The 57,313-nt window shown below is 71.6% G+C and carries 49 protein-coding genes and 5 tRNA genes (1 of these 54 cut by a window edge); 19 read left to right on the top strand and 35 right to left on the bottom strand.

Annotation, left to right across the window (positions count from 1 at the left end; translation table 11 throughout):
• Positions 1-659, bottom strand: partial view of a hypothetical protein gene (locus AB0F77_RS19190; RefSeq protein ID WP_361949526.1) — the 5' end (the start) only. Its footprint begins 814 nt before the window's first position; only the first 659 of its 1,473 coding nucleotides appear in the window; the start codon lies at positions 657-659; the stop codon falls past the left edge of the window.
• 460 nt (positions 660-1,119) lie between these two features.
• On the opposite strand from AB0F77_RS19190, the gene AB0F77_RS19185 reads away from it, so the two are divergent.
• On the top strand, positions 1,120-1,776 hold the full coding sequence (locus AB0F77_RS19185; protein WP_361949524.1) for a bifunctional DNA primase/polymerase: 657 nt from the start codon (positions 1,120-1,122) through the stop codon (positions 1,774-1,776).
• A gap of 135 nt (positions 1,777-1,911) precedes the next feature.
• On the opposite strand, the gene ftsY is transcribed toward AB0F77_RS19185, so the two are convergent.
• From ftsY to AB0F77_RS19160, 5 genes are all read right to left on the bottom strand, one after another.
• On the bottom strand, positions 1,912-3,111 hold the full coding sequence (gene ftsY, locus AB0F77_RS19180; protein WP_361949522.1) for a signal recognition particle-docking protein FtsY: 1,200 nt from the start codon (positions 3,109-3,111) through the stop codon (positions 1,912-1,914).
• A gap of 298 nt (positions 3,112-3,409) precedes the next feature.
• Positions 3,410-4,831 (bottom strand): sugar porter family MFS transporter, encoded by a 1,422-nt coding sequence (locus tag AB0F77_RS19175; protein ID WP_361949519.1) that lies wholly within the window; start codon positions 4,829-4,831, stop codon positions 3,410-3,412.
• A gap of 248 nt (positions 4,832-5,079) precedes the next feature.
• Positions 5,080-8,793: an AAA family ATPase gene (locus tag AB0F77_RS19170; protein ID WP_361949516.1), complete on the bottom strand. Its 3,714-nt coding sequence runs from the start codon at positions 8,791-8,793 to the stop codon at positions 5,080-5,082.
• A gap of 222 nt (positions 8,794-9,015) precedes the next feature.
• A complete protein-coding gene (locus AB0F77_RS19165) occupies positions 9,016-9,219 on the bottom strand; it encodes a hypothetical protein (protein ID WP_361949513.1) in 204 nt (67 codons plus the stop codon).
• A gap of 381 nt (positions 9,220-9,600) precedes the next feature.
• A complete protein-coding gene (locus AB0F77_RS19160) occupies positions 9,601-9,882 on the bottom strand; it encodes an acylphosphatase (RefSeq protein ID WP_361949510.1) in 282 nt (93 codons plus the stop codon).
• 169 nt (positions 9,883-10,051) lie between these two features.
• Here AB0F77_RS19160 and AB0F77_RS19155 point away from each other — a divergent pair, with 169 nt between their 5' ends.
• Together AB0F77_RS19155 and AB0F77_RS19150 are read left to right on the top strand one after the other, a co-directional pair.
• On the top strand, positions 10,052-11,293 hold the full coding sequence (locus AB0F77_RS19155) for a CAP domain-containing protein (RefSeq protein WP_361949508.1): 1,242 nt from the start codon (positions 10,052-10,054) through the stop codon (positions 11,291-11,293).
• Between the two features lie 107 nt (positions 11,294-11,400).
• On the top strand, positions 11,401-11,799 hold the full coding sequence (locus AB0F77_RS19150; RefSeq protein ID WP_361949505.1) for a helix-turn-helix domain-containing protein: 399 nt from the start codon (positions 11,401-11,403) through the stop codon (positions 11,797-11,799).
• Positions 11,800-11,815: 16 nt separating this feature from the next.
• Here AB0F77_RS19150 and AB0F77_RS19145 read toward each other — a convergent pair whose 3' ends face one another.
• The 9 genes from AB0F77_RS19145 to AB0F77_RS19105 form a co-directional block, all read right to left on the bottom strand.
• Positions 11,816-12,235 carry a hypothetical protein gene (locus AB0F77_RS19145; RefSeq protein ID WP_361949503.1) on the bottom strand — a complete coding sequence of 140 codons (420 nt, stop codon included), beginning with the start codon at positions 12,233-12,235 and terminating at the stop codon, positions 11,816-11,818.
• Between the two features lie 48 nt (positions 12,236-12,283).
• On the bottom strand, positions 12,284-13,147 hold the full coding sequence (gene mutM, locus AB0F77_RS19140) for a bifunctional DNA-formamidopyrimidine glycosylase/DNA-(apurinic or apyrimidinic site) lyase (protein ID WP_361949500.1): 864 nt from the start codon (positions 13,145-13,147) through the stop codon (positions 12,284-12,286).
• Positions 13,148-13,235: 88 nt separating this feature from the next.
• Positions 13,236-14,054 (bottom strand): ribonuclease III, encoded by an 819-nt coding sequence (gene rnc / locus AB0F77_RS19135; protein ID WP_361949497.1) that lies wholly within the window; start codon positions 14,052-14,054, stop codon positions 13,236-13,238.
• Between the two features lie 7 nt (positions 14,055-14,061).
• Positions 14,062-14,235 carry a 50S ribosomal protein L32 gene (gene rpmF, locus AB0F77_RS19130; protein ID WP_003951102.1) on the bottom strand — a complete coding sequence of 58 codons (174 nt, stop codon included), beginning with the start codon at positions 14,233-14,235 and terminating at the stop codon, positions 14,062-14,064.
• A gap of 2 nt (positions 14,236-14,237) precedes the next feature.
• Positions 14,238-14,888, bottom strand: a complete 651-nt coding sequence (locus tag AB0F77_RS19125; RefSeq protein ID WP_361949494.1) for a YceD family protein — start codon at positions 14,886-14,888, stop codon at positions 14,238-14,240.
• Positions 14,889-15,042: 154 nt separating this feature from the next.
• The gene (locus tag AB0F77_RS19120; RefSeq protein ID WP_361949491.1) at positions 15,043-16,122 is read right to left on the bottom strand and encodes an ATP synthase F0 subunit B; all 1,080 of its coding nucleotides are present in this window, start codon (positions 16,120-16,122) and stop codon (positions 15,043-15,045) included.
• 57 nt (positions 16,123-16,179) lie between these two features.
• A complete protein-coding gene (coaD, locus tag AB0F77_RS19115; RefSeq protein ID WP_361949838.1) occupies positions 16,180-16,659 on the bottom strand; it encodes a pantetheine-phosphate adenylyltransferase in 480 nt (159 codons plus the stop codon).
• Positions 16,660-16,685: 26 nt separating this feature from the next.
• Positions 16,686-17,273 carry a 16S rRNA (guanine(966)-N(2))-methyltransferase RsmD gene (rsmD, locus tag AB0F77_RS19110; RefSeq protein WP_361949488.1) on the bottom strand — a complete coding sequence of 196 codons (588 nt, stop codon included), beginning with the start codon at positions 17,271-17,273 and terminating at the stop codon, positions 16,686-16,688.
• Between the two features lie 110 nt (positions 17,274-17,383).
• Positions 17,384-20,605, bottom strand: a complete 3,222-nt coding sequence (locus AB0F77_RS19105; protein WP_361949485.1) for a helicase-related protein — start codon at positions 20,603-20,605, stop codon at positions 17,384-17,386.
• A gap of 168 nt (positions 20,606-20,773) precedes the next feature.
• On the opposite strand from AB0F77_RS19105, the gene AB0F77_RS19100 reads away from it, so the two are divergent.
• Positions 20,774-22,603: an HSP90 family protein gene (locus tag AB0F77_RS19100; RefSeq protein WP_361949482.1), complete on the top strand. Its 1,830-nt coding sequence runs from the start codon at positions 20,774-20,776 to the stop codon at positions 22,601-22,603.
• On the top strand, positions 22,600-25,575 hold the full coding sequence (locus AB0F77_RS19095; RefSeq protein WP_361949479.1) for a tetratricopeptide repeat protein: 2,976 nt from the start codon (positions 22,600-22,602) through the stop codon (positions 25,573-25,575). Before AB0F77_RS19100 ends, AB0F77_RS19095 begins: the two co-directional genes overlap by 4 nt.
• A 317-nt stretch (positions 25,576-25,892) precedes the next feature.
• Here AB0F77_RS19095 and AB0F77_RS19090 read toward each other — a convergent pair whose 3' ends face one another.
• On the bottom strand, positions 25,893-27,575 hold the full coding sequence (locus AB0F77_RS19090; protein WP_361949476.1) for a DAK2 domain-containing protein: 1,683 nt from the start codon (positions 27,573-27,575) through the stop codon (positions 25,893-25,895).
• A gap of 259 nt (positions 27,576-27,834) precedes the next feature.
• Between AB0F77_RS19090 and rpmB the strand changes: the two genes are divergently transcribed.
• A complete protein-coding gene (gene rpmB, locus AB0F77_RS19085) occupies positions 27,835-28,020 on the top strand; it encodes a 50S ribosomal protein L28 (RefSeq protein ID WP_003993230.1) in 186 nt (61 codons plus the stop codon).
• A gap of 139 nt (positions 28,021-28,159) precedes the next feature.
• Here rpmB and thiD read toward each other — a convergent pair whose 3' ends face one another.
• Both thiD and AB0F77_RS19075 read right to left on the bottom strand, forming a co-directional pair.
• Complete coding sequence (thiD, locus tag AB0F77_RS19080; protein ID WP_361949473.1) at positions 28,160-28,975, bottom strand: bifunctional hydroxymethylpyrimidine kinase/phosphomethylpyrimidine kinase; 816 nt, start codon at positions 28,973-28,975, stop codon at positions 28,160-28,162.
• Complete coding sequence (locus AB0F77_RS19075) at positions 28,972-29,937, bottom strand: thiamine-phosphate kinase (protein ID WP_361949470.1); 966 nt, start codon at positions 29,935-29,937, stop codon at positions 28,972-28,974. The genes thiD and AB0F77_RS19075 overlap by 4 nt, the downstream gene beginning before the upstream one ends.
• A gap of 206 nt (positions 29,938-30,143) precedes the next feature.
• On the opposite strand from AB0F77_RS19075, the gene AB0F77_RS19070 reads away from it, so the two are divergent.
• Together AB0F77_RS19070 and AB0F77_RS19065 are read left to right on the top strand one after the other, a co-directional pair.
• Complete coding sequence (locus AB0F77_RS19070) at positions 30,144-30,377, top strand: Lrp/AsnC ligand binding domain-containing protein (protein WP_361949467.1); 234 nt, start codon at positions 30,144-30,146, stop codon at positions 30,375-30,377.
• Between the two features lie 20 nt (positions 30,378-30,397).
• Positions 30,398-30,904 carry a DUF3515 domain-containing protein gene (locus tag AB0F77_RS19065; RefSeq protein ID WP_361949464.1) on the top strand — a complete coding sequence of 169 codons (507 nt, stop codon included), beginning with the start codon at positions 30,398-30,400 and terminating at the stop codon, positions 30,902-30,904.
• Positions 30,905-30,932: 28 nt separating this feature from the next.
• Here the strand turns inward: AB0F77_RS19065 and AB0F77_RS19060 are convergent, their stop codons facing one another.
• From AB0F77_RS19060 to AB0F77_RS19050, 3 genes are all read right to left on the bottom strand, one after another.
• Positions 30,933-32,090 (bottom strand): D-alanine--D-alanine ligase family protein, encoded by a 1,158-nt coding sequence (locus AB0F77_RS19060; RefSeq protein WP_361949461.1) that lies wholly within the window; start codon positions 32,088-32,090, stop codon positions 30,933-30,935.
• A gap of 102 nt (positions 32,091-32,192) precedes the next feature.
• Entirely contained in the window at positions 32,193-33,203 is a 1,011-nt protein-coding gene (locus AB0F77_RS19055; protein WP_361949458.1) for an NAD(P)H-dependent glycerol-3-phosphate dehydrogenase, read from the bottom strand.
• A complete protein-coding gene (locus AB0F77_RS19050; RefSeq protein WP_361949455.1) occupies positions 33,200-33,970 on the bottom strand; it encodes a lysophospholipid acyltransferase family protein in 771 nt (256 codons plus the stop codon). The genes AB0F77_RS19055 and AB0F77_RS19050 overlap by 4 nt, the downstream gene beginning before the upstream one ends.
• A gap of 143 nt (positions 33,971-34,113) precedes the next feature.
• Here AB0F77_RS19050 and cofC point away from each other — a divergent pair, with 143 nt between their 5' ends.
• Entirely contained in the window at positions 34,114-34,752 is a 639-nt protein-coding gene (gene cofC / locus AB0F77_RS19045) for a 2-phospho-L-lactate guanylyltransferase (RefSeq protein WP_361949452.1), read from the top strand.
• 9 nt (positions 34,753-34,761) lie between these two features.
• Positions 34,762-34,974, top strand: a complete 213-nt coding sequence (locus tag AB0F77_RS19040; protein WP_361949449.1) for a hypothetical protein — start codon at positions 34,762-34,764, stop codon at positions 34,972-34,974.
• A gap of 103 nt (positions 34,975-35,077) precedes the next feature.
• On the opposite strand, the gene AB0F77_RS19035 is transcribed toward AB0F77_RS19040, so the two are convergent.
• The 4 genes from AB0F77_RS19035 to leuC form a co-directional block, all read right to left on the bottom strand.
• Positions 35,078-35,710 (bottom strand): HU family DNA-binding protein, encoded by a 633-nt coding sequence (locus tag AB0F77_RS19035; protein WP_361949446.1) that lies wholly within the window; start codon positions 35,708-35,710, stop codon positions 35,078-35,080.
• Positions 35,711-35,846: 136 nt separating this feature from the next.
• Positions 35,847-36,077 carry a hypothetical protein gene (locus AB0F77_RS19030; RefSeq protein WP_361949443.1) on the bottom strand — a complete coding sequence of 77 codons (231 nt, stop codon included), beginning with the start codon at positions 36,075-36,077 and terminating at the stop codon, positions 35,847-35,849.
• 264 nt (positions 36,078-36,341) lie between these two features.
• Positions 36,342-36,935: a 3-isopropylmalate dehydratase small subunit gene (gene leuD / locus AB0F77_RS19025; RefSeq protein WP_361949440.1), complete on the bottom strand. Its 594-nt coding sequence runs from the start codon at positions 36,933-36,935 to the stop codon at positions 36,342-36,344.
• A 5-nt stretch (positions 36,936-36,940) separates the two neighbouring features.
• Positions 36,941-38,371, bottom strand: coding sequence for a 3-isopropylmalate dehydratase large subunit (gene leuC, locus AB0F77_RS19020; RefSeq protein ID WP_361949437.1), 1,431 nt, complete (start codon positions 38,369-38,371; stop codon positions 36,941-36,943).
• 221 nt (positions 38,372-38,592) lie between these two features.
• On the opposite strand from leuC, the gene ndgR reads away from it, so the two are divergent.
• Positions 38,593-39,309, top strand: a complete 717-nt coding sequence (gene ndgR / locus AB0F77_RS19015; protein WP_009320373.1) for an IclR family transcriptional regulator NdgR — start codon at positions 38,593-38,595, stop codon at positions 39,307-39,309.
• A gap of 193 nt (positions 39,310-39,502) precedes the next feature.
• On the opposite strand, the gene AB0F77_RS19010 is transcribed toward ndgR, so the two are convergent.
• From AB0F77_RS19010 to AB0F77_RS18965, 10 genes are all read right to left on the bottom strand, one after another.
• Positions 39,503-39,575, bottom strand: a tRNA-Glu gene (locus tag AB0F77_RS19010).
• Between the two features lie 28 nt (positions 39,576-39,603).
• Positions 39,604-39,675 (bottom strand) — tRNA-Gln (locus tag AB0F77_RS19005).
• Between the two features lie 20 nt (positions 39,676-39,695).
• Positions 39,696-39,768: transfer RNA gene (locus AB0F77_RS19000), tRNA-Glu, on the bottom strand.
• Positions 39,769-39,787: 19 nt separating this feature from the next.
• A tRNA-Glu gene (locus tag AB0F77_RS18995) sits at positions 39,788-39,860 on the bottom strand.
• Positions 39,861-39,900: 40 nt separating this feature from the next.
• Positions 39,901-39,972: transfer RNA gene (locus AB0F77_RS18990), tRNA-Gln, on the bottom strand.
• A gap of 91 nt (positions 39,973-40,063) precedes the next feature.
• Positions 40,064-40,816, bottom strand: coding sequence for an HAD family hydrolase (locus AB0F77_RS18985; protein ID WP_361949434.1), 753 nt, complete (start codon positions 40,814-40,816; stop codon positions 40,064-40,066).
• 37 nt (positions 40,817-40,853) lie between these two features.
• Positions 40,854-43,121: a hypothetical protein gene (locus tag AB0F77_RS18980; RefSeq protein WP_361949431.1), complete on the bottom strand. Its 2,268-nt coding sequence runs from the start codon at positions 43,119-43,121 to the stop codon at positions 40,854-40,856.
• Positions 43,122-43,326: 205 nt separating this feature from the next.
• Positions 43,327-44,811 carry a glutamate--tRNA ligase gene (gene gltX, locus AB0F77_RS18975; RefSeq protein ID WP_361949428.1) on the bottom strand — a complete coding sequence of 495 codons (1,485 nt, stop codon included), beginning with the start codon at positions 44,809-44,811 and terminating at the stop codon, positions 43,327-43,329.
• Positions 44,804-45,589: a fumarylacetoacetate hydrolase family protein gene (locus AB0F77_RS18970; RefSeq protein ID WP_361949425.1), complete on the bottom strand. Its 786-nt coding sequence runs from the start codon at positions 45,587-45,589 to the stop codon at positions 44,804-44,806. Before AB0F77_RS18970 ends, gltX begins: the two co-directional genes overlap by 8 nt.
• 250 nt (positions 45,590-45,839) lie before the next feature.
• Entirely contained in the window at positions 45,840-46,025 is a 186-nt protein-coding gene (locus AB0F77_RS18965; RefSeq protein ID WP_361949422.1) for a hypothetical protein, read from the bottom strand.
• A 539-nt stretch (positions 46,026-46,564) separates the two neighbouring features.
• On the opposite strand from AB0F77_RS18965, the gene AB0F77_RS18960 reads away from it, so the two are divergent.
• The 8 genes from AB0F77_RS18960 (at position 46,565) to AB0F77_RS18925 (ending at position 57,227) form a co-directional block, all read left to right on the top strand.
• Positions 46,565-50,464, top strand: a complete 3,900-nt coding sequence (locus tag AB0F77_RS18960) for a nitrate- and nitrite sensing domain-containing protein (RefSeq protein ID WP_361949419.1) — start codon at positions 46,565-46,567, stop codon at positions 50,462-50,464.
• Positions 50,465-50,473: 9 nt separating this feature from the next.
• Positions 50,474-50,887: a roadblock/LC7 domain-containing protein gene (locus AB0F77_RS18955; RefSeq protein ID WP_023546525.1), complete on the top strand. Its 414-nt coding sequence runs from the start codon at positions 50,474-50,476 to the stop codon at positions 50,885-50,887.
• A gap of 111 nt (positions 50,888-50,998) precedes the next feature.
• A complete protein-coding gene (locus AB0F77_RS18950) occupies positions 50,999-51,397 on the top strand; it encodes a DUF742 domain-containing protein (protein WP_263213113.1) in 399 nt (132 codons plus the stop codon).
• Positions 51,378-51,953, top strand: a complete 576-nt coding sequence (locus tag AB0F77_RS18945; RefSeq protein WP_055614002.1) for an ATP/GTP-binding protein — start codon at positions 51,378-51,380, stop codon at positions 51,951-51,953. The genes AB0F77_RS18950 and AB0F77_RS18945 overlap by 20 nt, the downstream gene beginning before the upstream one ends.
• Before the next feature lie 376 nt (positions 51,954-52,329).
• Positions 52,330-55,575, top strand: coding sequence for a nitrate- and nitrite sensing domain-containing protein (locus AB0F77_RS18940; protein ID WP_361949415.1), 3,246 nt, complete (start codon positions 52,330-52,332; stop codon positions 55,573-55,575).
• A gap of 10 nt (positions 55,576-55,585) precedes the next feature.
• Positions 55,586-55,999: a roadblock/LC7 domain-containing protein gene (locus AB0F77_RS18935; RefSeq protein WP_033321188.1), complete on the top strand. Its 414-nt coding sequence runs from the start codon at positions 55,586-55,588 to the stop codon at positions 55,997-55,999.
• Positions 56,000-56,095: 96 nt separating this feature from the next.
• On the top strand, positions 56,096-56,665 hold the full coding sequence (locus AB0F77_RS18930; protein WP_361949412.1) for a DUF742 domain-containing protein: 570 nt from the start codon (positions 56,096-56,098) through the stop codon (positions 56,663-56,665).
• A complete protein-coding gene (locus AB0F77_RS18925) occupies positions 56,646-57,227 on the top strand; it encodes an ATP/GTP-binding protein (RefSeq protein WP_006375305.1) in 582 nt (193 codons plus the stop codon). Before AB0F77_RS18930 ends, AB0F77_RS18925 begins: the two co-directional genes overlap by 20 nt.
• Positions 57,228-57,313: the final 86 nt, after the last annotated feature.

The raw sequence follows: 57,313 nt of genomic DNA, 5'->3' as shown, positions 1-57,313 counted from the left end.
GACTCCTGGAGGAGGTCGGTGACCTCGTGGAGCTGGCCGACGACCGCCTTGCGGCGCAGGCCGCCGCCGCACTGGGCGTCCCACTGGCGGAACATCACCGTGGTCGTCTCCAGCAGCTCCAGCTCGGGCTTGGACAGCCGGCCGGGGCGGCGGGGCTCGGCCGGCTCGGGCTCCGGGAGCGGGGCGGCCGGCGAGGGGACGAGCCAGCGCTGCATCGGCTCGATGAGGGACGGGCCCGCCGACAGGGCCAGCGAGGTCCCGAGGAAGCCGCGCCGCGCCAGCATCAGGTCGCTGCGCGAGAACTCGCTGAGCAGCGCCACCGTCTGCGGGCCCGTCCAGGGCAGGTCGACGCCGGACACGGAGGGTGACTGGCGGGCGGCCCGCAGGCCGAGGTCCTCGACCGAGACGACACAGCCGAAGCGCTCGGAGAACAGGTCGGAGAGGATCCGGGGGATGGGCTCGCGGGGGTTCTCGCCGTCCAGCCAGCGGCGCACCCGCGAGGTGTCCGTGGAGATGTGGTTGGCACCCAACTGGCGGGCGCGGCGGTTGACTTGGCGGGCCAGCTCGCCCTTGGACCAGCCGCTGCGCACGAACCACGAGCCGAGCAGCTCGTTCGGGCGCTTGTCAGCGTTCGCTCCGCCACCGCCGTTGCCGCCCACTGGAACGCCCCCATCCCTGAGACCACTTGTCGCCGAGTGCGCCAAGCCCTATCAGAATGCCGGTGAATACGGCCGTCCGTCCGGGACTTCTCACCCTTCGAACGGGAACCCGCGTTGCCTCCGGCATACCCACAAGGGCATGTGCCTCCCGGCCACGTGCACACTCAAAGTAATCCTACGATCACGCGCCCAGCCATGGCGAACCTGGAAACGCCACCATTCGCCACCCCTTCGAATGAACTCACGGATACGCGGGCGCGATTGACTTGACACCGGACGACCGGAAGTGGGCGGAGCGGTGCACCAGGGGGCGCGCGGCGCCGTGCACACCACCCTCGGCACTCCAGGGCGCCGCCCGGTACCTCGCGACCACGGGGTAGGGCAGGGCCGTAGGGTCACGTTCCGCTTCCATATCGCTGCGTGGCGTAACCACCGGCGCGCTGGACCCGTTGGAGGGGGCATGGGCTTCACGATCGGCGGCATTCGCGAGATCCGCTCCGGCACGCGTCGGCGTACCCGTTCGTCGGAGTGCACCGCCGTCGCCGAGTTCACCGGTCTGTGGGGCTGGGACGTCGTACCGGGCGCCCGCGCCGCGCAGGGCGCGTGTTCCTGCGGACGGGCGGACTGCCGTACGCCGGGGGCGCATCCGCTGGAGTTCGCCCCCCAGGTCTGTGCCGGCGCCACCCTCGACGAGGTCACCAAGGCGTGGGGCGAGTTCCCGGGTGCCTCGGTGATGCTGCCCGTGGGCCGCGCGTTCGACGTGATCGAGGTCGCCGAGGCGGCCGGGCGGCGCGCGCTGGTGCGTCTTGAACGCATGGGGCTCCCCCTCGGTCCCGTCCTCGCGACCCCCGACGGCCGGGCGCAGTTCCTGGTCGCGGCGGGCGCCGCGGCCGAGCTCCCCACGCTGCTCTACCGCATGGGCTGGGACGACCCGACCTCGCTGGACCTGCGCGGCCTCGGCGCGGGCGCGTACGTCACGGCGCCGCCCTCCGACCGGGGCGGCCTGGGCCCGGTGCGCTGGCTGCGTCCGCCGGCGCTCGACTCGGTCACGCGCCCCCCGGCGGCCCGGCTGCTGCTGGGCACGCTGGCCTACGTGGCACACCGCTCCCGCGACTGAGCTCCGCCGGGGGCGCCGCGAGGTGTCGTCCGCGCACCGGCGAGCTCAGAGCGTCGCACCACGCGCGAGCGCCCGTCCCCCGATGTTTCCGGGGACGGGCGCTCGCGCGTGTGCGTGGTGAGGGGGTGGCGGTGCTCACTCCCCGATAAGGGCGTCAACGAACGCCTCCGGCTCGAAGGGGGCCAGGTCGTCGGCGCCCTCGCCGAGACCCACCAGCTTGACCGGGACTCCCAGTTCGCGCTGGACGGCGACCACGATGCCGCCCTTGGCCGTGCCGTCGAGCTTGGTCAGGACGATGCCGGTGATGTCGACGACCTCGGCGAAGACCCGGGCCTGGACGAGGCCGTTCTGCCCGGTGGTGGCGTCGAGGACGAGCAGCACCTCGTCGAGCGGCGCGTGCTTCTCGACGACACGCTTGACCTTGCCGAGCTCGTCCATGAGCCCGGTCTTGGTGTGCAGCCGACCGGCGGTGTCGATGAGCACCACGTCCACGCCCATCTCCTTGCCCTCCTTCACCGCGTCGAAGGCCACGGAGGCGGGGTCGCCCGCCTCGGGGCCGCGCACGGTGTAGGCGCCGACACGCTCGCCCCAGGTCTGGAGCTGGTCGGCGGCGGCGGCGCGGAAGGTGTCGGCGGCGCCGAGGACGACGGTGCGTCCGTCGGCCACCAGGACGCGGGCGAGCTTGCCGGTGGTGGTGGTCTTGCCGGTGCCGTTGACGCCGACGACCATCACGATGCCCGGCTTGCGGCCCTCCGGCTCGGTCTTCACGGTGCGGTCGACGTCGGTGCCGACCAGCTTGAGCAGCTCGTCACGCAGCAGGCCGCGCAGTTCGTGGGGGGTGCGGGTGCCGAGCACCTTGACGCGCTCGCGCAGCCCCTCGACCAGCTCCTGGGTGGGCTGCACCCCGACGTCGGCGGTGAGCAGCGTGTCCTCGACCTCCTCCCAGGTCTCGTCGTCGAGGTGCTCGCGCGACAGCAGCGTGAGCAGCCCCTTGCCGAGGGCGTTCTGGGAGCGCGAGAGGCGGGAGCGCAGCCGGACCAGGCGTCCGGCGGTGGGCTCCGGGATCTCGATCGCGGGGGCCTCGACGACCGGGGGTTCCTCGACGGCGGCGGGGGCACCGCCCGGGAGGTCCACCTCCTCGATCGTGCGGCGCGGTTCGTCGCGCGGGGTCTCGGCCTCGTCGCCGACGTGCGGCTCGGCAGGGGGCGCGGTGATGTCGGGCGCGGCGGGGGGCGGCGGGGGCAGCGACTTCTTGCGCCGACTGCCGATGACCAGCCCGCCGAGCACACCGAGCACGACCACGGCGATGACTACAGCAAGGATGACGGTTTCCATAACCCGACCAGTATCCCTCCCACCCCCGCGCAGGCCCGGCTGTGCGCACGTGGATTTTCCGTAGCCCCGCCCACGCGTCTCCGCCCGCAGGGAGCGACCGGTGGCCCGGAGGGCGGCGGTGCCGGGGGCGGCTCGTGGAAGCGCCGGGCGTGGGAGCACCGGACCGGTCGAAAAAGCCGACGCCCCGGCTCGGACGGGTCCGGGCCGGGGGCGGGGCGGGGGTGAGGAGAGGAGCGGCGGGGGCTCGGCCCTCTCCTCGGTCGGCGTGGGCGTCAGCCCATTTCGGTTCGCGGGGGCGTCAGCCCATCTCCTCCAGGGCCTTGCCCTTCGTCTCCTTGACGAACCTGAGCACGAACGGGATGGAGAGCGCGGCGAAGACCGTGTAGATCACGTACGTGCCGGACAGGTTCCAGTCGGCCAGCGACGGGAAGCTCGCGGTGATGGCCCAGTTGGCGAGCCACTGCGCGGCTGCGGCCACGCCCAGCGCGGCGGCGCGGAGCCGGTTCGGGAACATCTCGCCGAGCATGACCCAGACGACCACGCCCCAGGACAGGGCGAAGAAGAGGACGAACACGTGGGCGGCGACCAGGGCGATCCAGCCCTGCGTGGCGGGCAGCTTGCCGTCGACCAGGTCGTACGAGAACGCCCACGCCTCCAGCGCGAGGCCGACCGCCATGCCGACGGAGCCGATGAGCGCGAGCGGCTTGCGGCCGATGCGGTCCACGAAGATCATCGCGATCACGGTGCCGACGATGTTGATGATCGACGTGGTGAACGAGTAGAAGAAGGAGTCCGTCGGGTCCACGCCGACCGACTGCCACAGCGTCGAGGAGTAGTAGAACGCGACGTTGATGCCGACGAACTGCTGGAAGACCGACAGCCCGATGCCGACCCAGACGATCGGCTTGAAGAGGAAGCCGCCGCCGAGCAGGTCCTTGAAGGTCGACCGGTGCTCGCTCTTCATCGCCAGCTCGATCTCGGTGACCCGCGCGTCCAGGTCGGCCTCCCGGCCCTCGACCTCGGCGAGGATCGCGCGGGCGCGCTCGCGCCGGCCGACGGAGAGCAGGAAGCGGGGGGACTCGGGGATGGCGAAGGAGAGCAGGCCGTAGAGGAGGGCCGGGATCACCATGACGCCGAGCATGACCTGCCAGGCTTCCAGGCCCATGAGCTGACCGCGCTGGTTGCCGCCCGCGGCGTTGAGCAGGCCCCAGTTGACCAGCTGCGAGATGGCGATGCCGACGACGATCGCGGCCTGCTGGAAGGAGCCGAGCCGGCCGCGGTAGGCGGGCGGGGCGACCTCGGCGATGTAGGCGGGGCCGATGACCGAGGCCATGCCGATGGCGAAGCCGCCGATGATCCGCCAGAAGGCGAGGTCCCACAGCGCGAACGGCAGGGCGGAGCCGACGGCGCTGATCGTGAACAGCACGGCGGCGATCTGCATGCAGCGGATGCGGCCGATCCGGTCGGCGATCCGGCCGGCGGTGGCGGCGCCGATGGCACAGCCGATCAGCGCGATGGCGATGACCTGGGCGAGGGCCGCGGAGCCGATGTCGTAGCGGTCACGGATGGCCTCGACGGCGCCGTTGATCACGGAGCTGTCGTAGCCGAAGAGGAAGCCGCCCATGGCGGCCGCCGCCGCGATGAAGATGACGTGCCCGAGATGTTCGGGGTGAGCCGTGCTCCCGGCTCCTGACTGCGGTGCCTGCGCTGTGCTGGTCACGTGTAACTCCTCGGGCCACCGACAACATCGCCGGAGGTGTGGGGCGAGCCCTTCAGGGATTCCAGTGGCGCATACCCGCACACCACTCACTCACGCCTGAAGGTAAAAACAACATCACAGAGACTATGCCTTCAAGTTTCGAAGTCAACATGAGGGTGATCCGGACCTATGTGACCTTTTAGATAGCCGGTCGGATGCCAAGTGCCGAAGTTGTGTACATCTCTTGAAGGGGAGGCGCCGCGGACACATCACCGCAGGCGCTGCGAGATCACCTTCGACACCCCGTCGCCCTGCATGGAGACGCCGTACAGCGCGTCGGCGACCTCCATCGTGCGCTTCTGGTGGGTGATCACGATGAGCTGCGAGGACTCCTGGAGCTCCTGCATGATGCGGATGAGCCGCTGGAGGTTGGTGTCGTCGAGGGCGGCCTCGACCTCGTCCATCACGTAGAACGGGCTCGGCCGGGCCTTGAAGATCGACACGAGCATCGCGACGGCGGTCAGCGAACGCTCGCCGCCCGAGAGCAGGGACAGCCGCTTCACCTTCTTGCCCGGCGGACGCGCCTCCACGTCGACACCGGTGGTGAGCATGTTGTCCGGGTCCGTCAGGATCAGCCGGCCCTCACCGCCCGGGAACAGCCTGCTGAACACGCCCTCGAACTCGCGGGCGGTGTCGCGGTACGCCTCGGTGAAGACCTGTTCCACGCGCTCGTCGACCTCCTTGACGACCTGGAGCAGGTCGGCGCGGGTCTTCTTCAGGTCCTCCAGCTGCTCACTGAGGAACTTGTGCCGCTCCTCCAGCGCGGCGAACTCCTCGAGGGCGAGCGGATTCACCTTTCCGAGCTGCTGATACGCCCGTTCGGCCGCCTTGAGCCGCTTCTCCTGCTCCGCCCGCACGAACCTCTTCGGCTGGTTGCGGGGGTGCTCCGGGTCCTCGGGCAGCACCTCGCCCTCGGCGGGCGGGGAGGGCGGTACGAGCTGGTGGGGGCCGTACTCCGAGACGAGTCCCGCCGGTTCGACGCCCAGTTCCTCCAGCGCCTTCGACTCCAGCTGCTCGACGCGCATGCGCTTCTCGGCGCCCAGGACCTCGCCGCGGTGCACCGAGTCCGTCAGCTTGTCCAGCTCGGCCTTGAGGTCGCGGCCGGCGGTCCGGGCGGCGGACAGCTCCTGCTCGCGGCGGGCCTTGGCGGCCTCGGCGGCGGTACGTTCCTCCCCGGCCCGGACGAGCGAGACGTCGACGTGGACGAGCAGTTGCCGGGCACCGGAGCCGACGGCCTCCGCGACGGACGCCTCGTGGCGCAGCCGGGCGCGGCGCTGCTCGGCCCGTGCGCGTGCCTCGCGTTCGGCGCGGGCGCCGCGGTCGAGCGCGTCGGCGCGGCCGGCGAGGCCCTTGACGCGTTCCTCGTGGGTACGGGCCTGGAGGCGGGCCTCCATCTCGGTCTGCCGGGCGTTGGCGCCGTCGGCGGCGAGCCGGTCGCGCACGGAGGTGTCCGGTTCCTCCTCGACGGGCAGCTCCTCGGCCACGGCCAGCCGCTCCGCCAGTTCCTCGGCCTCCGTGACGGCCTTGTCCAGGGCGTCCTGTGCGCGGGACGCGGCGGCGGTGGAGCGCTCGGCCTCACCCGCGGCGCCCCTGGCCTGGCCCGCGAGGCGGCCGAGCTGCTGGGCCACGGCCGACTTCTCGCGGTCGGCGGCCCGGCGCCGCTCCCCCAGTTCCTCGACGAGCGCGGCGGACTCCTTGCGCCGCTGTGCCGCCTCCTGCTGCGCCGCGGCCAGGTCCTCGCACCGTACGGCCAGCTCCTCCAGCTCGGCGGCGGCCTCGTCGACGGACGCCTGCACCTCCAGCAGGCTGGGCGCCCCCGCGGAGCCGCCGTGCGCGAAGTGCGCCCCGAGGAGGTCGCCCTCGGCGGTCACCGCGGTCAGCTCGGGGTGGGCGCGGACCAGTGTCTCGGCGTCCTCCAGTGTGTCGACCACGACGATGCCGCGCAGCAGGCGGCGCACGGAGGGCATGAGCTCGACCGGTCCCCTCACGAAGCGCTCCGCGGGGTGCGCCGAAAGGACGGGGAGGGGTCGTTCTTCGACTGCGGGTGCGTCGTGGCCGGTCGCGCCGTTCCCCGCGCCCCTTTGGGGCGATGACGGTGGCGGCGTGGAGTCGTGCGGGGGTGTTGTCGCCTCGGGCGGGTGAGGTCGTTCCTCGGCTGCCGGTTCGTCGTGGCCGGTCGCGCCGTTCCCCGCGCCCCCTTCGGGGGCTGTTGTCAGGAGGAGGGAGACTCGGCCTGCGTCCTGTTTTTTGAGTAGGCGGATTGCTTCCGCCGCTGATGTGGGGGTGGTCATCGCGATCGCGCCGGCCGCCGCTCCGAAGGCCGCGGCCAGGGGGATCTCGCGGCCCGGGGTCACCGTGAGGAGTTCCGCCGCCGGGCCCAGGACCCCGGTGAGCCGGTCCCGTGCGCCCAGCAGTGCTCCGGTGCCGTCCTTGCGCCTGAGGCCCAGCGCCAGCGCCTCGTGGCGGGCCTTGGTCGCCGCCCGCCGGCGTTCGGCCGCCGTGGCCGCCTCGCGCGCGGCGCCGAGCGCGGCCTCCGCCTCGGTGAGCTGCCGCCTGGCCTCCTCGTGCCGCTCGCCGAGTTCCGCATCCCCGGCGTCGAGGCCGTCCACCTCCGCCTTCAGCGCCTCGTACTCCTCCTGCGCCGTGACCGCCCGTTCCTGCGCCTCGTCGCGCGCCGCGGCGAGGCGGTCGATCTCGGACTGCGCGGCGGCGGCCCGTGAACGCGCGGCGTTGACCTGCCCGTTCAGCCGGGCCAGTCCCTCGCGCCGGTCGGCGATGGCGCGCGCGACGTCCTTCAACCGCCTCTCCTCGACGGCCAGTTGGCGCTCCAGCTCGGCCCGATGGGCTACTGTGTCCTCAAGCGCGTGCTGCGCCGCCTCCAGGGCGGCCTCCAGTTCCGCTTCCTGTTCGCGGATGCGCTCCGCCTCGCGTTCCATGTCCTCGGGGTCACGGCCGCGCCGCTCCTCCGGGGGCGTCGACGTCGCGCTCTTGACCCGGGCGTCGGCCAGCGAGACGGTGCCGCGCACCCGCTCGGCGAGCTGGGACAGTTCGTACCAGGTCTGCTGGGCGCGTTGGAGCCGGGGCGTGAGTTGTCTTACCTCGTCCTCCAGCAGGGCCTCGCGTTGGAGCGCCTTGCGCAGCTCCTGTTCGGCGGCCTCCTTGCGCTCCTTCAGCGCGGCCTCGTCGGCAACCTCGGTCCTCAGCGCCTCCCGCAGCCGTACGAGATCGTCCGCGAGGAGCCGCAGCCGTGCGTCGCGCAGGTCCGCCTGGATCACCGCCGCCCGCCGGGCGACCGCCGCCTGCCGGCCGAGCGGCTTCAGCTGCCGCCGCAGCTCGTCCGTCAGGTCCTGCACCCGCGCCAGGTTGGCCTGCATCGCGTCCAGTTTCCTGAGCGCCTTCTCCTTGCGCTTGCGGTGCTTGAGGACACCGGCCGCCTCCTCGATGAAGGCGCGGCGGCCCATGGGATCGGCGTGCAGAACGGAGTCGAGCTGACCCTGGCCGACGATGACGTGCATCTCCCGGCCGATGCCGGAGTCGGAGAGCAGTTCCTGGATGTCGAGCAGACGGCACGTGTCGCCGTTGATCTGGTACTCGCTGCCACCGTTGCGGAACATGATCCGCGTGATGGTGACCTCGGTGTACTCGATGGGCAGGGCCCCGTCGGAGTTGTCGATGGTCAGCGACACCTCGGCCCGGCCGAGCGGCGGGCGCCCGGTGGTGCCGGCGAAGATGACGTCCTCCATCTTGCCGCCGCGCAGCGACTTGGCACCCTGCTCGCCCATCACCCAGCTGAGCGCGTCCACGACATTGGACTTGCCCGAGCCGTTCGGACCGACGACACACGTGATCCCCGGCTCGAACCGGAGCGTGGTCGCCGAGGCGAACGACTTGAACCCACGGAGGGTCAGGGCCTTGAGGTGCACGCCGCCGGACTCTACCTTCCGGCGCTATCTCACTCCATGAACCCTCGCAACCCCGCGGTTTCGCCGATGAACATGCAGGGCACACCAGACGTTAAAGAGTCTGAAAGGATGCGCGGGGAAAGAAGGAAGGGACGCCGAGGCGTCCCTTGCAACTCTGACAACTGAAGCGGTTGATACGGGCAGCCCAACCACTGCGTGAGCTGTTGTGGAGCGATGCAGCGATCAGGTGAGCGCAGGCTCCGCCTGGCGTGCGTCGACGCTCTCCATGATCCTGTCGTGAGAAGCGGCAGCCGTCAGCTCGTCGTTCTCGGCCTGGATCCGTACGAGCTCGGATTCCAGGTCCTGTACGCGCTGCTGGAGCCGTCGCATCTCGGCGAGGAGTCGAGGGTCGGAGCCGCCGACGTAACCGAGAAGCGCCTTTGCCATGATGGATGGTCCTCCACACTGAGTGACCGACCGAATCGGTGTGGGTCGTGAGGGATTCGCACCCGTGGTGCTTGACACACTCAAGTGTTGCTCTGTTGTTGCCACATGCCAAACAGCTAAGGTGCGCGGGGCTTTCAGCGTCTCACCAAAAAGTTTGACGGTCAACACGATCACACCCCGTATTGGGGGCAACCCGGGCGGGCACGGCCTGGGAACGGCGGCGCGGCCACTGGCGCGGGGCCCTCGGGGCGAGGCGGTCAGCTGTAACTGCGGAGCCTGCCACGGGACGCCGTTCTTGGCAACCACCAGGCTCTTTCTCCTCCTGCCGGTTGCCTGTGGCATGTACCGGACGGCTCCCGCGGGGGACCGTCCGGGGGACGGTCAGCGGACGCCGAAGCCGTCGTAACCGCCGCGGGGTGTGTCCCAGATCTCGGTGACACCGTCCACGCGCCCGGGCGTGTCGTCACTCTGGAGCCAGTCGAGCAGTCCCTCGCAGCCCTCACGCGCCCCTTCCGCAACCACCTGGACCCGTCCGTCGCCGAGATTGAGAGCAAAACCACTCAGGCCGCCGATCTCCAGCGCCTTGGCCCGCGTGAACCAGCGGAAACCCACACCTTGGACGTGTCCGCGCACCCAGGCGACCAGCCGTACATCCTCGCTCATGGCTGCAACCTAGCGGGCCAATGTCGCTCGGGGCACTTCGTCAACTCCCGCCATGCGGTACCGTCCCGACCCAGTGAATCTCATATGAAACTCACTCGATCGTGTGAGTTGGGGCGCATCCGTGAGGCCATTCGGAAGCGGTCGCCCGCGAGACGAGGAAGGCAAGGACATGGGACGCCACCGACGCGCCGCCGCCGGCACCCAGGACGGTCCCGCCACTCTGGGCATCGCGCCCTATCTGAACCCGGACGCGTACGCCGACGCGGACACGCGCAGCGCCGCGTACCTCTACGCGGCCGACGACCCGTACGCACCGGCCCACGAGTACGGGCAGGTCACGGAGACGGTCGCCTTCCCGGCCCAAGGGTTCGCCTCCGACAGGTTCCCCGCCGACACGTACGCCTCCGACCGGGTCGTCTCCCACGGGTACCCGGACGACCGGTTCACCAGGGACCTGCCGGGCGGGGAGCGGTTCGACGACGGATTCACCCCGGGCCGGTTCGCCACGGACGGCTTCGCGGACGACGGCTTCGCGGGGGACGATTTCAGCCCGGACGGCGGCGCCCGGGGCCGGGGGCACCGGCGGAAGAAGAAGGCCGCGACGCCCGTGCGCACGGGTCTGCTCGGAGTCTCGGCGGCGGTCGCCATCGGCACGGTCGCGGTGGCCACGGGTGTGGTGCCCGGTCTGGAGAACTACCGGCTCGGCGGCGGCACCGGCACGAGCGGCGGCGAGAGCGTGCAGGCCGCGGGTGTGCCCACCAACTCGGCCACCGAGCAGGGCGGCACGTCCGGCAGCGCCGACGCCGGCGAGCGCGGCACGAGCGGCGGCACCGCGAGCAGGGACGGCGGGCGCTCGGTCTCGCCGGCCCCCTCGGCCCCGGCGGCCTCCACGGCGCCCGCGCCCACGGAGACCCCGTCGCCGAAGCCGAAGAAGCCCAAGCCGACGACTCCGCCCGGACGGCAGAAGGCCGAACCGAAGCCCACGCCCACGAAGGGGTCCGAGGAGACCTCGGCCCCGGCGACCGTCTCCACGGAGGCCGCCGCGGCGGCCGAGGTGGTGCGGCTGGTCAACGAGGAGCGCGCGAAGGTGGGGTGCAGCGCCGTCTCGGCGAACAGCTCCCTGGGCTCGCTGGCCGCTGCGTTCAGCGAGGACATGGCCGCGCGGGGCTTCTTCGACCACACCGACCCGGACGGGGCGAGCCCGTGGGACCGCGCCGCCGTGGCCGGCATCACCGACCTCGGGGGCGAGAACATAGCCCGGGGCCAGGCCGACGCCGCGGCGGTCATGGACGCCTGGATGAACAGCCCCGGCCACCGCGCCAACATACTGAACTGCGACTTCACCACCCTCGGCGTCGGCGTCCACTTCGGCGAGGGCGGCCCGTGGTGGACCCAGGACTTCGGCTACTGAGCCCGTCCCTCCGCAGCCGTCCCTCCTCCCCCGTTCCACGACAGAAGGCGCTAACCGTTGGTTAGCGCCTTCTGTCGGTCAGCGCTGTGCGCGCGTACGCTTTGGGTATGGACGCCATCGAGGAGGCCGCGGCGGAGGCCGAGCCGTACAACGTGTTCGCCAGGTTCTGCCCCTCGCGCGGCACGCTGGAGCACGTCACCGGGCGCTGGGGCGCGCTCACGCTGGGGGCGCTGTACGGGGGCCGGTTCCGGTTCAACGAGTTGCGCCGACGAGTCGACGGCGTGAGCGAGAAGATGCTGTCCCAGACGCTGCACGCGCTGGAGCGCGACGGGCTGGTCCACCGCGAGGCGCAGCCGACCAATCCCCCGCGCGTGGACTACGAACTGACCCCGCTCGGCCGTGCGGTCACCGACCGGCTCATGGCCCTCATCCGCTGTGTGGAGGGGTCGACGGACGACGTGCTGGAGGCCCGGCGGGCGTACGACGCCGACCGGGTCCCGGGGTGACGGAAGGCGCGGACGCTCAGTCGGCGAAACCGCGGAAGGTGCCCGTGGCCTCGGCCGCGTCCGCGTAGTCGGCGAAGTCCACGTTCGCGATGCTCAGGTTCGCGGACATCTCCGGGAACCAGCGCACCGGCACCCGGAACGACCGTCCGGGATCGTCGAAGAGGTCGACGGCCAGCAGCGGGTGCGCGGCGTCGGCCAGGGTGCCGGCGTCCACGAGGAACACCTCGCAGACCTTGTCCTCCTCCGGCGCGGCGGCGTCGGCGTCCACGATGTCCTGGACGCTCGCGCCCGCGAACCGCGGCTCGCTGACGAAGGTGACGCTGCGCTTCTCGTCTGCGGCCTCTATCGCGGTCCGTACGGCGGCCCAGGCGGCGTCGTCGGCGAAGTCGGTGCGCAGGACGAGCGTGGTCAGGTCCGCGGGCTGGGGTAGCGACATGAACATGATCCTCTCACCACCGTCCCGCCGTCGGGCGGGCGGTACCTCTCAGAGGACGGGCGGGCGCGGCGGGCGCTGGCACGTCGGGCAGTAGTAGCTGGAACGGTTCATCCAGGGGCGGCGGCGCATGGGCGTACCGCACCTCTTGCAGGGCAGGCCCTCACGTCCGTACGCGTCGAGCGAGCGGTCGAAGTAGCCCGACTCACCGTTCACGTTGACGTACAGGCTGTCGAAGCTGGTACCGCCGACGGCGAGCGCCGCCGTCATCACGTCCCGTGCGTGACCGAGGAGTTCGGCCGTGCGCGGGCGCGTGAACGTCGCGGTGGGACGGTCGTAGTGCAGACGCGACCGCCAGAGGGTCTCGTCCGCGTAGATGTTGCCGACACCGCTGATCAACGACTGGTCGAGCAGGGCGCGTTTGATGGTGGTGCGCTTGCGGCGCAGCGCCTGGTGGAACGCCTCGTCGTCGAAGAGCGGGTCGAGGGGGTCGCGGGCGATGTGCGCGATGACGTCGGGCAGCCCGTCGGGGGTGTTGTCGTGCAACGACAGCCCGCCGAAGGTCCGTTGGTCCACGAACCGCAGCTCGGTGCCCTGGGCGTCGGCGAACCGGACACGGACCCGCAGATGCCTCTCGTCGGGCGCCTCGTGCGGCTGCACCAGCAGCTGACCGCTCATGCCGAGGTGCGCCAGAATCGATTCGGCACCGTCCTCAAGGGGCAGCCACAGGTACTTGCCGCGCCGGCTCGGCGTTCCGATGCTCCGGCCCTTGAGCCGCTGCGCGAAGTCGTCCGGCCCTGCGAGGTGACGGCGCACGGCGCGCGAGTGCAGCACCTCGGTGTCGGCGACGGTGCGATGGGCGACCCACCGCGCGAGGCCGCGCCGTACGACCTCGACCTCGGGCAACTCGGGCATCGAACCCCCCGTACGGGAACGGTGGACGGGCCGAGCGCCCGCCCCCTGGGCGGGAGCGGGCGCTCGGGCCGTCGTGATGTGTCGTGCGTCAGGCGGAGGCGGACGACGCGCCGTCGTCCTCGGCGACGATCGCTGCCGCGGCAGCCCTGGCCCGCTCGTCCGCCGCGGCCCGGATGGACCGCCACGCGGACTCGGCGGCCTGCTGTTCCGCCTCCTTCTTGCTGCGGCCGGTGCCGGTGCCGTACGAGACGCCTCCGACGCGGGCGGCAGCAGTGAAGGTCTTCTCGTGGTCGGGGCCGGTCTCCGTGACCAGGTACTCGGGAACGCCGAGCCCTTCGGTCGCGGTGAGCTCCTGGAGACTGGTCTTCCAGTCCAGGCCGGCTCCGAGGTTCGAGGACTTCTCGATCAGCGGGTCGAAGAGCCGGTGCACCAGCTCGGACGCCGAATCGAGGCCCTGGTCGAGATAGACCGCGCCGATCACCGCTTCGAGGGTGTCGGCGAGGATGGACGCCTTGTCCCGGCCGCCCGTTCCCTCTTCACCGCGGCCGAGCCGGATGAAGGAGCCCAGGTCGAGTCCGCGGCCCACTTCCGCGAGCGCACGAGAGTTCACCACCGCGGCCCGCAGCTTGGCCAGCTGGCCCTCGGGCAGGTCGGGGTGGGTGCGGTACAGCGTGTCCGTGACGACGAGGCCGAGCACGGAGTCCCCCAGGAACTCCAGCCGCTCGTTCGTCGGCAGACCGCCGTTCTCGTACGCGTAGGAACGGTGGGTCAGTGCACGCACCAGAAGGGCGGACTCGAGCCGGTAGCCGAGCCGCCCTTCCAGAAGCGTGTGGGACGAGGCCGTGTTGTCCGCCTTCTTCTTGGCGGGTGATTCCGCCTTCCTGGGACTGGACACTGTGCCTCTCACCAGCCGCTCAGACCTCGAGGACCTGGCGCTTGTTGTAGGTGCCGCAAGACGGGCACGCGATGTGCTGCTGCTTGGGCTCGTGGCAGCGCTCGCACGCAACCAGGGTGGGGACCGCAGCCTTCCACTGCGACCGGCGGTGGCGCGTGTTGCTGCGCGACATCTTCCGCTTCGGAACAGCCACGGCTACTTCTCCTGCTTCTCGGCGGCGCGCGCGGACCCTGGCCCGTCGCCGCTCATCTCGTCCTTCTCGTCCGGCATGGTGCCGGCGAGTCCCTGCAATGCCGCCCAACGGATGTCGACGGCGTCGTGGTGGTGGTCCGGGTCGTCCGCGAGCCGTGCTCCGCACTCGGAGCACAGACCCGGGCAGTCGTCCCGGCACACCGGCTGCATCGGCAGTGCGAGCACCACCGCATCGCGCAGCACCGTTTCGAGGTCGAACAGGCCGTCCTCGATGAAGAGCCTGTCCTCGTCGTCCTCGGCGTCGTCGCCGGGCTCCGCGATCACGCGGCCCCGGTCGTCGGCGTCAGGGTACGAGAACATCTCCTGGAAGTCCGCTTCGAGATCGAACTCCAGCGGCTCCAGACACCTTACGCACTCCCCCTCGGCCCGCGCACGGGCGGTACCCGTGACGAGCACCCCCTCCATGACGGACTCCAGCCGGAGTCCGAGTTCCACCGGGGCGCCTTCCGGCACTCCGACGACTCCCTGGATACCGAGGTCCCTGGGGGCGTCGACCGTACGGGACAGCCTCTGGAGCGCACCGGGACGCCGTCCCAGCTCGTGCGTGTCGAACACGAGGGGGTTGCGGTGGTCGAGGCGGGCGTTGGAGGCCATTCCTGCTTTCGGTCTTCCGAACTAGGAGGGAGCGCCGCCCCCGGTGTTTCGGGGCAGCGTTGATCGCGGACGTAGACGCGACCGAACAGCCAGGATACTGGACCTTTCGCTCCCGGCCCAATCCGGTGGTCGCCACGGACCGCCGGGCCCCGTGCTACAGGCCCCGGCCCTGCTCGTAGGCGCGCAACTGCTCGGCGCTGATCATGCTGGTGTCGAACAGGCTGGTCTCGTCGAGGGCGTATCCCGGGTCCGCCTGCTGCTGGGACTGCTGGGGCTGCTGCTGGCCGGTGTTCGGGTCGTAGCCGCCCTGCTGCGGGTCGTAGCCCTGGTGGTACGCGTACGGATCGGCCTGCTGGTAGCCGTACGGGTCCTGCTGCTGGGCGTACTGATAGCCGTAGGCGTCGGCCTGCTGGTAGCCGTACGCCTCCTGCGTGGGCTGCGGCTCGTAGGCGGGCTGCGGGGGCTGCTCGGGCCGCCGGGGCTCGTGCCGGCGGCCCGACTGCTCGGCCGGGGTGTCGGCGAGGGCCGCGAGGTCGGCGAGGTAGTCGGCGTCGCTGGAGTGCTGGAACGTCGTGGTGTCGTCGGCGAGGGCGCCGAGGTCGTCGCTGGCGATCCGGCCGTGCAGCTTCTGGCGGCCGCGGCCCACCGCCTCCAGGGTCTTGGCGAGGACCGCCTCGAAGGCGCCGAGCTTCACGTCGACGTACTCGTCGGCGTTGCGGCGCAGGGTCTCGGGGTCGTGGCTGCGCTCGGGGGCGTCCTCGTCCTCGTAGCCGTCCTCGTCGAGACCGGGGCCGGTGCCGAGCAGCTTCTCCCGGCCGCGGCCCACCGAGCCGAGCGTCTTGGTGAGGACGACCTCGAAGTTGGCGAGCTTGGAGTCGACGTAGTCGTCGGCCTCGGCGCGGACCTCCTCGGCCTCCTGGCGGGCCTCGGTGAGGATCCGGTCGGCCTCGGCCTGGGAGCGGCGGGCGACCTCGGTGCCGGAGATCAGCGAACCGCGCTCCTGGTGGGCGTTCTCGATGATCCGCTCGGCCTCCTGACGGGCCTGCTCGACCACCTGCTCACGGCCGCCGATCAGCTCCTCGGCCTGGGCGAGGGAGCCGGGCAGGGCCTGGCGCACCTCTTCGAGCATCGCGAGCAGATCGGCGCGGTTGACCACGCACGACGCCGACATGGGCATGGCCCGGGCACTGGAGACCGCGCTCACGATCTCGTCGATCTTCTTCTGCACGTCCACCTGTGCTCGCCACTCTCTACCGCTGTGTTGGAGACGGACGGGACGACTGTAGCTCCATCAGTCCTTGCGCAGGCGCTTGTTGAGCGCCTCCAGGACGACGGGCGGGACCAGGTGCGCGATGTCGCCGCCCCAGGTCGCGACCTCCTTCACCAGGGAGGAGGAGAGGAAGCTGTAGGTGGGGTTGGTCGGCACGAACAGCGTCTCGACGCCCGAGAGGCCCATGTTCATCTGGGCCATCTGGAGCTCGTAGTCGAAGTCGCTGACGGCGCGCAGGCCCTTGACGATGGCGGGGATGTCGCGCTGCTTGCAGAAGTCGACGAGGAGGCCGTGGAACGCCTCGACGCGGACGTTCGCGTACTCGGCGGTGACCTGGCGGATCAGGTCGATCCGCTCGTCGATCTCGAACAGGCCCCTCTTGGACTTGTTGATCATCACCGCGACGTACACCTCGTCATAGAGGCGAGAAGCACGGGAGATGATGTCGAGATGTCCGTTGGTGATCGGGTCGAACGACCCGGGACAGACGGCGCGGCGCACTTGTGATCCCTCGCTCTCCGGTCCGGTCATCGTGCGTCTTCGCACGTAGAGGCGGCGCGACCGTACCAAAACGTTCCCTCGCCGTAACGACGGGCCCTGATCGGCTCGAAGCCGACGGGCCAGACGAAGGCGCCGCCCCTGGTGCTGCGCTCCACGGTGACGAGGGCTTCCGGCGCGAGCCACCCCTCCGTGCGGAGTGTGAGCAGGATCTCCCGAAGATCGCCGTCCGACACGGCGTACGGGGGATCGAGGAAGACGAGGTCGTACGGCTCCGACGGCGCCGGCGACTGGACGATCTGTTCGGCCCTTCCCGCCCGCACCTCGGCGCCGGGGAGGCCGAGGTTCTTGACGTTCTCCCGGATGACCTTGGCGGCACGGGCGTCGGCCTCGACGAGGAGGGTGTGGCCGGCGCCGCGGGACAGCGCCTCCAGGCCCACGGCGCCCGAGCCGGCGTAGAGGTCCAGGACGCGTTCGCCGTCGAGGGGGCCGCCCACCAGCGACTGCCAGGTGGAGAAGAGGCCCTCTCTCGCGCGGTCGGAGGTGGGGCGGGTTCCGGTGCCTGGCGGTACGGACAGACGTCGTCCGCCTGCTGCGCCGGCGATCACGCGGGTCATCTTCGGTCCTTGCCTGTGAGCGACTTCAAGGTTCAGTGTGGCTGGTCGCGCCCGCGCGGCGCAGCCGCACGTCGATACGGCCCTGCGGCCCTCGGGGGCGCTGCTCCCTCTCACCCCTTCTCCAGGTACTGCTCCCTCTCCTCGTCCAGGAGGGCGTCCAGGGCGGTGCGCAGGCCGGGCAGCCGGTCCAGCTCCGGGTCTGCCTCGACCACGGCCACCGCCTCCTGCCGCGCCTCCGCGATGATGTCCTCGTCCTCGATGACCGCGAGGACGCGCAGGCTGGTGCGGGCGCCCGACTGGGCCTGGCCGAGGACGTCGCCCTCGCGGCGCTGTTCCAGGTCGATGCGGGAGAGTTCGAAGCCGTCGAGGGTGGCGGCCACGGCGTCGAGGCGGCCACGGGCGGCGCTCGCCCCGGGCATCTCGGTGACCAGCAGGCACAGGCCGGGGGCGGAGCCGCGGCCCACGCGGCCGCGCAGCTGGTGGAGCTGGGAGACGCCGAAGCGGTCCGCGTCCATGATGACCATGGCGGTGGCGTTGGGGACGTTGACGCCGACCTCGATGACCGTGGTGGCGACCAGGACGTCCGTCTCCCCCGCCGTGAAGCGGCGCATGACGGCGTCCTTGTCGTCGGGCTGCATCCGGCCGTGCAGGACCTCCACCGACAGGCCCTGGAGCGGGCCCTTCGCTAGCCGGTCGGCCACGTCGAGGACGGCGAGCGGGGGGCGCTTCTCGGCGTCGTCCTCGGGGGACTTCCGCTTCTTCGTGTCCTCCGGTTCGTCGCCGATGCGGGGGCAGACGACGTACGCCTGGTGGCCGCCGGCCACCTCCTCGCGCACCCTCTCCCACGCGCGGGCCAGGAAGTGGGGCTTGTCGGCGGCCGGGACGACATGGCTGGCGATGGGCGAGCGGCCGGCGGGGAGCTGGTCGAGGACGGAGGTCTCCAGGTCGCCGAAGACGGTCATCGCGACCGTGCGCGGGATGGGCGTGGCGGTCATGACCAGGAGGTGCGGGGGCTGTTTGCCCTTGCCGCGCAGGGCGTCGCGCTGTTCGACGCCGAAGCGGTGCTGCTCGTCGACGACCACCAGACCGAGGTCGTGGAACTGGACCTTGTCCTCGATCAGCGCGTGGGTGCCGATGACCAGCCCGGCCTCGCCGGTGACGAGGTCGAGCAGCGCCTGGCGGCGGGCGGCGGCGCCCATGGAGCCGGTGAGCAGCACCACCTTGGTGGCCTTGTCGGCGCCGCCCAGCATGCCGCCCTCGGCGAGCTCGCCCATCATCTCGGTGACCGACCGGTGGTGCTGCTGGGCCAGCACCTCGGTGGGCGCGAGCATGGCGGCCTGCCCCCCGGCATCAACCACGGCGAGCATGGCCCGCAGGGCCACCATCGTGTTGTGGGTGACGGTGAAGTGATCGGTGACATACGCATGGCTGGGGTGGGCGACGCTGATGCACTGGACCGGCTTGCGCCCCACGCGTTCCACCGCCCGGATGCCGCGCCGGAAGGTGTGGTACTTCGGGCGCGGTCGGACGCGATCCGCCTTGCGGGTGAGCCTGAAGGGGGCGAACTCGTCGGGCAGAGCCACCGAAACGTCGAACGCGGACTTCTCGGGAAGGACACGGGCCCGGCCGCCCAGTGACCGGACGAGCCAGGCGACGTCCTCCGCCAGTCGGCGTGAGGCCGAGCACAGCGAGATGCTCAGCCCGTCCCGGTCGACGGTCCCGTCCGTGTCCAGGAGTCCTTGCAGGAGTGCGAGCCGGTTCTTGACCGACGTGTTCCTGAACTCCGCGGGGATGAACTTGTCGTGCGAGGTCAGGCCCCAGAGACCCAGGTCACGCAAGGTCTGGATGACGGGGTTGCGGGTGCCGCCGGAGCGCCGCGTCAGCTGAATCGTGTAGTCGCATCGAGAGCCCGGCACCGGAGCGAGACGGCAGTCGGGTGCCACGGCCGCCGCCACGGCCTGATGGATCTCGGCATCGGCGGTGGACATCCGCAGATGGTGGCGGAACGAGCCGTCCCCCAGCAGAAGGCCGAACAGGTACGGATCCAGTGGAGGACCCGCGTCACCGCCCAGGTCGACGGGCACCGCCGGCGGGATGTACCACTTCGACGACCCGTTGGCCTTGAACAGGTCGTGGCGGATCTCCCGCGTGGTCATCACCTCGGGCGGTCGGCCCCGATGCCAGTCGCAGCTGGTACCGACGATCCAGAGGTGCTCGTCGTCGCATTCCACGGAACTTCCGTCCGAGAGGACGATGCGCCACACGTCCCGCTCCCCCTGGGGAAAGATCCCGTCGACCGGAGCGACCTCTCCCGACGGCACGACGACCTCGTCCCCCACCCGCATGTCGCCCATCCGGCGGAAACCCGTCGGCGTCAGCACGAGCGAGTCGAGCGGCTGGGCCTTGCCCGAGCCCACCTCGCCCTGGAGGAGGCGGTGCATCGGGTGGGGCGTGGCCAGGTCGGTGAAGATCTCGGCGGAGACCTTGCGCTGGCCGTCCGTGAGGGTGAAGGGGAGGCGGGCGTCGAAGGCCGTGAGGAGGCCGTCGGGGGCGGGGCGGCGGGGGACGGCGGGGAGCAGGGCGTCGGCGTGCCGGCGGCGGGCCAGGGCGACCTGGAGGACGAACGCCTCGTCCCACTTGAGACGGGCGCGGGCGGCGACGTAGTCGGCCTGGGTCGCGGGGCGGTGGATGCGGCGGAAGGCGTCCGGCAGGGAGAGCAGGCCCCGGCCCTCGCGCAGGGCGGGCGGCAGCGGGTCGACCGCCTCGTCGGCCCGGTCGAGCACCGTCTGCACCGCCTTGCCGATCTTCCAGGACTCCATCTTGGCGGTGGCCGGGTAGATCGGGATGAGGGAGCCGGCCCAGCTCTCGGCCGTCTCCGCGGCGTCGTCGTCGGTGGCCCGCAGCAGTTCGTAGGCGGGATGGGCCAGTTGGAGCCGGCGGTTGAACGCGGAGACCTTGCCCGCGAACATCGCGCGTGTGCCCGGCAGGAGCTCCTTGTGCGGCTTGTGCACGCCGTTGCCGAAGAAGACCAGTTGGAGGCGCCCGCTGCCGTCCGTGATCGTGACCTCCAGGCGCTGTCCCTTGCCGCGCGGTGCCTTGGCGGAGGCGAAGGTGTGCAGCCGGGCGTCGGCGACCTGGGCGACCACCGTGACGTGCTCGTCCATGGGGAGGTCGGCGAGGTGGGTGAGCCTGCCGCGCTCCTCGTATCTGCGCGGGTAGTGGTGCAGCAGGTCGCCCGTGGTGTGCAGGCCGAGGTGCTCGGCCATCACCTTCGCGGTGGCGGCGCCGAGCGCGTTCTTCAGTGGTTCGTCCAGTCCGGGCACGAGATCCATTGCACACCACCACGCTGACATTGCCGTATGCATACCGGGAAACCCCTGGTCAGGCGGGCTGTTCGAGCTTTAGGATGACGCGCTCCGGCCATCCTTCGCGGTCACCGCCTCACTCGGGACCGCCCGACCCCGCGCCGTCGCGACTGTCCCCCCACCGGCGCAGCGACGATGGACTCCCAGACCTCACAGTCATCCCAGGCACCCCAGTCACCTCACTCGTTCCAGGTCGACCTGCGCGGTCTGGTGGACCTGCTCTCCCATCACCTCTACTCCAGCCCCAAGGTCTATCTGCGCGAGCTGCTGCAGAACGCCGTGGACGCCGTCACCGCCCGGCGGGCCGAGGAGCCCGGCGCCCCGGCGCGGGTGCGGCTGTACGCCGACGGGGGCACCCTGCGCGTGGAGGACACCGGCGTCGGGCTCACCGAGTCGGACGTGCACGGCCTGCTGGCGACCATCGGCCGCAGCTCCAAGCGGGCGGAGGGGCTCCAGGAGGTCCGCTCGGACTTCCTGGGCCAGTTCGGCATCGGTCTGCTCGCCTGCTTCGTGGTGGCCGAGCGGATCCGGGTGGTGAGCCGCAGCGCCCGTGCGCCCGGGGCGCCGCCCGTGGAGTGGACGGCGCGCGACGACGGCTCGTACACCGTGCGCACGCTGCCCGACGCGGCACGGCCCGAGCCCGGCACCACCGTGCACCTGGTGGCGCGGGCCGGCGCGGGCGAGTGGCTCGCGCCCGAGCGGGTGCTGGCGCTGGCCCGGGAGTTCGGTTCGCTGCTGCCGTACGACGTCCGCGTGGGCGACGAGGAGGTCACCGACCTGCCGGCGCCCTGGGACCGCGCGTACCCCTCCCCCGCCACCCGCCGGGTCGCGCTGGCCCGGCACTGCCACGACCTGTTCGGGTTCACGCCGCTGGACTCGATCGACCTGTCCGTGCCGCTGGCCGGTGTCCGCGGGGTGGCGTACGTGCTGCCGGCCTCGGTCAGCCCGGCGCAGCGTGCGACGCACCGGGTGCACCTCAAGGGCATGCTGCTGACGGAGCGGGCCGAACAGCTGCTGCCGGACTGGGCGTTCTTCGTGCGCTGCGTCCTGGACACGGACAGTCTGCGGCCCACGGCGTCGCGCGAGTCGCTGTACGAGGACGAGACCCTGGCGGCGGTGCGGGACGCGCTCGGCGAACGGATCCGCTCCTGGCTGACCGGGCTCGCGGCGGGCGACCCGGAGCGGCTGGCCGCCTTCCTCGCCGTGCACCACCTGGGTGTGAAGTCGCTGGCCCGGCACGACGGGGAGATGCTGCGCACGATGCTGCCGTGGCTGCCCTTCGAGACGAGCGACGGGCGGCTGTCCCTGGAGGAGTTCGCGCAGCGCCACCCGGTGGTGCACTTCACGCGGACGGTCGAGGAGTACCGGCAGGTCGCGCCGATCGCGTCCGCGCAGGGCGTCGGTGTGGTCAACGGCGGTTACACGTACGACAGCGAGCTGGTCGAGGCGCTGCCCGCGGTGCGGCCGGGGACGGTGGTCGCCGAGCTGGACGCGGACACCGTGACCGCCCATCTGGACGCGGTCGACCCGGCGGAGGAGCTGGCCCTGTCGGGGTTCCTTGCGGCCGCGCGGGCGAAGCTCGACCCGCTGGGCTGCGACGTCGTGCTGCGCGCCTTCCATCCGCTGTCGGTGCCGGCTCTGCACCTGGACGACCGGGCCGCCCGCCACGAGCAGGCCCGCGCGGACGCCGAGGAGCGGGCGGACGATCTGTGGGCGGGCATCCTGGGCTCGCTGCGCGGCAGCGCCCCCCGCGCGCGGCTGGTGCTCAACCATCTGAACCCGCTGATCCGGCGGATCAGTTCCCTGCGCGACCCGGAGCTGATCGGCACCGCCACGGAGTCGCTGTACGGACAGGCGCTGCTCATGGCGCAGCGCCCGCTGCGGCCGGCCGACTCGGCCCTGCTCAACCGCGCGTTCATCGGCCTCCTGGAGTGGGCCACTCACGGGGAGGACGGTCGTCGGTGACCGGGATCGAGGACTTCGACGCGCTGCGGCGCGCGATGGCGGAGAACGCCGAGCAGCCGGAGGGTCCGGCGCGCAACGCGCGCGCGGAGCGGCTGCTCGCCGAGGCCGAGCGGCTGGACGTCCCGCTCGCCGTGATCGAGGCGCTGGGACACCAGCTGAAGGTCTACAACTACAGCTCCGAGAAGGACAGGATGTTCGTCCCGTTCGCGCGGCTGCTGCGCATGTGGGACGAGCGCCCGGAGGACTTCGACGAGTACGAGGCGCACTCGCTGCACTGGGTCTTCAAGTGGATGTCGGCGGGCATGCTGGACCAGCCGCACGTCCCGCTGGCGTCGGTGGAGAAGTGGCTCGGTGAGATGGAGCACCGCTACCGGCTGGCCGGGCACTCCGAACGGGCGGTGCGCAGCGCCGAGTTCGGGGTGGCCGCGCACATCGGGGACCGGGCGCGCGCCGAGCGGGCGTACACGGCGTGGCTGGCCGCGGACCGGGACCGGATGGCGGACTGCCACGCCTGTGAGCTGCATGGGCAGGGCTCGTGGCAGGTGGAGCGGGGCCGGGACGCCGAGGCGCTGGAGCTGTGGCGGCCGGTCCTGGAGGGCGAGTACACCTGCGCGCACGAGCCGCACACGGTCCTCGCCTCGTCGCTGCTGCCGCTGCTGAGGCTGGGCCGCGCGGAGGAGGCCCGCGCGAACCATCTGCGGGGCTTCCGGCTGGTGCGGCCCATGGAGAGCATGCGGAGCGCGTACGCGGACCACGTGGAGTTCTGCGCGCTGACCGGAAACGAGGCGCGGGGTCTCGAACTGCTGGCGGAGCGGCCCGCGTACCTCACGGACGCCGGTCAGCCGCGCAGCCGGCTGGACTTCCTGGCGGTGGTGGCGCTGCTGGCGGAGCGGCTGACGGGGCTCGGGCTGGGCGAGCGGGAGGTGCCGGGGCCGGCCGGGCGGTCGTGGACGGCGCGGGAGCTGGCCGCCCACGCGCGGGCCGAGGCGCTGGAGCTGGCGGAGCGGTTCGACCGGCGCAACGGGACGCCGTACGTCGGTGAGCGGGTGCGGGAGCGCATGGCGCGGCTGCCGCTCGCGGAGCGGCTGCCGCTGGGGGTGCGTTCGGCCCCGGTGCGTACGTCCGCCGTGGCGCCGGGCGTTCCGGTCGCCGTGCCGGACGCGGGGGCCGAGGCGGGAGCAGCGGCGCCGGATCTGCCGGAGCTGATCGCCGAGGCGCGGCGGCTGTCGGACGGGCTGCGGCCGTACGCCCCGGAGGCGTGGGCGGCGGTGGCGCGGGCCGCCGAGGGGGTCGAGCTGGAAGCGCGCGACCGGGCGGAGATCGCCGATCACGAGGCGATGGGCCGCGGTCCGGAGGGCGTCGGGCTGTTCCACCGGGCGGCCGGGCTGTACGCGGAGGCGGGCGACCCGGGCGAGGCGCTGGCGGCCCACGCGCGGGCGGCGTACGTCCGGGCGCTGGAGGGCGGGCCGGACGAACTGGACGAGGCGCTCGCGGCGGTCGCGGGGCCGTACGACGAGGTGCTCGCGCTGTACGCGGAGGACGCCACCGGGGTGCGGCAGGCCGCGTCGGTGGTGATGTGCCGGGCGCGCATCCTGATGCGGCGGGTGCACGCGGAGGCGGCGGACGCGGCGGACGCGGCGAGCTCGATGGGCTCCGCGGAGGCGGCCGTCGACGCGGAGGGCGCCGTGCGGGAGGTGCTTGCGCTGGTCGAGGGGCGTACCGAGGGGGACGTGCGGCTGGCGGCGCGGGAGGCCGAGGCGCGGGCCATGCTCGCGGAGCTGGCCGAGCGCGCCGGGGACGCGGAGCGCGCGGAGGAGCTGTTCGGGCGGGCCGTGGAGCGGTTCGCGGGGGTGGGGCTGCCGTGGTTCGCGGTGGAGTACGACGTGCGGGTGGCCGCGCTCGCCCACGCGCGCGGGGACGCCGCCGGGGCCGAGCGGGCGCTGCGGGCGGCCCTGGAGCACGGCGGGCCGTACGTGGAGGCGACCGGAAGGGCCCAGCTGCATCTTCAGCTCGCGGAGGTCGTCGGCGGCCGGGGCGAGGTGCGCGAGGCCGCGGAGCACGCGCTGGAGGCGGCGCACTGGGCCGACGAGGCCGGGGAGAGCGGCACGCTGGGCTCCTGGGCCCGCCATCTGCTGGGCGGCTTCCTGCTGCGGCAGGGGCGGTACGCGGAGGCGGCGGAGGTGCTGGAGTCGGCGCTGCCCGACCTGAGCGCGCAGACGCACGGGGACGGCGCGATCGTGCAGGCCCGGTGGTGGCTCGGCGACTGTCTGGGCCGGCTGGGTGAGCACCGGGCCGCCGCCGAGCACCGACTGCGGGCCGCCGAGATCGCCCGGCACTGGCCGGAGCAGCAGGACCACGCGACGCTCGCGCACCTGGCGGCCGAGTCGCTCGACGAGGCGGGGCTGCCCGAGGAGGCGGACCGTTCGTACGCGCGGGCGTGCGAGCTGTGGGACGCGCTCGGCGACGTCCACGGTCTGGTGCGCGCGCTGCGGGCGCGGGCCTGGCTGGCGCCGCGTACCGGTGCGGGGCTCGACGGGGCGCGGGAGCTGATGGGCGAGGCGGTGCGGGTGTGCTCGCGGGCGCTGGAGTCGGCGGACGACGAGTCCGCCCGGTTCCGGCTCGTCCACGAACTCGGCCACACGCACCGGCAGTTCGGTGATCTGCTGGCCCGTACGGTGCCGGAGGAGGCCGAGGACACGGCGATCCGGGCGGTGTTCACGGAGGCGCTGGCCGAGATGGACCGGGCAGCCGCCACGTTCGCGTCCCTCGGCGAGGCCGCCCTGCACGAGCGCACGGCGGCGGAACTGGCGGCGGGCTGGCTGGAGGCCGACCTGGGGCGCACCCCGGCCGCGGCGTCCCGCGCCCGAACGGTACTCGCGGCCTACGGGACGACGGACCCGACGGGCGAGGACGAAACGACCCAGGCCCGGCTGGCAGAGGCCACCCAACTGCTGAACCTTCCGGAGGAGTAGAGCCGGAGGAGTAGAGCCGGAGCAGCGGACCGGAGGTGGCCGGGGCGGGGTGGAGGGGGGCGTGGTCCGCGCCCGTGGGGGGGGAAGAGGGGGACGGCCCGTCCGGCGGGACACTCCGGCCTCTGCGCGGTGCGAACCGCCGACAGGCGGACGCCCCGGAAGCGGGCAGCGCGCGAACGCCCGGGGAGGGCCGGCCCGGGGCCCCGTCCGCGCGACGGTGCCCGGCAGCGGTCCGACGGCCCGGTACCCCGGGAGCTCGACGGCCCGAAGACCCGGGAGCCGGCCGTCCGCTTCCCCCTACGGGCGGCAGCCCCCCGTCACTCCACGCCGATCAGCAGCAGGGCTCCCTGGTGGCCGCCCCGGTAGGTGATCGTGTCGACTGCCAGGTAGGACTCGCGTACGCGGGTCTCCAGGTGGGTGGCGACGGTGTCGGGGGCGTCGTCGCCGAGGACCAGGGTGACGAGTTCGCCGCCGGCCTGGAGCATGCGGTCCAGGACGGTCTCGGCGGTGGTGGCGAGGTCCGCGCCGATGACGGCGACGTCGCCGTCGATCAGCCCGAGGACGTCGCCGGCCTGGCAGATGCCGGCCATGGTCCAGGACTGGCGCTCGGCCACGGCGACCTCGGCGTAGCGGGTGGCACCGGCCGCCGAGGTCATCGCCACGACGTCCTCGTCGAAGCGCCGCCCCGGCTCGTGCACGGCGAGCGCGGCGATGCCCTGGACGGCCGAGCGCGTCGGGATGAGGGCGACGCGGACTCCCTCCGCACGGGCCTGCTCGGCCGCCGCGGCGGCGGTGTGGCGCAGCTCGGCGTCGTTGGGCAGCAGGACGACCTCGCGCGCGTGGGCGCGGCGCACGGCGTCCACCAGCTCCCCGCTGGCGGGCGGCTCCCCGGGGCGCGCGAGCACGGTGGTGGCGCCGGCCTCGCCGTACAGCCCGGCCAGCCCCTCGCCGGGCACGACCGCGACGACGGCCCGCTGCACCGGCTCCCGGGGCGGCGGCGTGCCGCCCCGCGTGTGGACGTCGCCGAGTCCGAAGTGGGTGATGCGGATGCGGTGCGGCCGTCCGGCCTCGACGCCCGCCTCCACGGCGGCGCCCGCGTCGTCCACGTGCACGTGGACGTTCCACAGCCCGTCGCCGCCGACCACCACCAGGGAGTCCCCGAGGGCGTCGAGCCGTGTCCGCAGCCGCTCCACGGCGTTGTCGTCGGCGTCCAGCAGATAGATCACCTCGAAGGCGGGCCCGCCCGGTCCGCTCCCGTCGCCGCACGCCTCCCCCGCGACGGCGGCCCCGGGCGCGTGGGCCGCCACACGCGTGTGCACCGGTACGGCCGTGCCCGGCTCCTCCCCGGTGAACGTCTCCACGAGCGCCGAGAGCAGCGCGACCAGTCCGCGTCCGCCGGCGTCCACCACCCCGGCCTTCTCCAGCACGGCCAGTTGGCCCGGCGTGGCCGCGAGGGCCGCGCGCGCGCCCTCGTAGGCGGCCCGTGCCACGGTGCCGCAGTCGCCCTCCGCCCCCTCGGCGGCGTCGGCGGCGGCCGAGGCGACGGTCAGGACGGTGCCCTCGACGGGGTGGGCCACCGCGCGGCGGGCGGCGTCGGCGGCGCAGCGCAGGGCGAGCCGCAGCCCCGGCCCGTCGGCGTACGGGGTCCCGCCCCCGTCGGCGAGCACCTGCGCCAGACCGCGCAGCAGCTGCGCCAGGATGGTCCCGGAGTTCCCGCGCGCCCCGATCAGCGCCCCGTGCGCCATCGCGCGCACCGCCTCGGCGAGCGAGGGCCCGTCGCCTTCCCCCGCGCCGATCTCGTACCCGGAGAACACGGCCTCGACGGCGCCCGCCGCGGACTCCAGCGTCAGGTACAGGTTCGTGCCGGTGTCCCCGTCCGCGACCGGGTAGACGTTGATGGCGTCGATCTCCTCGCGCGCCCCGCCCAGCGCCCGGAGCGCATGACCGCACCAGGTGCGCACCGCGAGAGCATCGAAGAATGTCTGCGGCACCTGCGCCACCTGCGCCTCCTCGGACCTGCTGGACGTGGACGCAGCGTAGACCCCGGGAGGGTCCCGGCCGGAACAGGGCGGGGAGCCCGGCCCCGGGCCGCCGTGGTAGTTTCGACCTACGGACGCAGCCGTTGTATGCTGCTCCGGTTGCCCGATCCACATCGGGCCATTCCCCTGGCAACGCCACTCAGATCTCGGATCCAAGGATCCTCCGATCCCGGCATGCCGGGATCAACCGTAAGTGCATCTGAAGTCTTTGGAGTGACCCGTGGCTGCCAACTGCGACGTCTGCGGCAAGGGGCCGGGCTTCGGCAACAACATCTCGCACTCGCACCGCCGTACGTCCCGCCGCTGGAACCCGAACATCCAGCGTGTGCGTACCGTGGTGGGCGGGACGCCGAAGCGCGTGAACGCTTGCACCTCGTGCATCAAGGCCGGCAAGGTGTCGCGCTGACGCACAGCGCGGCCACTGCTGGTTCGTTGCACTGAGCCGGTCCACCCGCGGGTGGACCGGCTTTTTGCCGTGCCCGTGCGGCCGCCGTGCCCGGGTGTCCGCCGAGGCAATGCGCCCGGGTGTCCCCGCGCCCGCGGGATCATTCGGGCGTTCTGAACCGCCACGCGTGATCGACCGGCCCGATCCCCCCGCCCAGCGCGAAACCGGCGGCGATCGCCCCGGTGACGTACCGCTTGGCCGCGGCGACCGCGTCGGGCACGGAGAGCCCCTTCGCCAGGCCCACCGCGATCGCGGAGGCGAGGGTGCAGCCCGTGCCGTGCGTGTGCTGGTTGTCGTACCTCGGGGCCCGCAGCCAGTGCTCCTCGGAGCCGTCGGTCAGCAGATCGACCGCCTGGCTCCCGCCCGTCGACCGCTCGTCCCCGGGCAGGTGCCCGCCCTTGATCAGCGCCCACCGCGGCCCGTACGCCAGGACGGCCTCGGCCGCCTCCCGCATCCCCTCCTCCGATGTGACGTGGACACCCGTGAGTTGGGTCACCTCGTCGAGGTTGGGGGTGGCCACGGTCGCCACCGGCAGCAGCTTCGTGCGGACCGAGTCCAGCGCCGAGGCCGCCAGCAGCGGGTCGCCGTGCTTGGAGACGCCCACCGGGTCCACGACCGCCGGCGCGTCCGTGCCGTCCAGCAACTCGGCGACCGCCTCGACCAGTTCGGCCGAGGCCAGCATGCCGGTCTTCACGGCGCGTACGCCGATGTCGTCGACCACGCTGCGGTACTGGGCGCGCACCGCCTCCACCGGCAGCTCCCAGGCGCCCTGTACACCGAGGGAGTTCTGCGCGGTCACCGCCGTGATCACGCTCATGCCGTGCACACCGAGCGCAAGCATCGTCTTCAGGTCGGCCTGCACCCCGGCCCCGCCCCCGGAGTCGGAGCCGGCCACCGTCAGCACCGTGGGGATCACGACTCCGCGTCCCCGAAGTGGTCCCAGCCGCCCTTGCGGGTCCAGGGCGCCCCGTCGACCGTCACCTGGGGCAGCGCCGAGGGGTTGAGGACCTCGCCGATGACCTTCCAGCGGGCCGGCAGCTTCACGTCCGGCGGGAAGGTCGCCACGATCGCGTGGTCCTCTCCCCCGGTCAGCACCCACTGGAGCGGGTCGACGCCGACGGCCTGGCCGATGTCGTTCATCTGGGACGGAATGTCGATCGCGCCGGAGCGGACGTCTATGCGGACCTTGCTGGCCTCGGCGATGTGCCCGAGGTCGGCGATCAGCCCGTCGCTCACGTCGCACATCGCGGTCGCCCCGAGCCCGGCCGCCGCCGGACCCGCGTGGTACGGCGGTTCGGGCCGCCGGTGGGCCTCGACGAAGGCGCGCGGCGAGCGGAAGCCCCGGGAGAGCACCGCGTATCCGGCGGCCGACCAGCCCAGCCAGCCGGTGACGGCGACGAGGTCGCCGGGCTGGGCGCCCGCGCGGGTCACCGGTTCCTGGTTTCGCAGATCGCCGAGCGCGGTGATCGACACCATGATCGTGTCGCCGCGCACGACGTCCCCGCCGACCACGGAGGCGCCCGCGACCTGGCACTCGTCGCGCAGTCCGTCCATCAGCTCGCTGGGCCAGGTGACCGGGAGTTCGGCGGGCACGACCAGGCCGAGCAGCAGGGCGGTCGGCACGGCGCCCATGGCGGCGATGTCCGCGAGGTTCTGCGCCGCCGCCTTGCGCCCGACGTCGTAGGCCGTGGACCAGTCGCGGCGGAAGTGCCGCCCCTCCAGCAGGATGTCGGTGCTCGCCACCACCCGCCGGTCGGGCGCGGCGACCACCGCGGCGTCGTCACCCGGGCCGACCCGGACGGCCGGGGTGGTCGTCAGACGGGAGGTGAGCTCCCTGATGAGCCCGAACTCCCCGAGCTCACCAACCGTGCCCTTCATTGCCCTTACGCCCCTTCTGTCCCTGTCCGTGCCCGCTCGCGCAGGGTGGTCGTCCTGGTTACGGTCGAGATGACCGTCACGTTCCGCCGGGCCCGCGCCCCGGCGCGGTGACCCCGGTTCCCGCAGGTCTCCCCGCGACGAGCGGCGACGCGATACCGTGGCGTTCCTTTTCCCCACATGATCCTCGTGGCCGCCCTGGAGGTTCCGTGGTACAGGCGTACATCCTGATCCAGACGGAGGTCGGCAAGGCGTCGACCGTCGCCGAGACGATCAGCAAGCTCCCTGGCGTCGTCCAGGCCGAGGACGTGACGGGACCCTATGACGTGATCGTGCGCGCACAGGCCGACACCGTGGACGACCTCGGCCGCATGGTGGTCGCCAAGATCCAGCAAGTGGACGGCATCACCCGCACCCTGACCTGCCCGGTCGTGCATCTGTAGCCCCCGTCTACCCTTGGCCGGTGACCTTCTACCGCCGTCGGCTCCTCGGCCTGCCCGCGCTGGTCCTGCTGATGCCCTTCGCGGGCTGTTCCTCGGCGGACGGCGGCTCCGCCGTCGCGGTTCCCAGCCCCGGTCCGGGGACCGCCGGACTGTGTCGGAACCTGGACGAGGCGCTGCCCGCCGAGGTGGACGGCGCCGGCCGGGCCGATCCCGAGCCCCGGTCCGCCCTCACGGCGGCCTGGGGAGGCTCGGCGATCATACTGCGCTGCGGTGTCGACCGCCCGTCCAAGATGACCGATCCGAAGGTCGCCGAGGGCGGGGACCGCGACGCCGTCGCGGGCGGGGTGAACGGGGTGGACTGGCTGATGGAACGGCGGGACGACGGGTCGTACCGCTTCACCACGGCCAACCGCCGTGCCTACGTCCAGGTGTCCGTGACCGAGGACCGCGCCGGCGACAGCTCCGCCGTGCTCGTGCAGCTGGCCCCGGCCATCAAGAAGGCGATCCCCGAGGGGATCGCCGACTGATGTGCCCGGGGCCCGTGCCCCCTCGCCGTCACCGCAGGCCGGTCGGCCTCCGCAGGGCCGCCTGCACCAGGCGGTCCACCAGCTCCGGGTAGCCGATCCCGCTCGCCTGCCACATCTGCGGGTACATGGAGATCGGTGTGAAGCCGGGCATCGTGTTGATCTCGTTGATCACGAACTCGCCGTCCTCGGTGAGGAAGAAGTCCGCGCGCACCAGCCCCTCGCAGGAGGCCGCCTCGAACGCGTCCACCGCGAGCCGCCGCACCTCGGCGGTCTCCTCCTCGGTGAGCGGCGCCGGCACGATGCCGGGCGTGGAGTCGATGTACTTGGCCTCGAAGTCGTAGTACGCGTGCGCGTCCGGCGGCGGGATCTCGGCCGGCACGGAGGCGCGCGGCCCGTCCTCGAACTCCAGCACGCCGCACTCGATCTCGCGGCCCCTGAGCGCCGCCTCGACCAGGATCTTCGGGTCGTGGCGCTGCGCCTCGGCGATGGCCTCGTCGAGCCCGGAGAGGTCGTCGACCTTGGTGATGCCGATGGACGATCCCGCGCGCGCGGGCTTCACGAACAGGGGCCAGCCGTGCTCGGCGGCGAAGTCCACGATCCGCCTGCGGGCGGCGGACTCGTCCTGCCGCCACTCGCGGGGCCTGACCACCACGTACGGGCCGACCTTGAGCCCGAAGGAGGTGAACACCCGCTTCATGTACTCCTTGTCCTGGCCGACGGCCGAGGCGAGCACACCCGCGCCCACGTACGGCACACCGGACAGCTCCAGGAGCCCCTGGAGGGTGCCGTCCTCGCCGTACGGGCCGTGCAGCACGGGGAAGACGACGTCGACCTCGCCGAGCGCCTTGGGCACGGAGCCCGGCTCGGTGTAGACGACCTCGCGGTTGGCGGGGTCGACGGGGAGCACCACGCCGCCCTCGTCCGACTCGGCGAGGTCCTCGACGGTGGGCGTGCGCCGGTCGGCGATGGCCATGCGGTCGGGCTCGTCCGCGGTGAGGGCCCACCGGCCGTCCCGGGTGATGCCGATGGGCAGGACGTCGTACTTGGCCCGGTCGATGGCCCGCAGTACGGCGCCCGCGGTGACCACGGAGATCCCGTGTTCGGAGCTGCGGCCGCCGAACACGACGGCCACACGCGGCTTGCGAGACGGCTGCTCAGGGCTCTGGGGGAGGTTCTCGGTGCTCATATCGCGATGAGAGTACCGGTTGGTATCGGCGGAGTCAGTGCCCACTCCGCCGCCGTCGCCGAGCGTCGCACGGACGGTCGCTCAGCGTCGCGTCGGCACCGGTCAGCGCCGTTCCGGCTTCGCGCTGCGCGACATCAGCTCCTTGAGGGCGACGACCGGCGGCTTGCCCTCGTGGACGATGCCCACGACCGTCTCCGTCAGGGGCATGTCCACCCCGTGCCTGCGGGCCAGATCCAGCACGGACTCGCAGGACTTGACGCCCTCGGCGGTCTGCCTGGTGACCGCGATGGTCTCCTCCAGGGTCATGCCCTTGCCGAGGTTGGTGCCGAAGGTGTGGTTGCGCGACAGCGGCGAGGAGCAGGTGGCGACCAGGTCGCCGAGGCCCGCGAGCCCGGAGAAGGTCAGCGGGTCGGCGCCGAGCGCCATGCCGAGCCGGGTGGTCTCGGCGAGGCCGCGCGTGATGAGCGACCCCTTGGCGTTGTCACCGAGCCCCATGCCGTCGGCGATGCCGACCGCGAGCCCGATCACGTTCTTGACCGCGCCGCCGAGTTCGCAGCCCACGACGTCGGTGTTGGTGTACGGGCGGAAGTACGGGGTGTGGCAGTGGGCCTGGAGCCGCCGGGCGACCGCCTCGTCCGTGCAGGCCACCACGCCCGCGGCCGGCATCCGGGCGGCGATCTCCCGGGCCAGGTTGGGGCCGGTGATCACGGCGACCCGGTCGGGGTCGACCTTCACGACGTCCTCGATGACCTCGCTCATCCGCATGGCGGAACCGAGTTCGACCCCCTTCATCAGGGAGACGACCACGGTGTCCGGGGCGAACAGCGGGCCCCATTCGGCGAGGTTGGCGCGCAGCGTCTGGGAGGGCACCGACAGCACCGTGAAGTCGGCGCCCGCCGCGGCCTCGGCGGGGTCGGTGGTGGCGCGCAGGTTGCGCGGGAGTTCGACGCCGGGCAGGTAGTCGGGGTTGGTGCGGCCGGAGTTGATCGCCTCGGCGACCTCCGCCCGGCGGGCCCACAGGGTGACCTCGCAGCCCGCGTCGGCGAGCACCATCCCGAACGCCGTGCCCCACGAACCGGCGCTGTACACCGCCGCCTTGACAGGCTCGCTCACTTGCCGCCGGCCCCTTCCGTTTCCTGCCCGGTCTGCGCCCGTGTCCTGCGCCGCTGCTCGATCCGCTCACTGCGCGGGTCGTACGGCGTCTCGGGCGCCTTCTCGCCGCGGATCTCCTCCAGCAGGGCCGTGACCGCGGCCATGATGACCTCGGTGGCCTCCTTGAGGACCTCCGCCGTCATCTCCTTGCCGTAGAAGCGTGACAGGTCCACGGGCGGACCCGCGAGCACATGGTGGGTCTTGCGCGGCAGGATCTGCGGCTTCTTGCTGTACGGCGGCAGCAGCTCGTTGGCGCCCCACTGGGCGACCGGGACCACCGGGCACTTGGTCTGCAGGGCGACGCGCGCGGCACCGGTCTTGGCGGTCATGGGCCAGCCGGCGGGGTCGCGGGTGATGGTGCCCTCGGGGTAGAAGGCGACGCACTCGCCGCGCTCCACGGCGTCGATCGCGGCCCGGAACGCGCTGAGCGCGTCGGTGCTCTCGCGGTAGACGGGGATCTGCCCGGTGCCGCGCATGGCGGCGCCGACGAGGCCCTTCTTGAAAAGACCGCTCTTGGCGAGGAATCGCGGAACACGCCCGGTGTTGTACTGATAGTGCGCGTACGCGAAGGGGTCCACGTGTGAATTGTGGTTCACCGCGGTGATAAAACCGCCCTCGGCCGGAATGTGCTCCATTCCACGCCAGTCCCGCTTGATCAGAACCACCAGGGGCGGTTTGCAGATCACCGCGGCGAAGCGGTACCAGAAGCCGATTCTGCGGCGGGGCACGCGGACACCTTCCTCTAGGACCTGGGAGACGCACAAGTGTCGCCCCAGACCGCCTGTCTGTCGAGAACACCGTACGCCCCGACACCCGGACCACCAGATGGTCCAGGTGACAATGTCCGCAACAAGAGAGGGACGGTACGTCGGTGCAGTGGACCTTGGTCATCCCCGTGAAGCCCTTGGCGCGGGCCAAGAGCAGGCTCGCGGACACCGCAGGCGACGGACTGCGCCCGGGCCTCGCCCTCGCGTTCGCGCAGGACACGGTCGCCGCGGCGCTGGCCTGTACGGCGGTCGGGGGTGTGGCGGTTGTCACGGACGATCCGCTGGCCGGCCGGGAACTGGCCGCGCTGGGCGCCCGGGTGGTCCCGGACGAGCCCGGCGGGGGTCTGAACGCCGCGCTGGCGCACGGAGCGGCGCAGGTCCGCGCGGTGCGTCCCGGGGCCGCGGTCGCCGCCCTGAACGCCGATCTCCCCGCGCTGCGCCCGCTGGAATTGTCCCGGGTGCTCGACGCGGCGGCGCAATTCCCGCGGGCTTTTCTCGCCGATGCGGCCGCAATCGGCACGACGTTCCTCGCGGCGGCCCCCGGTCATGAATTGCGCCCCGCTTTCGGCATCGATTCCCGGGCCCTGCACCATGCCTCCGGCGCGGTGGAACTGAGGCTCACCGGAGTGGATTCCGTACGGCAGGACGTGGACACCGGGGAGGACCTGCGGGCCGCGCTCGCGCTCGGGGTGGGACCGCGCACCGCGGCGGCGGCCGCGCGGCTGTTGATCCCGGGGCAGTAGGCTGCCGCCATGCAGGCGACCGCATACACGTACGATCCCGAAACCCGCAGCGGACAGGTGCTGCTGGACGACGGCACCCCGGTGCCGTTCGACGCGCAGGCGTTCGAGGCGGGCGGCCTCCGACTGCTGCGGCCCGGACAGCGGGTGCACATCGAGACGGAACCGTCCGGCGACGACGAAAAGGGCCTGCGGATCACGCTGGTGACCCTCCAGACCCTCTGATCCGGCCCGCGCCCCGGACCCTCCCCACACACCGTGCACACGCCGCGGGCCGGGCTCCCGAGGGAGTCCGGCCCGGCGTGTGAGTGCCCCTGGGCGTGTGCGCCTAGCGCGCGGTGGCCTTCTTGGCGGTGGTCTTGCGTGCCGTCGACTTCTTGGCCGGCGCCTTCTTGGCGGTGACCTTCTTCGCCGGGGCCTTCTTGGCGGTGGTCTTCTTCGCCGCCGCCGTGGTCTTCTTGGCGGCGGCGCCCTTGGCCGTCGCCTTCTTGGCGGTGGTCTTCTTGGCCGCGGCCGTCGTCTTCTTGGCCGCCACCTTCTTCGCCGTGACCTTCTTCGCCGCGGCGGTCGCCTTCTTGGCGGTAACCTTCTTCGCGGCGGCCTTCTTGACCGCCGCGGAAGCGCCGCCGGTCAGGCTGCCCTTGGGCGCCTTCTTGACGGCGACCTCGCCACCGCGCGGGAGCTTCTTCGTGCCGCTGACCAGGTCCTTGAAGCCCTGACCTGCGCGGAAGCGCGGGACGGAGGTCTTCTTGACCCGAACCCGCTCGCCCGTCTGGGGGTTGCGGGCGTAGCGGGCGGGACGGTCCACCTTCTCGAACGAACCGAAACCGGTGACCGACACCCGGTCCCCCGCGACGGTCGCGCGGACAATGGCGTCCAGGACCGCGTCGACAGCGTCGGCGGCCTGCTGGCGGCCGCCCAGCTTGTCGGCAATCGCTTCTACGAGCTGCGCCTTGTTCACGTCTTCCCCTTCGGAGACATCGCCAGAACGAAAGTGTTCAAGCTTTTTCGCACGTTAGGCAGATATATACCGCAAATCAAACACGAAACGGGCTAATCACCCTTGTGCCGCAGCGGACTCGGCCCGCTCGGGCTGTTCAGCCTTCCTCTTCGGGGATTCGGCCCTCGTCGAGGTCACTGTTGAACCGCTCGAGACGCCTTGCCGCGTCGGCGAGATCGTGCTTGGCCGCGGCCGTAATGACCAGCAGCTTCCGGGTCAGCGCCATCCGTACGCCCTCCGGGACTTGCAGTGCGCGCACTCTTGCGTGCGCTTCCTTCAGCAGGTCCGCGACCGCCGTATAGAGCTCGAGTTGGCCGTCGTGTTCCATGCACAGATTGTGCCATCTGGGGCGAGTTGTCGCCTGCGCAGGGGGCAACTGCCGCCTCCGACGGGCCTTCCGAGCCCGCCCCCGACTGCCTTCCTGAGGACCGCCTACCCCGTCAACGACCCCGATAACGTGGGAAGTTGATGAGAAAGCCGGGGTCGGACGAGATCATCCGACCCCGGACATGGCTGTACCCCCAATCGTGGCGATCGGGGGTACAGAGGGGGTGTTGGGGTGGCCGAAACTCGACGGGCCGGGGCCCCTGGATCAGACCGTCAGCGTCCGCGGCTTGTAAGAGGGCCGCTTGGCCTCGTACGCGGCGATGTCGTCCTCGTTCCGGAGGGTGAGGGAGATGTCGTCCAGCCCGTTCAGCAGCCGCCAGCGGGAGTTCTCGTCCAGCTCGAAGGAGGCGGTGACGCCCTCGGCGCGCACCTCGCGGGCTTCGAGGTCGACCGTGATCTCCGCCTGCGGGTCCTTCTCTGCGAGCTCCCACAGCGCGTCCACGATCTTCTGCTCCAGGACCACCGTGAGCAGGCCGTTCTTCAGCGAGTTACCGCGGAAGATGTCGGCGAAGCGGGAGGAGATCACGGCCTTGAAGCCGTAGTTCTGGAGCGCCCAGACGGCGTGCTCGCGGGAGGAGCCGGTGCCGAAGTCGGGGCCGGCGACCAGCACGGTGGCACCCTGGCGCTCGGGCCGGTTGAGAATGAACTCCGGGTCCTTGCGCCAGGCCTCGAACAGCCCGTCCTCGAATCCGTCCCTGGTCACCTTCTTGAGCCAGTGGGCGGGGATGATCTGGTCGGTGTCGACGTTGCTGCGGCGCAGCGGGACGGCCCGGCCGGTGTGCGTGGTGAATGCTTCCATGGCTCTCAGACTCCAGCGGGCGTACGGGTGTCGGCGTCGGACAGGTCGGCCGGGGAGGCCAGGTGGCCCAGTACCGCCGTGGCGGCCGCGACCTGCGGCGACACCAGGTGCGTACGGCCGCCCTTGCCCTGCCGGCCCTCGAAGTTGCGGTTGGAGGTGGACGCGGAGCGCTCGCCGGGGGCCAGCTGGTCGGGGTTCATGCCGAGGCACATCGAACAGCCCGCGTGCCGCCATTCGGCGCCGGCCTCCTTGAAGACCACGTCCAGACCCTCGGAGACGGCCTGGAGACCCACGCGCGCGGAACCGGGGACGACCAGCATCCGTACGCCGTCGGCGACTTTGCGGTCCTTGAGGACGCCGGCGGCGGCCCGCAGGTCCTCGATGCGGCCGTTGGTGCACGAGCCTACGAAGACGGTGTCCACGCGGATGTCGCGCAGCGCCTGCCCGGCGGTCAACCCCATGTATTCCAGGGCCTTTTCGGCGGAGAGCCGCTCCGAAGCGTCTTCGTACGAAGCCGGGTCGGGGACCGCCGCCGAAAGCGGTGCGCCCTGGCCCGGGTTGGTGCCCCAGGTGACGAACGGGGAGAGCGCGGCGGCGTCGATGACGACCTCGGCGTCGAAGACCGCGTCGTCGTCGGTGCGCAGGGTCTTCCAGTACGCGACCGCGGCGTCCCAGTCGGCGCCCTCGGGGGCGTGCGGACGGCCCTGGAGGTAGGCGAAGGTGGTCTCGTCGGGGGCGATCATGCCCGCGCGGGCGCCGGCCTCGATGGACATGTTGCAGATGGTCATGCGCGCTTCCATCGAGAGCTTCTCGATGGCGGAGCCGCGGTACTCCAGGACGTAGCCCTGGCCGCCGCCGGTGCCGATCTTCGCGATGATCGCCAGGATCAGGTCCTTGGCGGTGACGCCCTCGGGCAGTTCGCCCTCGACGGTGATCGCCATGGTCTTCGGACGGGCCAGGGGCAGCGTCTGGGTGGCGAGCACGTGCTCGACCTGGGAGGTGCCGATGCCGAACGCCAGGGCGCCGAAGGCACCGTGCGTGGAGGTGTGGGAGTCGCCGCAGACCACCGTCGTACCGGGCTGGGTCAGGCCCAGCTGAGGGCCGACGACGTGCACGACGCCCTGCTCGACGTCGCCCAGCGGGTGTAGGCGCACCCCGAACTCGGCGCAGTTCTTGCGCAGGGTCTCCAGCTGGGCGCGGGAGACCGGGTCCGCGATGGGCTTGTCGATGTCGAGGGTCGGGGTGTTGTGGTCCTCGGTCGCGATGGTGAGGTCGAGGCGGCGCACCTGGCGGCCGTTCTGCCTGAGACCGTCGAACGCCTGCGGGCTGGTCACCTCGTGCAGCAGGTGCAGATCGATGAAGAGGAGGTCGGGCTCGCCCTCGGCGCGCCGGACGACGTGGTCGTCCCAGACCTTCTCCGCGAGTGTCCTACCCATCGCTTTCCCTCCGGCCGGCCATCACGCGCCGGCCCAACTAGAGATCTGTGAGGAGACGGCGCGTCCCCTCCGGGAGGCGCCCCCTTCGGCCCGCACGCCGCCGCATGGTCCGGGCGTCCGATGCCGGGCCCGCCGTCCGCGGGCCGCTGTGTCTTCCAGGGTGGCGCGTTCCCCGGAAAATTGAACTTGCGTTTCACAGAGTGAGACGGGAGTATCGTTGCATGGACAACAGTAGCGGCGTCGGCGTTCTGGACAAGGCGGCCCTTGTCCTGAGCGCCCTGGAGTCCGGTCCGGCCACCCTCGCGGGTCTGGTCGGCGCCACCGGACTGGCACGGCCCACGGCCCACCGGCTGGCCGTGGCCCTGGAACACCACCGCATGGTGGCACGCGACATGCAGGGCCGGTTCATCCTCGGCCCCCGGCTGGCCGAACTGGCCGCGGCGGCGGGCGAGGACCGGCTGCTCGCGACGGCCGGCCCGGTGCTCACCCACCTCCGGGACGTCACCGGTGAGAGCGCGCAGCTCTACCGGCGCCAGGGTGACATGCGCATCTGCGTGGCCGCGGCGGAGCGGCTGTCCGGACTGCGGGACACGGTCCCGGTCGGCTCGACGCTCACGATGAAGGCGGGCTCGTCCGCACAGATCCTCATGGCGTGGGAGGAGCCGGAGCGGCTGCACCGCGGTCTCCAGGGCGCCCGCTTCACGGCGACCGCCCTGTCGGGGGTGCGGCGGCGCGGCTGGGCCCAGTCCATCGGTGAGCGCGAGCCGGGTGTCGCCTCGGTCTCGGCACCGGTGCGCGGCCCGTCCAACCGGGTGGTCGCCGCGGTGTCCGTCTCCGGCCCGATCGAGCGCCTGACCCGTCACCCCGGCCGGATGCACGCCCAGGCGGTCATCGACGCGGCGGCCCGCCTCTCGGAAGCCCTACGCCGTTCGGGCTGAGAACCGGCGAAACAACACCCGTCGGGAAAGGCCGGCCCCAACGCCGCGGCAGGCCGACCCCGACGGCCCCAGGGACGCGCCCCGAAGGGGCGCGAGGAACTGCGCGAGCAACCACGCACGACCCGCACCAGCCGAACAACACGAATGGCCCCCCACCTCAGCGCATCGGCTGAGGCGAAGAGCCATCGTCCCGTACCCCCGACCGGATTCGAACCGGCGCTACCGCCTTGAGAGGGCGGCGTGCTAGGCCGCTACACAACGGGGGCGTGGAGCCTGCGTTTCCGCAGGTCCGAGCTGGTCTACCTGGACTCGAACCAAGACTAACTGAACCAGAATCAGTCGTGCTGCCAATTACACCATAGACCAATGTGGTTTAGACCAGTCAGTACCCCCGACCGGATTCGAACCGGCGCTACCGCCTTGAGAGGGCGGCGTGCTAGGCCGCTACACAACGGGGGCCCTGATCCCGAAGGATCCGTACCCCCGACCGGATTCGAACCGGCGCTACTGCCTTGAGAGGGCAGCGTGCTAGGCCGCTACACAACGGGGGCTTCGCGGATGAGATCCGCACCTGCAGATGAGCTCTGCGAGCTGGCCTACCTGGACTCGAACCAAGACTAACTGAACCAGAATCAGTCGTGCTGCCAATTACACCATAGGCCACTGGAACGCAAACCCCTGCGGGGATCTTGTTCTAGTTCGCTCCTCCGGTTCCCGGCCTTTCGGCCCGCTCCCCGGCGGCGCAGGAAGAACATTACCTGAAGGTGGACGGGGCTCCAAAACGGGTATCGGCGCCGAGGAGCGCGGGGAGTTCGGCGAGGGAGGCGATCCGGCGCAGGCCCGCGGGGGCGTCCGTGCCGGTGTGCGCACCGGAGCGGTCGATCCAGACCGACAGCAGTCCGGCCCCGTCGGCACCGCGTCCGTCGATCTCCGGATGGTCGCCGACGTACGCGACCTGGTGCGGGAGGAGTTCCAACGCCTCGCAGGCCGCCAGGAAGGCGCCGGCCTCGGGCTTGGAGACGCCGAGCTCGGCGGCGCACAGCACGGTCTCGAAGCGGTCGAGGACGCCGAGCGTGCGCAGTTTGTGCTCCTGGACGACGAGGCTGGAGTTGGACAGCACCGCGTGGCGGTGGCTGGCGGCGAGCGCGTCGAGGACGGGCAGCACGTCCGGGAAGAGGGACCAGGCGGTCTCGTAGTGCGCGATGTACCGCTCGAACCACGCGTCGGCCTGCGTGTCGCTCAGCTCCTCGCCGAGGAAGACCCGTACCCGGTCCCGGCGCTGGCCCTCGAAGGAGACCTCGCCCGCCGAGAAGCGCGCCCACTGGGCGTCGGTGACCGCGCGCCAGTGCAGGAGGGCCTGCTCCACGGTGTCGTACGCGTGGAGCAGGCCCTCGGCCGCCAGGTGTGCGCGCATTCCGGCGCGGTCCGCGGTGGTGTAGTCGAACAGGGTGTCGTCCACGTCCCAGACGATGGCGCGGACTGGGGTGTCGCCGGCGCGGAAGGTCATGAGCCGACGGTAACCCGTCGGGCGGACCGCGCGTCGCTCAGCCGACCGTGGTCGTCCCGGTCAGGGTCAGGTCGGGGCCCTGGCCGTCGCGGGGCTCGGCCGTGAGGGTCCAGGTGTAGGTGCCGGCGGACCGGGTGCCGTCCTGCCGGTAGCCGTCCCAGGAGGGCCGGACGGCGGCGGCGGTCGAGTTCCCGGTGAGCGTGCGCACGGTCGCGCCGGTGGCGGACTTCAGGGTCAGGGTCCAGGTCGACGGCTTGCTGAGCTGCCAGACCGGCTTCCACGGGGCGGCGGTGCTCGGGCCGGACGCCGCGGGGTCCGTCTGCGCCTCCATCTGTGCGAGCGGTGAGGTGGGGACGCCGGCGGTGACGAGCGCCACCTGGTCCTTGTCGGTGAGGTAGGCGATGTTGCCGCCGAACCGGTCCACGGCCCAGCGGCCGTTGCTGCCGCCCGTGTTCCGGTCCGCCGCGGGCAGCACGGTCACCGTGCGCGTGGTCGCGGTGCCGGTGTGGAAGTCGGTGAGCAGCAGCTCGTGGGTGGTGCGGTTCTCGCGGATCAGATAGCCGTCGGCGAGGCGGGCCTGGCCGGCGGGCACGGTGATCGCGCGGCCCGTCGCGCGGTCGTAGACGCCCGCGGGACCGGCGGTGCCGCAGGTCCAGTACAGCCAGGTGTCGACGGCCTGGAGCTCGTTCGGGGTGCAGGGGGCGCCGGTGGAGACGGTGGCGACGTCCTTCTTCGCCTTGAGGTCGTGGGCGACGACCTCGCCCTGGGTGCCGCCCGGGGTCCACAGGCGCTGGCCCCAGAGGGCGGCGGCGGTGCGGGTGCGGTTCAGGGTGATGGTCCCGGCGGCGGCGTTCGGGAAGTCGGCGACCTTCTGGACGCCCGCGGTGCCGCCGTTGTAGAGGGTGTAGCGGCCGGTGCCGGTGAGGAGACGGCCGCCCGCGTCGCCGGTGGCCGCGTAGCGGCCGGTGCTGGTGTCCTCGCCGAGGACGTTCACGTACTCCTTGCCGTCGGAGCCGGTCCACAGGTAGGCCACCCGTCCGTCGCCGAGTCCCTCCATCTGGGGGCAGGCGGCGTCACCGCTCAGGCAGGTGGTCCCACCGTTCAGGCCGGGCCCGCGGCGGGCCTGGAGGCCGGTCGGGCGGCCGGTGGCGTCCAGCGGTACGGCGTGGAAGCCGTAGAGGCCGCCGACGCCGGTGGTGTTGCCGTACATCAGCAGTTCACCGCCCGCGAGCGCGATCCCGTTCGGCTGCGCCTTCCAGGCCGGCACGTCGAGGACGCTCTCGACGGTGACGTCGCCGTCGGCGGTGGGTGTGACCCGGTGGACGTGCCAGTCGACGCTGGACGGGCCCGCGGTGACGAGGAGGCCGCCGTCCGGGGTGATGCCGAAGTCGCCGTTCGCGCCGGGGAGGAGCGTGCGGGAGCTGTTGTCGGTGAGGGAGACGTCCCACAGGGCCGGGCCGACGCCCGCGGGCAGGAAGACGGGATCGCCCTCGTCCCTGTTGATGCCGGCGAGCAGGTGGTCGCCGACGACGGCCTGCGGGGTGCCGTGGTACTGGCCGGTGATCGTGCCGGGAGCGGTGCCGGGCGCCGAGTCCACCCGGATCGCCCGCTTGTCGGCGACCAGCCAGCGGTCGTTGAAGAGGACCTTCCTGGGCGCCGTGGCCAGACCGGTCACGTAGGGGCGCAGGGAGCCGTCCGCGAGGTCGACGAGGCCCACGCCGGTCGTGCCGTCCACGGTGTACACGACGGCGGCGCGGCGCACCGAGCCGCCGGTGACCCACCGGGTGGACCCGGCGTCGGCGGGCAGACCGGTGACCGGGAGGTCGGTGGTGCTGCCGTCGGCGGCGGCGCGCAGGACGTGCGGGGTCCCGTCGGCGTCCGCGGCGAGCACGCTCCAGCCCGCGGCCGCCCTGTAGGTCCGGCCGTCCGGGATCCGTACGGTCGCGGTGGCCCCGGTGGAGTGGTGCCTCTGCGCGACCGTGTCCCCCGTGGGGCTGCCGGCACGGGTGTTGACGACGTCGTCGCCGGAGGCCAGATCGTCGGGTCCGGCGTGCTGCGGCGGGGTGACGTCCGGGTAGTCGACGGCCGTCGAGCCGCTGATGATCCCCTCGGGCAGCTGGTAGCGGAACCCGGACGCCCCGGACCACGTGTACTGCACCTCGGTCGGCACGGTCCTGCTCAACGGCACGGTCGCGACGGGTGTGTCGGCGTTCGGCGCGGCCTGTGCGGGCGTCCCCCACACCGCGCAGGACAGGGCCAGGGCCCCGACGGCGGCGGGCACGGCGAGTCTTCGTGAGCGGATCATGGTGTTCGCTCCCCCATTTCCCGGTGATGAACCTGTGCATCACCTGTAGGGGCCCATGCAACTGTCTCTCCACGAGCGGGAGTTGGCCAGGGGAGGAAACTCCGGGTGACGGAACGGTGTACGCGGGGGTCCGTCCGGGCGTCCCCGGAGCGCTGACGCCGAAGGGCGGTACCGGTGGTCCGGTACCGCCCTTCACCCGTCGGTGCTACGCCGCCAGCCTGGCGAGCGCCGCGTCGATGCGGGCCAGCGTGCGCTCCTTGCCGAGGATCTCCAGGGACTCGAAGAGCGGCAGGCCGACCGTACGGCCGGTGACGGCGACGCGGACCGGGGCCTGCGCCTTGCCGAGCTTGAGGCCGTGGGTCTCGCCGGCGGCGAGGACGGCCTCCTTCAGGGCCTCGGCGGAGGTCCAGTCGGCGCCCTCCAGCTTCTCGCGGGCCGTGCGCAGCAGGGCGTCGGAGCCCTCCTTCATGGCCTTCTGCCAGCTGGCCTCGTCCTCGACCGGGTGGGCCAGGAACAGGAAGTCGACGTTGTCGGTGATCTCGGAGAGCACCTTGAGGCGGGTCTGGGCGTGCGGGGCGACCGCCTGCCACTTGGCCTCGTCGAACTCCTCGGGGGCCCAGGGCGCGAACGGGGCCTGGAGCCAGGGGCGGCAGCGCTCCGTGAAGTCCTTCACGTCGAGCAGGCGGATGTGGTCGGCGTTGATCGCCTCGGCCTTCTTCAGGTCGAAGCGCGCCGGGTTGGGGTTGACGTCGGCGATGTCGAAGGCCGCGATCATCTCGTCGATCGAGAAGACGTCCTGGTCGGCGGAGAACGACCAGCCCAGCAGGGAGAGGTAGTTGAGCAGGCCCTCGGGCAGGAAGCCGCGCTCGCGGTAGAGGTTGAGCGAGGACTCCGGATCACGCTTGGACAGCTTCTTGTTGCCCTCGCCCATCACGTACGGCAGATGGCCGAAAGCGGGGGTGGTCTTGGCGACGCCCAGCTCGATCAGCGCCTTGTAGAGGGCGATCTGCCGGGGGGTGGAGGAGAGCAGGTCCTCGCCGCGCAGGACGTGGGTGATCTCCATGAGGGCGTCGTCGACCGGGTTGACCAGCGTGTAGAGCGGGGCGCCGTTGGCACGGACGATGCCGTAGTCCGGCACGTTCTCCGCGGTGAAGGTCAGCTCGCCGCGGACCAGGTCGGTGAAGGTGATCGTCTCGTCGGGCATGCGGAAGCGGACGATCGGGGCGCGGCCCTGGGCGCGGTACTCCTCGACCTGCTCGGCGGACAGGTCGCGGCAGTGCCCGTCGTAACCGGAGGGCCTGCCCGCGGCGCGGGCGGCCTCGCGTCGGCCGTCGAGCTCCTCCTGGGAGCAGTAGCAGTGGTAGGCGTGGCCGGCGTCGAGCAGCTTCCGGGCGACGTCCTGGTAGAGGTCCATGCGCTGCGACTGGCGGTACGGCGCGTGCGGGCCGCCCACCTCGGGGCCCTCGTCCCAGTCGAAGCCCAGCCAGCGCATCGCGTCGAGCAGCTGGCCGTACGACTCCTCGGAGTCGCGGGCCGCGTCGGTGTCCTCGATGCGGAAGACCAGGGTGCCCTGGTGGTGGCGGGCGAACGCCCAGTTGAACAGGGCGGTGCGGACCAGGCCCACATGGGGGTTGCCGGTCGGGGACGGACAGAAACGGACGCGTACGGGGGAGTCTGGTGCGCTAGCCACGCTTGACAACCTTGTTGGTGAGAGTGCCGATGCCTTCGATGGTGACGGCGACCTCGTCGCCGACGTTGAGGGGGCCGACCCCTGCCGGGGTGCCGGTGAGGATCACGTCGCCGGGGAGCAGCGTCATGGCCTCGGTGATGTTGACGATCAGGTCCGCGATGGAGTGGATCATCTCGCTCGTCCGGCCGAGCTGGCGCTGTGCGCCGTTGACCGTGAGCTGGACGGTGAGGTCGCTCGCGGTGGCGAGGTCGAGGTCCGTCTCCACCCAGGGGCCGAGCGGGCAGGAGGTGTCGAAGCCCTTGGCGCGCGCCCACTGCTTCTCGCGCCGCTGGACGTCGCGGGCGGTGACGTCGTTGGCGCAGGTGTAGCCGAAGATCACGTCCTGGACGCGCTCGCGGGGCACCTCGCGGCACAGCCGGCCGATGACGACGGCGAGTTCGGCCTCGTGGTGCAGGTCCTGGGAGAAGGGCGGGTACTGGATCTCGTCGCCGGGGCCGATCACCGAGGTCGAGGGCTTGAAGAAGGCGAACGGGGCGTCGGGCACCTCGTTGCCCAGTTCCTCGGCGTGTTCCGCGTAGTTGCGGCCGAAGGCCACGACCTTGTTGGGGAGCACCGGCGGGAGCAGCCTGACCTTGCTCAGCGGCACCTTGGTGCCGGAGAGCTCGAAGTCCGTGAACGGGATGCCCTTGATGATGTCGAGGACGAGTTCGTCCTGCTTGTCGCCCTCGACCGCGCCGAAGGCGACGTTCCCGTCGATGGAGAACCTGGCGATGCGCACGGGATTCTCGCGCCCCTTAACTGAGTGAGTCCGAGCCGTCTGGAGTCTGACGCTCCAGGCTAACGCGGCGGGGGCCCGCGGCCTCGCGCAATATGCCGTGCCCCGCACCCCTTGCTCCGTACTGCTTCCGTACTGCGTCCGTACTGCCTCCGCACTCCGTGCGGGGACGACGAAGGGCGCCGCTCCGGTGGGAGGGGCGCCCTCGGCGTGCGTGCGGGGCGTGTTGAGCGCGCGGCCGCCGCGGTGCGTACTACTCGGCGGAGGCGGCGACGGGGACCTCGGTGAGAATGGTGCGTCGGGGGTTGGCCGTCTGGGCCGGGAGGTCGAGGGAGTGCTCGGGCAGCTCGGCGGACTGGAGTTCGCCGGCGTCCCCCAGGTGCGCCAGAGTCGTACGACGGGGGTTTGCGATCTTGTGGAACATCATCGTGGTCTTCACTACAGGAGTATCCCTCTTGTAAAGCGTCAGGCTAAACATCGGATTCCGGGCCACTGCCGCGTCGTGGCCCCGTTTGGCGTGTGAGTTTGCTCACGGGGTCGCGTTCAAACCGGTCATTTCCGGCCCTCAACTCGCCCCCGCGAAAGGGACATTGAGCCACCGAAGCCAACATTCCGCTCCTGATCATGGCGACTGGGACACCCTCCGTGTCCGGGCGACTCGCAGGAGTTAGTCCGTTATGTACGAGATCACTTTCCACACCTCGTAACCCCTCACTCACATGGCGTCACGGACGTCACGGGCTGGCCCACGGGCCTTGTTGGAGATCCGGCACTGTGCTGGAATTCCACGGACCGCCGCAGGTATCGAGCCGGCGCACAGGGGGCGCGACGCAGCGCCGCGCGGCGGCTGGATGGGGGGAGCCAGCGCCGGTCACTCAGACCACACAGGGGGGCGTTTTCAGGACGCTCCCCGACAACGCCGACACCGTGTCCTTCCGTTCACGCGGAGGGGCGCCTGGTCCAGAGGTTGCGACGCTAGTGCAGGGACGTTTCAAGAGGGATGGCAGTGCTCCGGCAGAGCCGGAGCCGCACGGCGGGACTGGCCCCAATGTCGGCAGTTCCTCGCCCCAGCACGCCCAGAACCCGGGCCAGGCCCAGCTCGGCGACGGCGGTGAGCGCCCCGGACGCGGCGCCGCGCCGTCCGCGGCAGCGGCCCCGCCCCCGACGGTCAAACCGGCCACGGGCCCGTCCGGCCCCGGATCGCGAATAGCACTCCGCAACTGGCGCATCTCCACGCGTCTGGTGTCGCTGCTCGCGCTCCCCGTCGTCGCGGCGACATCGCTGGGCGCGCTGCGCATCAGCCAGTCGCTCGACGACATCCAGCAGCTCGACAACATGAAGCTGCTGACGGACATGACCAAGCAGGCGACCGAGCTGGCCGCGGCGCTCCAGGAGGAGCGCGACCAGTCGGCCGGCCCGCTGGCCCACGGGCTGAAGGCCAACGACTTCGCGGTCAAGGGCTACCAGGAGAAGACGGACCGGGCCCGCGACAACTTCCTCAACGCGTCCGAGGAAATCGACACCGCGAGCAAGAACGGTCAGCTCCAGGGCGTCCGCGACAGCCTCGTCGGTCTCGCCGGACAGCTGGAGGGCCTGGCGCAGATCCGCCGGTCCGCCTACAGCTCGAACGAGAACTCCACCCAGACGGTCGAGTCGTACCACCGTCTGATCACCCAGCTGATCGACCTCTCCCAGGACATGGCCGAGGCGTCCAGCAACCCGGAGATGATCCAGCGCACCCGCGCCCTGGCCGCGTTCTCCACGGCCAAGGAGTACGCCTCGGTGCAGCGGGCGGTCATCGCCGCGGCCCTCCCCGACAGCAACAAGAAGACCGGTGACCTCTCCGAGAACGACCGCCTCTACGGCGAGTCGGCGCTGGAGAGCGAGTCCTCCGAGCTGAACATCTTCCGGAAGATCTACTCGGACCAGGGTGCCGAGGAGCTTCTGAAGCCCATCGACGAGGGCAACCCGACCATCGAGTCGGCGGACACCTACGCCAAGCGTGTGCTGGAGCGCCAGCGCGGCATCGACCAGCTCAGCAAGCGCTCGTACCGCGACTGGGTGGACGACAGCTCGACCAAGATCGAGCAGATGAAGAAGATCGAGCACACGCTGCTCGAGGAGATGGAACAGAAGGCCCGCGAGCTGCGCAGCGCCACCGAGCGCGACGCCATCGTCTCCGGTGCGCTGATCCTCATCGTCCTCGGTGTGTCGCTCGTCGGCGCCTTCGTCATCGCCCGGTCCATGATCCGCTCGCTGCGCCGCCTCCAGGAGACCGCCAACAAGGTCGCCCAGGACCGGCTGCCCGAGCTGGTCAAGCAGCTGTCCGAGTCCGACCCGCAGGACGTCGACACGTCCGTGGAGTCGGTCGGTGTGCACTCCCGGGACGAGATCGGCCAGGTGGCCGCGGCCTTCGACGACGTGCACCGCGAGGCGGTCCGCCTCGCCGCCGAGCAGGCCCTGCTGCGGGGCAACGTCAACGCGATGTTCACCAACCTCTCGCGCCGCTCCCAGGGCCTGATCCAGCGTCAGCTGTCGCTCATCTCCGAACTGGAGTCCCGCGAGGCCGACCCGGACCAGCTGTCCTCGCTGTTCAAGCTCGACCACCTCGCGACGCGCATGCGCCGTAACGGTGAGAACCTCCTCGTCCTCGCGGGTGAGGAGCCCGGCCGCCGGTGGACCCGTCCGGTCCCGCTGGTCGACGTGCTCCGCGCCGCCGCGTCCGAGGTGGAGCAGTACGAGCGCATCGAACTGGCCGCCGTGCCGACCACCGAGGTGGCCGGCCGCGTGGTCAACGACCTCGTGCACCTGCTCGCCGAGCTGCTGGAGAACGCCACCTCCTTCTCCTCGCCGCAGACCAAGGTCAAGGTCACCGGTCACGCGCTGCCCGACGGCCGTGTGCTCATCGAGATCCACGACACCGGCATCGGCCTCTCGCCCGAGGACCTCGCGGCGATCAACGAGCGGCTCGCCTCGCCGCCCACGGTGGACGTTTCCGTCTCCCGCCGCATGGGCCTCTTCGTGGTCGGTCGTCTGTCGCAGCGGCACGGCATCCGCATCCAGCTGCGCCCCTCCGACTCCGGTGGTACGACCGCGCTGGTCATGCTGCCCGTCGACGTCGCCCAGGGCGGCAAGAAGCCCGCTCCCGGCAAGCCCGGCGCGCCCGTCTCGGGCGGCCCGGCCGCCGCGCAGGCGGCCGCGGGCGCCGCGGCGGCCCGGCGGGGCGCGGCCCAGGGCGGCGGACAGCTCGGTGGCGGTGCCCCCGGCGGCGGTGCCCTCGGCGCGGGAGCACCCGCGGGCGCGGGCCGGCTTGCCGCCGGCCAGGGCCAGCGCGGCCAGGTCGGTGCGGGTCAGGGTCCCCGGGCCGCGCTGCCCGGCACGGAACAGGGCGGCCGTCCCGGCGGTGCCCCGGGCGGTGCGCGCGGACCGCAGGGCCGGCCGACGGCCGGTGCGGGCGCCGGCTTCGGCGGCCAGGCACCGGGCGGTGCGCAGGGCTTCCAGTCGCCCGGCGCGAACGGCCCGGACATGTTCGGCGGCCAGCAGGACGCCTACGCGACCGGCCGGCAGAGCCAGCAGGACATGTTCGGCGGCGGTCAGCAGGACGGCTTCGGCGGTCAGCAGGACATGTTCGGCGGACGTGGTCCGGCGGCACCGCAGCGCGGTGGCGACGACCGCGGGCGCCAGCCTCAGCTGCCGCCGCGCGGTGGTCCGCGCGCCGAGCTGCCGGGCGGCAACCCGCAGCCGCGCACGCCGAGCTGGGGCGACGAGAACGCCCAGCCGCAGATCTCCCACACCTCGCTGGACACCCCGCGCGGCCACGACGAGCAGGACCCGTCGCAGACCGCGCGCATGCCGCGGATCGACGACCGGCAGGGCCCGGGCTCGACCTCCGAGTTCCCGCAGTTCAACCCCGCCCAGGGGCCCGGTTCGACGGGTGAGTTCCCGCGTCCGGACTTCGCCAACGGCGTCAACGGCGCCCAGAACACCGGGCAGTTCGCGCGTCCGGGCCTGGACACCCACGCCCCGCAGCACGGCGGCCAGTACGGCCAGCGCGGTCCGGGTGCCCCGGGCGTCTCGAACGCTCCGCAGGGCGGCTCGTTCGTCCGCTCCGACGTGTTCGGCGCCCCGGCCGGCCGACCGCAGGACCCCGCCTCGACGGGTCAGTTCGCCGCCCCGCAGGGCTACGACACGGGTTCCAACGGCCAGTACGCGCCGCAGGGCTTCGACAGCGGCTCCACCGGGCAGCACTCCCTGCCCGGACGGCACAACAACGGCCAGAACAACGGCCAGTACGGCGCCCCGCAGGACACCGGCCAGTTCGAGCGGCCCCAGCAGGGCGGCCCCGGCGCCGACTTCGGTGCGCCGCGCAGGCCCGTCCCGCAGCGCCGCGCGGCCCGTCAGGAGCCCGAGGCGCTGCCGCCGGCGAGCACTCCGGGCGACGGACGCACGCCGTTGTACGACACGCTGGAGACCAACTGGTTCCACGGCGGCCAGCAGCAGGGTGGCGGCTCCGTCGCGGCCCCGCAGCAGCAGCCGCAGGCTCCCGCGCCCGCCGCTCAGGCGGCCCCTCAGCGTCCCGCTCCGGCGGCCTGGCGCAGCTCGCCGAACGACGAACTCGTCCGGCAGGCTGAGCGCACACGGCAGCCGGCGGCGGGCGGTGTCACCACCTCCGGTCTGCCGCGTCGGGTGCCCCGAGCGAACCTCGTCCCGGGCACGGCTCAGCAGCAGCAACAGCAACAAACCGGTCCGCAGGTCTCGCGTGCGCCCGATGACGTACGCGGCCGGCTGACCAATCTCCGTCGGGGCATCGCACAGGGTCGGCAGGCCAACGGCCAGACCGGAAGCTTCCCCAGCCCCACTCACCAGCAGGAGCGTTAGTTGAGCCAGATGAGCCAGGCGGCACAGAACCTCAACTGGTTGATCACCAACTTCGTGGACAACACCCCCGGGGTGTCCCACACCGTCGTCGTATCCGCCGACGGTCTCCTTCTGGCGATGTCGGAAGGCTTCCCGCGGGACCGCGCCGATCAGCTCGCGGCGGTCGCGTCCGGGCTCACCTCACTGACGGCCGGGGCCTCCCGGATCTTCGAGGGCGGCACCGTCGCGCAGACCGTCGTCGAGATGGAACGCGGGTTCCTCTTCCTCATGTCCGTCTCCGACGGGTCGTCCCTGGCCGTCCTGGCGCACCCCGAGTGCGACATCGGTCTCGTCGGCTACGAGATGGCGCTGCTCGTCGACCGGGCGGGTGCGGTCCTCACCCCGGACCTCCGCGCCGAACTACAAGGCAGTCTGCTGCACTGACCGGCCTCGGATCCACCCAGCTCACCAAATCACCGTCCGGCCGCCACAATCCCCCCACCGGCCCCTTCAGACGGCACGACTTACCGACTTGCTGTCCCGCCCGGAGGATTCATGACCCCGCCCACCGCTTCTCATGATCCGTACGCGGAACCGTACGGGGACGAGGGCGACCAGCCGCTGGTACGTCCCTATGCGATGACCGGTGGCCGGACCCGGCCGCGCTATCAGCTCGCCATCGAGGCGCTGATCAGCACGACGGCCGACCCGGCAGCGCTCATGGGGCTGCTCCCGGAGCACCAGCGCATCTGCCACCTCTGCCGCGAAGTGAAGTCCGTGGCGGAGGTCTCCGCGCTCCTGTCCATGCCGCTCGGCGTGGCCCGGATCCTGGTCGCCGACCTCGCCGAGGCCGGCCTGGTCGCCATTCACCAGCCTGGTGGCGACGAGAACAACGGCGGTGCACCTGACGTGACACTGCTCGAAAGGGTGCTCAGTGGACTTCGCAAGCTCTGACGGAGGCCGTGCCACCACCTCCGCGAAGATCGTGGTGGCGGGTGGCTTCGGTGTCGGCAAGACCACGTTCGTGGGTGCCGTTTCCGAGATCAACCCGCTGCGCACGGAGGCCGTGATGACGTCCGCGAGCGCGGGCATCGACGACCTCACCCACACCGGGGACAAGACCACCACCACGGTGGCCATGGACTTCGGCCGTATCACTCTCGACCAGGACCTGATCCTGTACCTCTTCGGTACCCCGGGCCAGGACCGCTTCTGGTTCATGTGGGACGACCTGGTCCGCGGCGCCATCGGCGCGGTGGTGCTCGTTGACACCCGTCGTCTGGCCGACTGCTTCCCCGCGGTCGACTACTTCGAGAACAGCGGTCTGCCGTTCGTCATCGCCCTCAACGGCTTCGACGGACATCAGCCCTACACGCCCGACGAGGTGCGCGAGGCACTGCAGATCGGGCCCGACGCGCCCATCATCACGACGGACGCCCGCCACCGCGCGGACGCGAAGTCGGCGTTGATCACTCTCGTCGAGCACGCCCTCATGGCGCGTCTGCGCTGACGCTCAAGTCGGGAGTTCCGTACGGCAGTTGTCGTATGTACACCGGAGCCGGCTGTGGCCTTTGACACGGTCGGCTCCGGTGTTCATAACGTTTCGGCAGAGGAATCGAGGGAAACCGCCACTCGTCGCGGTCGAGCGGTGCCGCTGCGCTCACGAACGCCCCGCCTTTTGGCGGGGCTCGCTCTTTATGACCGTTTTATCTCACGCTTACTTCCCTCGGAATCAGCCGTTTCCACTGTTTGGAACTGCGCTGGCCCTCGTGCTGGAATGCCTGAACTGCCAAATAGTCAAAGACGTACTAGTGGTCGATGGCACACCGGGCTCTGAGAGACTGCGGCACGACGTAGGTGCCCGCCGCCGAGAGGTTGTTGGTCGAGTGAGGCGAAGCAAGAACGGTCCCGAGCCGTCGGCGCGGGGCAACTTCACCCCGCCGCCGCGCGCTGCGGCGCCCACCCCCGTACCACGCTCGGAGCAGACGGCCCCCCCACCCGCCCCGAGCGGCCGGGCCTTCTCCCCGCGCAACTGGCGCGTGCCGACCAGACTGAACGCGATCCTGCTCATACCCGCGCTGGTCGGCCTCGTCATGGGCGGCTTCCAGGTGAAGAGCTCGATCGACACCTGGCAGGAAGCCCGCGACGCGGAGAACACCGCCGTGCTCGTGCGCGCCTCCCTCACCTACGGGGACGCCCTCTACAACGAGCGTGACGTCTCCGCGGCACCGCTGCTGCTCAACAAGAACAAGGGCGTGGTCGACCAGGCCCGCAAGGCCACCGACCAGGCCGCCGACGCGTTCGACCGGGCCGCGCAGAACATGCCGCGGAAGCCCGGTCTGGAACGCCGGCTCAAGCTGTTCCGCGCCGAGGAGCCCAAGCTCCAGGGCCTGCGGGCGCAGGCCTACACCACCAAACTCCAGGGCGTGGGCACCGAAGAGGGATACGTCGGCATCGCCCACCCCCTGATGGAGTTCGCCAACGAACTCGGCCTGGGCACGGGCAACATCACCTCCTACGGCCGTACCGTCTACGCCATCTCGCTCACCAAGGCGGCCCTGTCGCTGGAGCGGTCGATCGGTATGCACCTGCTGGTCAAGCCGGGTCCCGACGACCCCAACCTGGCCACGCAGCGCGTCTCCCTCTCCTCCTACGCCTACCTCGAGCGCATCGCCGTCGAGGAGTACATCGGCGGTGGCACCGAGCAGGACGCGGCCAAGCTCAGCCAGCTCGAAGAGAAGATCAAGGCGGACGGCGCGGCGCTCGCCCAGAAGGCCAAGGCCCAGAACCCGAGCTACATCCCGCCGCCGGCCAACACCACCACCATGATCTCGGCGCTGGCCACGCTGCCGGACACCGACCCGCTCACCCGTCAGGCGCTCGCCCAGAAGGGCATCACGCAGGACAACTGGTGGGCGGTGAACACGCTCAAGTACAACGCGTACCGCCAGATCGAGTCGGACATGGCCAACAAGGCCGTGAGCGAGGCGTCCGCCATCGCCGACGACGCCAAGACCTCCGCCCTCATCACCGGCGCCGTGGTCGTCGTCGCCCTGCTGGCCGCGTTCATCCTGGCCGGTCTGGTGGCCCGCCAGATGAGCCGCTCGATGCGCCGGCTGCGCAACGCCGCGTTCGGCATCGCCGAGCAGCGGCTGCCCATGCTGGTCGACCAGCTCTCGCGCACCGACCCGGGCCGTGTCGACACCCGGGTCGCGCCCATCCCGATCACCTCGACCGACGAGATCGGCGAGGTCGCCCGCGCCTTCGACCAGGTCCACCGCGAGGCCGTCCGGCTCGCCGCCGAGCAGGCCCTGCTGCGGGGCAACATCAACGCGATCTTCACCAACCTGTCGCGCCGCAACCAGTCGCTGATCGAGGGCCAGCTGACCCTGATCACCGAGCTGGAGAACAACGAGGCCGACCCGGACCAGCTGGAGAACCTCTTCCGGCTGGACCACCTCGCGACCCGTATGCGCCGCAACGGCGAGAACCTCCTGGTCCTCGCCGGCGAGGAGCCCGGCCGCCGCTGGGACCAGCCGGTCCCGCTGGTCGACGTGCTGCGCGCCGCCTCCTCCGAGGTGGAGCAGTACGAGCGCATCGAGCTGTCGGGTGTCCCGGAGGCCGAGATCCACGGCCGCGCCGTGACCGACCTCGTGCACCTGCTCGCCGAGCTGCTGGAGAACGCCACCACGTTCTCCTCGCCGCAGACCAAGGTCCGCGTCACCGCGACCAGGCTGCCCGACGGCCGCGTCATGATCGAGATCCACGACAAGGGCATCGGCCTCACCGCCGAGGACTTCGCGGACATCAACCACAAGCTGGCCAACCCGCCGACCGTGGACGCCGCGATCTCCCAGCGCATGGGCCTGTTCGTGGTCGGCCGGCTCTCCGACCGGCACGGCATCCGCGTCCAGCTGCGCCCCTCGGGCGAACAGGCGGGAACGACCTCGCTGGTCATGCTGCCCGACGCGATCACCCACGGCGGTGGCGGCGAACAGCCCCTGGACCGCGACGAGTTCACGGTCTCGCAGATCATCCCGGAGCAGCAGTTCCAGGGTGAGAGCTTCAACCGGGTCGAGCCGATGCGCACCGCGGCCGAGCTCGGCTTCGACGACAGCCGCTACATCGAGGTCCCCGACGACATCCGGGAGCTCGACCCCGTCGGCCGCTCGCTGATGCGCGAGGAGCGCCGCGCCGCCCTCGAAGGCCGGACGCAGGAGCCTCAGGAGGCCCCCCAGGCCCCGCAGGAGACTCCCCAAGTCCCCTCCTACACCAACGAGTTCGACGCCCCTCAGGGCTACGGCGACACCACCGCGGGCTTCCCGGCGCAGCCGGCCGCGTACGAGGCGCCGCAGGCGTACGAGGAGACCCAGCGCCCGGCGTACGACGAGCAGTACTTCGCGCAGGACGGCGGACTGCCGCAGAACAATGGTTTCGCGCCGAACGGCGGCTACCCGGACCCCTCGTATGCGGAGCCCGTCCAGAACGAGCAGCCCGTCGCCCCGGCCCCGGCCGCAGAAGCCTTCCAGGGTTACGAGGAGCAGTCCTACCAGGACGACTGGCCGCAACAGAGCGGTTACCGCAATGGTTACCCGGCCCAGTACGCTCCGGAAGCGGAATCCTCCCAGGTCGCTGACGCGGGTGACGGAAACCGCGTAGGCTTCGAACGTCCGGGACCGACCCCCTCGGGCTCCCACCAGATGACCGACGCCGGGCTTCCCCGGCGCGGCTCCCTGGGAGGCGGCACGAACGGAAACGCCCCGGGCGGCGTGGGACGCGTGCACCAGGAGGCGCCGCTCCCCGCGACGAACGGCAACGGCGGCACCGACTGGCAGTCGGCGAACGACCAGCGCTGGCAGCAGGCTTCACAGCTCCGCAAGCCCAAGGCGGGCGGGGTCACGTCCTCCGGTCTGCCGCGGCGGGTACCCAAGGCCAACCTGGTCGAGGGCGCCGCGGAGTCCACCCCCCAGGGAGGCCCACAGGTCTCCCGCGCTCCGGAGGACGTCCGGGGCAGGCTGAGCAACCTGCGTCGGGGCGTCCAGCGGGGACGCAACGCAGGCAGTGAAACGAACGGCCAGGCCACTAGGAACCAGCACAGTGGTCCTGACAGCACCTACAACCAGGAGCGTTAGTGTGAGCCCGATGAGCCAGGCGGCACAGAACCTGAACTGGTTGATCACCAACTTCGTGGACAACACCCCGGGGGTGTCCCACACGGTGGTGGTCTCCGCCGATGGACTCCTTCTGGCGATGTCCGAAGGCTTTCCCCGCGACCGCGCCGACCAGCTCGCGGCCGTCGCCTCCGGTCTGACGTCGCTGACGGCAGGCGCCTCCCGGATCTTCGAGGGGGGCAGCGTGAACCAGACGGTTGTGGAGATGGAGAGGGGATTCCTCTTCATCATGTCCATCTCGGACGGTTCCTCGCTCGCAGTCCTGGCACACCCCGAGGCCGACATCGGTCTCGTTGGGTACGAGATGGCCCTTTTGGTGGATCGCGCGGGCACGGTCCTTACCCCGGATCTGCGTGCGGAACTCCAGGGAAGTCTTCTCAACTGACAATCAGACAGTGCGTTTACGCGTCCCGGGGCCGTAAGGTTTCGGGACGCGGCTCCCCAGGGATGGGTGCCCGGCACGGTCGGAGGAGGAGAGAAAGTGGCAACACCCCCCAGCGGTTCGTCTTCAGGTAACTGGTCGTACGGCCCTGCCCAGGGTCAGGGCGACGGTTCGGCGAACCGGTACAACTTCCCCTCCACCCCCAGCCACCGGCAGCCGTACGCGCCACAGGGCCCCGGCCCGTCGCCGTACGACCAGCCTCCCGCGCCGCGCATCCAGCCGGTGCAGCCGCAGCGTCGTCCCGAGCCGGCGCCCGCAGGGTCGTCGAACAACCCCTTGGTCCGTCCGTACGCCATGACCGGCGGCCGGACGCGCCCGCGGTACCAGCTCGCCATAGAGGCGCTGGTGCACACCACCGCGCAGCCGCACCAGATGCAGGGCCAGTTGCCCGAGCATCAGCGGATCTGCAACCTCTGCCGTGAGATCAAGTCGGTGGCCGAGATCTCGGCTCTCCTCACGATCCCTCTCGGCGTGGCCAGGATCCTCGTCGCCGACCTGGCGGAGGCGGGCCTGGTCGCCATCCATCAGCCCGGCGGCGACGAGAACGCCGGTGGCCAGCCAGACGTGACATTGCTCGAAAGGGTGCTCAGTGGACTTCGCAAGCTCTAGCGGCGGTCCTTCCCGCTCCACCACCTCCGCCAAGATCGTGGTGGCGGGCGGCTTCGGCGTGGGCAAGACCACGTTCGTCGGCGCGGTCTCGGAGATCAACCCTCTGCGCACAGAGGCCGTGATGACCTCCGCTTCGGCCGGCATCGACGACCTCACCCACACCGGGGACAAGACCACCACCACGGTGGCCATGGACTTCGGCCGTATCACTCTCGACCAGGACCTGATCCTGTACCTCTTCGGTACCCCGGGCCAGGACCGCTTCTGGTTCATGTGGGACGACCTGGTCCGCGGCGCCATCGGCGCGATCGTCCTCGTGGACACCCGGCGCCTCGCCGACTGCTTCCCCGCGGTCGACTACTTCGAGAACAGCGGCCTGCCGTTCGTCATCGCCCTCAACGGCTTCGACGGCAGTCAGCCGTACAACCCGGACGAGGTCCGCGAGGCTCTCCAGATCGGCCCCGACACCCCGATCATCACGACGGACGCCCGCCACCGCGCGGACGCGAAGTCGGCCCTGATCACCCTGGTCGAGCACGCCCTCATGGCCCGTCTGCGCTAGGGCGTGTTTCGAAAGTCCCGCCTGGCCCGCGACGCCTGGCACGCACACTCGCTGCGTTGTCGGAACGCCCAAGTACATCCAGTACG

Source organism: Streptomyces sp. NPDC026672 (genome assembly GCF_040638185.1).
Classification (GTDB): domain Bacteria; phylum Actinomycetota; class Actinomycetes; order Streptomycetales; family Streptomycetaceae; genus Streptomyces.
Note: the sequence above shows the minus strand (reverse complement) of the source record. Positions and strands in the feature narration are given on the sequence as shown.

What these genes read in the sequence shown, in the direction of transcription:
- AB0F77_RS19155 (WP_361949508.1), top strand. Translation starts at nt 10,052, where the DNA reads ATGGGACGCCACCGACGCGCCGCCGCCGGCACCCAGGACGGTCCCGCC.
- ftsY (WP_361949522.1), bottom strand. Translation starts at nt 3,111, where the DNA reads ATGGAAACCGTCATCCTTGCTGTAGTCATCGCCGTGGTCGTGCTCGGT.
- AB0F77_RS19160 (WP_361949510.1), bottom strand. Translation starts at nt 9,882, where the DNA reads ATGAGCGAGGATGTACGGCTGGTCGCCTGGGTGCGCGGACACGTCCAA.
- AB0F77_RS18980 (WP_361949431.1), bottom strand. Translation starts at nt 43,121, where the DNA reads ATGATCCGCTCACGAAGACTCGCCGTGCCCGCCGCCGTCGGGGCCCTG.
- AB0F77_RS19165 (WP_361949513.1), bottom strand. Translation starts at nt 9,219, where the DNA reads ATGGCAAAGGCGCTTCTCGGTTACGTCGGCGGCTCCGACCCTCGACTC.
- AB0F77_RS19185 (WP_361949524.1), top strand. Translation starts at nt 1,120, where the DNA reads ATGGGCTTCACGATCGGCGGCATTCGCGAGATCCGCTCCGGCACGCGT.
- AB0F77_RS19150 (WP_361949505.1), top strand. Translation starts at nt 11,401, where the DNA reads ATGGACGCCATCGAGGAGGCCGCGGCGGAGGCCGAGCCGTACAACGTG.
- leuD (WP_361949440.1), bottom strand. Translation starts at nt 36,935, where the DNA reads ATGGAAGCATTCACCACGCACACCGGCCGGGCCGTCCCGCTGCGCCGC.
- AB0F77_RS18955 (WP_023546525.1), top strand. Translation starts at nt 50,474, where the DNA reads ATGAGCCAGGCGGCACAGAACCTCAACTGGTTGATCACCAACTTCGTG.
- AB0F77_RS19075 (WP_361949470.1), bottom strand. Translation starts at nt 29,937, where the DNA reads ATGAAGGGCACGGTTGGTGAGCTCGGGGAGTTCGGGCTCATCAGGGAG.
- mutM (WP_361949500.1), bottom strand. Translation starts at nt 13,147, where the DNA reads ATGCCCGAGTTGCCCGAGGTCGAGGTCGTACGGCGCGGCCTCGCGCGG.
- AB0F77_RS19145 (WP_361949503.1), bottom strand. Translation starts at nt 12,235, where the DNA reads ATGTCGCTACCCCAGCCCGCGGACCTGACCACGCTCGTCCTGCGCACC.
- AB0F77_RS19040 (WP_361949449.1), top strand. Translation starts at nt 34,762, where the DNA reads ATGCAGGCGACCGCATACACGTACGATCCCGAAACCCGCAGCGGACAG.
- AB0F77_RS18950 (WP_263213113.1), top strand. Translation starts at nt 50,999, where the DNA reads ATGACCCCGCCCACCGCTTCTCATGATCCGTACGCGGAACCGTACGGG.
- AB0F77_RS19030 (WP_361949443.1), bottom strand. Translation starts at nt 36,077, where the DNA reads ATGGAACACGACGGCCAACTCGAGCTCTATACGGCGGTCGCGGACCTG.
- leuC (WP_361949437.1), bottom strand. Translation starts at nt 38,371, where the DNA reads ATGGGTAGGACACTCGCGGAGAAGGTCTGGGACGACCACGTCGTCCGG.
- AB0F77_RS19125 (WP_361949494.1), bottom strand. Translation starts at nt 14,888, where the DNA reads ATGGCCTCCAACGCCCGCCTCGACCACCGCAACCCCCTCGTGTTCGAC.
- AB0F77_RS19100 (WP_361949482.1), top strand. Translation starts at nt 20,774, where the DNA reads ATGGACTCCCAGACCTCACAGTCATCCCAGGCACCCCAGTCACCTCAC.
- rsmD (WP_361949488.1), bottom strand. Translation starts at nt 17,273, where the DNA reads ATGACCCGCGTGATCGCCGGCGCAGCAGGCGGACGACGTCTGTCCGTA.
- AB0F77_RS18985 (WP_361949434.1), bottom strand. Translation starts at nt 40,816, where the DNA reads ATGACCTTCCGCGCCGGCGACACCCCAGTCCGCGCCATCGTCTGGGAC.
- AB0F77_RS19060 (WP_361949461.1), bottom strand. Translation starts at nt 32,090, where the DNA reads ATGAGCACCGAGAACCTCCCCCAGAGCCCTGAGCAGCCGTCTCGCAAG.
- ndgR (WP_009320373.1), top strand. Translation starts at nt 38,593, where the DNA reads ATGGACAACAGTAGCGGCGTCGGCGTTCTGGACAAGGCGGCCCTTGTC.
- AB0F77_RS18935 (WP_033321188.1), top strand. Translation starts at nt 55,586, where the DNA reads ATGAGCCAGGCGGCACAGAACCTGAACTGGTTGATCACCAACTTCGTG.
- AB0F77_RS19105 (WP_361949485.1), bottom strand. Translation starts at nt 20,605, where the DNA reads ATGGATCTCGTGCCCGGACTGGACGAACCACTGAAGAACGCGCTCGGC.